The sequence below is a fragment of the Methylobacterium sp. Leaf99 genome (assembly GCF_001422375.1).
Classification (GTDB): domain Bacteria; phylum Pseudomonadota; class Alphaproteobacteria; order Rhizobiales; family Beijerinckiaceae; genus Methylobacterium.
This window is the reverse complement of sequence record NZ_LMMU01000001.1, coordinates 450173-505888: the sequence shown is the minus strand read 5'-3', so window position 1 is coordinate 505888 and position 55716 is coordinate 450173. Positions and strand designations below refer to the sequence as shown.

General features: G+C 70.2%; 56 protein-coding genes and 1 riboswitch (2 of these 57 only partly in view). Of the genes, 32 read left to right on the top strand and 24 right to left on the bottom strand.

Annotated elements, in window-relative coordinates:
• The 13 genes from ASF28_RS02350 to ASF28_RS02290 all read right to left on the bottom strand — a co-directional run.
• Positions 1 to 288: the 5' portion of a response regulator gene (locus ASF28_RS02350; RefSeq protein WP_056087121.1), read on the bottom strand. 174 nt of this gene lie to the left of the window's left edge; 288 of the gene's 462 nt are visible here — the first part of the coding sequence; the start codon lies at positions 286 to 288; its stop codon lies beyond the left edge, outside the window.
• A gap of 1 nt (position 289) precedes the next feature.
• Positions 290 to 2563 carry an ATP-binding protein gene (locus tag ASF28_RS02345; RefSeq protein ID WP_056087118.1) on the bottom strand — a complete coding sequence of 758 codons (2274 nt, stop codon included), beginning with the start codon at positions 2561 to 2563 and terminating at the stop codon, positions 290 to 292.
• A 266-nt stretch (positions 2564 to 2829) separates the two neighbouring features.
• A complete protein-coding gene (locus ASF28_RS02340; RefSeq protein ID WP_056087116.1) occupies positions 2830 to 3960 on the bottom strand; it encodes an FAD-binding domain-containing protein in 1131 nt (376 codons plus the stop codon).
• Between the two features lie 661 nt (positions 3961 to 4621).
• Positions 4622 to 7702 (bottom strand): autotransporter family protein, encoded by a 3081-nt coding sequence (locus ASF28_RS02335; protein ID WP_056087114.1) that lies wholly within the window; start codon positions 7700 to 7702, stop codon positions 4622 to 4624.
• Between the two features lie 473 nt (positions 7703 to 8175).
• Positions 8176 to 8388: a hypothetical protein gene (locus ASF28_RS02330; protein WP_056087112.1), complete on the bottom strand. Its 213-nt coding sequence runs from the start codon at positions 8386 to 8388 to the stop codon at positions 8176 to 8178.
• Positions 8389 to 8632: 244 nt separating this feature from the next.
• The gene (locus ASF28_RS02325; protein WP_056087109.1) at positions 8633 to 9379 is read right to left on the bottom strand and encodes a hypothetical protein; all 747 of its coding nucleotides are present in this window, start codon (positions 9377 to 9379) and stop codon (positions 8633 to 8635) included.
• A gap of 187 nt (positions 9380 to 9566) precedes the next feature.
• Positions 9567 to 10121 (bottom strand): HAD domain-containing protein, encoded by a 555-nt coding sequence (locus ASF28_RS02320; RefSeq protein WP_157085278.1) that lies wholly within the window; start codon positions 10119 to 10121, stop codon positions 9567 to 9569.
• A gap of 351 nt (positions 10122 to 10472) precedes the next feature.
• Entirely contained in the window at positions 10473 to 12623 is a 2151-nt protein-coding gene (locus tag ASF28_RS02315; protein ID WP_082475947.1) for a TonB-dependent receptor, read from the bottom strand.
• A gap of 106 nt (positions 12624 to 12729) precedes the next feature.
• Positions 12730 to 12929, bottom strand: a riboswitch (cobalamin riboswitch).
• A 334-nt stretch (positions 12930 to 13263) separates the two neighbouring features.
• Complete coding sequence (locus tag ASF28_RS02310) at positions 13264 to 14706, bottom strand: diguanylate cyclase domain-containing protein (RefSeq protein WP_244474862.1); 1443 nt, start codon at positions 14704 to 14706, stop codon at positions 13264 to 13266.
• Positions 14707 to 14843: 137 nt separating this feature from the next.
• Positions 14844 to 15266 carry a hypothetical protein gene (locus tag ASF28_RS02305; RefSeq protein WP_056087102.1) on the bottom strand — a complete coding sequence of 141 codons (423 nt, stop codon included), beginning with the start codon at positions 15264 to 15266 and terminating at the stop codon, positions 14844 to 14846.
• 180 nt (positions 15267 to 15446) lie between these two features.
• Positions 15447 to 15824 carry a hypothetical protein gene (locus ASF28_RS02300; RefSeq protein WP_056087100.1) on the bottom strand — a complete coding sequence of 126 codons (378 nt, stop codon included), beginning with the start codon at positions 15822 to 15824 and terminating at the stop codon, positions 15447 to 15449.
• A gap of 68 nt (positions 15825 to 15892) precedes the next feature.
• Positions 15893 to 17734, bottom strand: a complete 1842-nt coding sequence (locus ASF28_RS02295; RefSeq protein WP_056091085.1) for a methylmalonyl-CoA mutase family protein — start codon at positions 17732 to 17734, stop codon at positions 15893 to 15895.
• A 171-nt stretch (positions 17735 to 17905) separates the two neighbouring features.
• Entirely contained in the window at positions 17906 to 18709 is an 804-nt protein-coding gene (locus tag ASF28_RS02290) for an undecaprenyl-diphosphate phosphatase (RefSeq protein ID WP_056087097.1), read from the bottom strand.
• A gap of 247 nt (positions 18710 to 18956) precedes the next feature.
• On the opposite strand from ASF28_RS02290, the gene ASF28_RS02285 reads away from it, so the two are divergent.
• The 3 genes from ASF28_RS02285 to ASF28_RS02275 all read left to right on the top strand — a co-directional run bounded on the left by ASF28_RS02285 (position 18957) and on the right by ASF28_RS02275 (position 21725).
• Complete coding sequence (locus ASF28_RS02285; protein WP_056087095.1) at positions 18957 to 19649, top strand: glutathione S-transferase family protein; 693 nt, start codon at positions 18957 to 18959, stop codon at positions 19647 to 19649.
• Positions 19650 to 19714: 65 nt separating this feature from the next.
• Positions 19715 to 20833 carry a tRNA epoxyqueuosine(34) reductase QueG gene (queG, locus tag ASF28_RS02280; RefSeq protein WP_274533105.1) on the top strand — a complete coding sequence of 373 codons (1119 nt, stop codon included), beginning with the start codon at positions 19715 to 19717 and terminating at the stop codon, positions 20831 to 20833.
• 19 nt (positions 20834 to 20852) lie between these two features.
• Positions 20853 to 21725, top strand: coding sequence for an SDR family oxidoreductase (locus ASF28_RS02275; protein ID WP_056087092.1), 873 nt, complete (start codon positions 20853 to 20855; stop codon positions 21723 to 21725).
• Here ASF28_RS02275 and ASF28_RS02270 read toward each other — a convergent pair.
• From ASF28_RS02270 to ASF28_RS02260, 3 genes are all read right to left on the bottom strand, one after another.
• Positions 21722 to 22840: an acyltransferase family protein gene (locus tag ASF28_RS02270; protein ID WP_162239969.1), complete on the bottom strand. Its 1119-nt coding sequence runs from the start codon at positions 22838 to 22840 to the stop codon at positions 21722 to 21724. The genes ASF28_RS02275 and ASF28_RS02270 overlap by 4 nt on opposite strands.
• A gap of 71 nt (positions 22841 to 22911) precedes the next feature.
• Complete coding sequence (locus ASF28_RS02265) at positions 22912 to 23940, bottom strand: GNAT family N-acetyltransferase (protein ID WP_056087087.1); 1029 nt, start codon at positions 23938 to 23940, stop codon at positions 22912 to 22914.
• 200 nt (positions 23941 to 24140) lie between these two features.
• Positions 24141 to 24527 (bottom strand): hypothetical protein, encoded by a 387-nt coding sequence (locus tag ASF28_RS02260; protein ID WP_056087084.1) that lies wholly within the window; start codon positions 24525 to 24527, stop codon positions 24141 to 24143.
• Between the two features lie 182 nt (positions 24528 to 24709).
• Here ASF28_RS02260 and ASF28_RS02255 point away from each other — a divergent pair, with 182 nt between their 5' ends.
• The 17 genes from ASF28_RS02255 (at position 24710) to ASF28_RS02175 (ending at position 39180) form a co-directional block, all read left to right on the top strand.
• A complete protein-coding gene (locus ASF28_RS02255) occupies positions 24710 to 26242 on the top strand; it encodes a helicase HerA-like domain-containing protein (protein WP_056087081.1) in 1533 nt (510 codons plus the stop codon).
• 216 nt (positions 26243 to 26458) lie between these two features.
• The gene (gene rplU / locus ASF28_RS02250; protein WP_056087079.1) at positions 26459 to 26773 is read left to right on the top strand and encodes a 50S ribosomal protein L21; all 315 of its coding nucleotides are present in this window, start codon (positions 26459 to 26461) and stop codon (positions 26771 to 26773) included.
• A 38-nt stretch (positions 26774 to 26811) separates the two neighbouring features.
• A complete protein-coding gene (gene rpmA, locus ASF28_RS02245) occupies positions 26812 to 27078 on the top strand; it encodes a 50S ribosomal protein L27 (protein WP_056087076.1) in 267 nt (88 codons plus the stop codon).
• A gap of 203 nt (positions 27079 to 27281) precedes the next feature.
• Positions 27282 to 27752, top strand: a complete 471-nt coding sequence (locus ASF28_RS02240) for a hypothetical protein (protein WP_056087074.1) — start codon at positions 27282 to 27284, stop codon at positions 27750 to 27752.
• Positions 27753 to 27827: 75 nt separating this feature from the next.
• Complete coding sequence (gene obgE, locus ASF28_RS02235; protein ID WP_056087071.1) at positions 27828 to 28862, top strand: GTPase ObgE; 1035 nt, start codon at positions 27828 to 27830, stop codon at positions 28860 to 28862.
• A 63-nt stretch (positions 28863 to 28925) separates the two neighbouring features.
• The gene (locus tag ASF28_RS02230) at positions 28926 to 29195 is read left to right on the top strand and encodes a type II toxin-antitoxin system VapB family antitoxin (RefSeq protein ID WP_056087070.1); all 270 of its coding nucleotides are present in this window, start codon (positions 28926 to 28928) and stop codon (positions 29193 to 29195) included.
• The gene (locus ASF28_RS02225; protein ID WP_056087067.1) at positions 29192 to 29593 is read left to right on the top strand and encodes a type II toxin-antitoxin system VapC family toxin; all 402 of its coding nucleotides are present in this window, start codon (positions 29192 to 29194) and stop codon (positions 29591 to 29593) included. Before ASF28_RS02230 ends, ASF28_RS02225 begins: the two co-directional genes overlap by 4 nt.
• Entirely contained in the window at positions 29593 to 30714 is a 1122-nt protein-coding gene (proB, locus tag ASF28_RS02220; protein ID WP_056091079.1) for a glutamate 5-kinase, read from the top strand. Before ASF28_RS02225 ends, proB begins: the two co-directional genes overlap by 1 nt.
• 108 nt (positions 30715 to 30822) lie before the next feature.
• A complete protein-coding gene (locus tag ASF28_RS02215) occupies positions 30823 to 32118 on the top strand; it encodes a glutamate-5-semialdehyde dehydrogenase (RefSeq protein ID WP_056091076.1) in 1296 nt (431 codons plus the stop codon).
• A 36-nt stretch (positions 32119 to 32154) separates the two neighbouring features.
• Positions 32155 to 32766, top strand: coding sequence for a nicotinate-nucleotide adenylyltransferase (locus ASF28_RS02210; protein WP_056087064.1), 612 nt, complete (start codon positions 32155 to 32157; stop codon positions 32764 to 32766).
• A gap of 106 nt (positions 32767 to 32872) precedes the next feature.
• Positions 32873 to 33310 carry a ribosome silencing factor gene (rsfS, locus tag ASF28_RS02205; protein ID WP_370692839.1) on the top strand — a complete coding sequence of 146 codons (438 nt, stop codon included), beginning with the start codon at positions 32873 to 32875 and terminating at the stop codon, positions 33308 to 33310.
• Positions 33311 to 33331: 21 nt separating this feature from the next.
• On the top strand, positions 33332 to 33829 hold the full coding sequence (rlmH, locus tag ASF28_RS02200) for a 23S rRNA (pseudouridine(1915)-N(3))-methyltransferase RlmH (protein WP_056087061.1): 498 nt from the start codon (positions 33332 to 33334) through the stop codon (positions 33827 to 33829).
• Positions 33830 to 33903: 74 nt separating this feature from the next.
• Positions 33904 to 35199, top strand: coding sequence for a murein hydrolase activator EnvC family protein (locus ASF28_RS02195; protein ID WP_056091070.1), 1296 nt, complete (start codon positions 33904 to 33906; stop codon positions 35197 to 35199).
• The gene (locus ASF28_RS02190) at positions 35199 to 36518 is read left to right on the top strand and encodes a S41 family peptidase (RefSeq protein ID WP_056087059.1); all 1320 of its coding nucleotides are present in this window, start codon (positions 35199 to 35201) and stop codon (positions 36516 to 36518) included. Before ASF28_RS02195 ends, ASF28_RS02190 begins: the two co-directional genes overlap by 1 nt.
• A gap of 131 nt (positions 36519 to 36649) precedes the next feature.
• Positions 36650 to 37858 carry a divergent polysaccharide deacetylase family protein gene (locus tag ASF28_RS02185; protein ID WP_056087056.1) on the top strand — a complete coding sequence of 403 codons (1209 nt, stop codon included), beginning with the start codon at positions 36650 to 36652 and terminating at the stop codon, positions 37856 to 37858.
• 66 nt (positions 37859 to 37924) lie between these two features.
• Complete coding sequence (locus ASF28_RS02180) at positions 37925 to 38482, top strand: RNA pyrophosphohydrolase (protein WP_157085276.1); 558 nt, start codon at positions 37925 to 37927, stop codon at positions 38480 to 38482.
• A gap of 41 nt (positions 38483 to 38523) precedes the next feature.
• Complete coding sequence (locus tag ASF28_RS02175; RefSeq protein ID WP_056087053.1) at positions 38524 to 39180, top strand: DUF2939 domain-containing protein; 657 nt, start codon at positions 38524 to 38526, stop codon at positions 39178 to 39180.
• Here the strand turns inward: ASF28_RS02175 and ASF28_RS02170 are convergent.
• The 3 genes from ASF28_RS02170 to ASF28_RS02160 all read right to left on the bottom strand — a co-directional run bounded on the left by ASF28_RS02170 (position 39177) and on the right by ASF28_RS02160 (position 41228).
• Positions 39177 to 40256 carry an ROK family protein gene (locus ASF28_RS02170; protein ID WP_056087050.1) on the bottom strand — a complete coding sequence of 360 codons (1080 nt, stop codon included), beginning with the start codon at positions 40254 to 40256 and terminating at the stop codon, positions 39177 to 39179. The two genes, ASF28_RS02175 and ASF28_RS02170, sit on opposite strands and share 4 nt — an antisense overlap.
• Before the next feature lie 141 nt (positions 40257 to 40397).
• Positions 40398 to 40760 (bottom strand): hypothetical protein, encoded by a 363-nt coding sequence (locus ASF28_RS02165; RefSeq protein ID WP_056087048.1) that lies wholly within the window; start codon positions 40758 to 40760, stop codon positions 40398 to 40400.
• Between the two features lie 24 nt (positions 40761 to 40784).
• Positions 40785 to 41228, bottom strand: a complete 444-nt coding sequence (locus ASF28_RS02160) for a response regulator (RefSeq protein ID WP_056087046.1) — start codon at positions 41226 to 41228, stop codon at positions 40785 to 40787.
• Between the two features lie 168 nt (positions 41229 to 41396).
• Between ASF28_RS02160 and ASF28_RS02155 the strand changes: the two genes are divergently transcribed.
• From ASF28_RS02155 to ASF28_RS02110, 10 genes are all read left to right on the top strand, one after another.
• Positions 41397 to 42065: a YoaK family protein gene (locus ASF28_RS02155; protein ID WP_056087043.1), complete on the top strand. Its 669-nt coding sequence runs from the start codon at positions 41397 to 41399 to the stop codon at positions 42063 to 42065.
• Positions 42066 to 42117: 52 nt separating this feature from the next.
• The gene (locus tag ASF28_RS02150) at positions 42118 to 43125 is read left to right on the top strand and encodes a WD40 repeat domain-containing protein (protein ID WP_056087040.1); all 1008 of its coding nucleotides are present in this window, start codon (positions 42118 to 42120) and stop codon (positions 43123 to 43125) included.
• A 4-nt stretch (positions 43126 to 43129) separates the two neighbouring features.
• Positions 43130 to 43399, top strand: coding sequence for a hypothetical protein (locus ASF28_RS02145; RefSeq protein WP_056091065.1), 270 nt, complete (start codon positions 43130 to 43132; stop codon positions 43397 to 43399).
• A 175-nt stretch (positions 43400 to 43574) separates the two neighbouring features.
• Positions 43575 to 43778 (top strand): 50S ribosomal protein L35, encoded by a 204-nt coding sequence (rpmI, locus tag ASF28_RS02140; protein ID WP_018044555.1) that lies wholly within the window; start codon positions 43575 to 43577, stop codon positions 43776 to 43778.
• Positions 43779 to 43826: 48 nt separating this feature from the next.
• Entirely contained in the window at positions 43827 to 44201 is a 375-nt protein-coding gene (rplT, locus tag ASF28_RS02135) for a 50S ribosomal protein L20 (RefSeq protein WP_056087037.1), read from the top strand.
• A gap of 211 nt (positions 44202 to 44412) precedes the next feature.
• Positions 44413 to 45495 (top strand): phenylalanine--tRNA ligase subunit alpha, encoded by a 1083-nt coding sequence (gene pheS, locus ASF28_RS02130; protein WP_056087034.1) that lies wholly within the window; start codon positions 44413 to 44415, stop codon positions 45493 to 45495.
• Positions 45496 to 45525: 30 nt separating this feature from the next.
• Positions 45526 to 45837, top strand: a complete 312-nt coding sequence (locus tag ASF28_RS02125; RefSeq protein ID WP_056087031.1) for a hypothetical protein — start codon at positions 45526 to 45528, stop codon at positions 45835 to 45837.
• On the top strand, positions 45837 to 46319 hold the full coding sequence (locus tag ASF28_RS02120; RefSeq protein ID WP_157085274.1) for a hypothetical protein: 483 nt from the start codon (positions 45837 to 45839) through the stop codon (positions 46317 to 46319). Before ASF28_RS02125 ends, ASF28_RS02120 begins: the two co-directional genes overlap by 1 nt.
• 24 nt (positions 46320 to 46343) lie before the next feature.
• Positions 46344 to 48767, top strand: a complete 2424-nt coding sequence (gene pheT, locus ASF28_RS02115) for a phenylalanine--tRNA ligase subunit beta (RefSeq protein ID WP_056087025.1) — start codon at positions 46344 to 46346, stop codon at positions 48765 to 48767.
• A 26-nt stretch (positions 48768 to 48793) separates the two neighbouring features.
• Entirely contained in the window at positions 48794 to 49630 is an 837-nt protein-coding gene (locus tag ASF28_RS02110; RefSeq protein ID WP_056091063.1) for a DUF1186 domain-containing protein, read from the top strand.
• A 4-nt stretch (positions 49631 to 49634) separates the two neighbouring features.
• Here the strand turns inward: ASF28_RS02110 and ASF28_RS02105 are convergent, their stop codons facing one another.
• Positions 49635 to 50408, bottom strand: a complete 774-nt coding sequence (locus ASF28_RS02105; RefSeq protein WP_056087023.1) for a HesA/MoeB/ThiF family protein — start codon at positions 50406 to 50408, stop codon at positions 49635 to 49637.
• 107 nt (positions 50409 to 50515) lie between these two features.
• Between ASF28_RS02105 and dapE the strand changes: the two genes are divergently transcribed.
• Positions 50516 to 51709 carry a succinyl-diaminopimelate desuccinylase gene (dapE, locus tag ASF28_RS02100; RefSeq protein ID WP_056087020.1) on the top strand — a complete coding sequence of 398 codons (1194 nt, stop codon included), beginning with the start codon at positions 50516 to 50518 and terminating at the stop codon, positions 51707 to 51709.
• Here the strand turns inward: dapE and truA are convergent.
• The 4 genes from truA to recR all read right to left on the bottom strand — a co-directional run bounded on the left by truA (position 51673) and on the right by recR (position 54648).
• Positions 51673 to 52473 (bottom strand): tRNA pseudouridine(38-40) synthase TruA, encoded by an 801-nt coding sequence (gene truA / locus ASF28_RS02095; RefSeq protein ID WP_056087017.1) that lies wholly within the window; start codon positions 52471 to 52473, stop codon positions 51673 to 51675. The two genes, dapE and truA, sit on opposite strands and share 37 nt — an antisense overlap.
• Positions 52473 to 53405: a methionyl-tRNA formyltransferase gene (gene fmt, locus ASF28_RS02090; RefSeq protein ID WP_056087013.1), complete on the bottom strand. Its 933-nt coding sequence runs from the start codon at positions 53403 to 53405 to the stop codon at positions 52473 to 52475. The genes truA and fmt overlap by 1 nt, the downstream gene beginning before the upstream one ends.
• 22 nt (positions 53406 to 53427) lie before the next feature.
• Entirely contained in the window at positions 53428 to 53943 is a 516-nt protein-coding gene (locus ASF28_RS02085) for a peptide deformylase (RefSeq protein WP_056087010.1), read from the bottom strand.
• A 99-nt stretch (positions 53944 to 54042) separates the two neighbouring features.
• Positions 54043 to 54648: a recombination mediator RecR gene (gene recR / locus ASF28_RS02080; protein WP_056087008.1), complete on the bottom strand. Its 606-nt coding sequence runs from the start codon at positions 54646 to 54648 to the stop codon at positions 54043 to 54045.
• Positions 54649 to 55000: 352 nt separating this feature from the next.
• Between recR and ASF28_RS02075 the strand changes: the two genes are divergently transcribed.
• Positions 55001 to 55716 carry the 5' end (the start) of a phosphoenolpyruvate carboxykinase gene (locus ASF28_RS02075; protein WP_056087006.1) on the top strand. The gene runs 904 nt beyond the window's last position, so 716 of the gene's 1620 nt are visible here — the first part of the coding sequence; it begins with the start codon at positions 55001 to 55003; the stop codon falls past the right edge of the window.

Below are 55716 nucleotides of genomic sequence, written 5' to 3'. Positions count from 1 at the left end.
GGTCAGCATCACCACCGGGATGCCCCGGGTCGCCGGATCGCCCTTCACCTTGGCCAGGACTTCGAGGCCGTCGACCTTCGGCAGCTTCAGGTCGAGGAGGATCACGGCCGGGTCCTGCGGTTGGCGCTTGTCGTGCGGCCCCCGCCGGTAGATCCAGTCAAGCGCCTCCGCGCCGTCGCGGCAAATGACGATCTCGTTGGCGAGCTGGCTGGATTCAAGGGCCGCCAGGGTGAGTTCGATGTCGTTCGGGTTGTCCTCGACGAGGAGAATCGGCTTCAATCCGGCCATCTCAGTGTCCCTCCGCCCGCAGGGGCAGCGTGAAAGTGAAGGTCGCGCCCTGGTTCAGGACACCCTCGGCCCAGGTCCGTCCGCCGTGGCGCTCGACGATGCGGCGCACGTTGGCGAGGCCGATGCCGGTGCCCTCGAAATCCTCGACCCGGTGCAGGCGCTGGAACACGCCGAACAGCTTGTCGACATAGGCCATGTCGAAGCCGGCGCCGTTGTCGCGCACGTAGAACACCGCCTCGCCGTCCCGGGGCGGCAGGCGCCCGACCTCGATGACCGCCTCGGCCCGGCCGCGGGTGTACTTCACCGCGTTCGAGAACAGGTTTTCGAGGACGAGGCGCAGCATGAAGGGATCGGCATAGGCCCGGCCCAGGGCCCCGATCTCCCACCGGACGACGCGGCCGGGCTCGACGTCGCGCAGGGCCTTGCGCCGGACCTCGTCCACGAGGGTGTTCATGTCGCCCGAGATCCGATTCAGGGCGTGCCGGCCCATCTGCGAGAACGACAGCAGGTTGTCGACGAGGGTGCCGGCCGAGAACGCGGCCTCGATGATGGTGTCGACGTAGTGCCGGCCCTTTTCGGAGAGGTTGGCGGATTCGCGGTTCTTCAGGAGGTTGGCGTAGCCGACGATGTGCCGGAACGGCGCGCGCAGGTCGTGGCTGACCGAGTAGGAGAACGCCTCGAGTTCCCGGTTCGAGCGCTGGAGCTCCTCGCTCATGGCGGCGAGCTCCTCGGCCCGGCGCAGCACGATGCCGAGTACCGAGGCGCGCAGGTCCGTGGCCGCCTCGATCTCGGAGGCGGACCACGGCAGGGACCGGCCCTTGAGGGTCTCCGCCCAGATGGCGAAGGATTTTCGCGGGTGCAGGCGGTCGGGTCCGCCGGCCGGATCGGCCTGGACCGCCTTGACCGGGTTGCCGCCCCATTTCACCGTCCGCACCACCTCGGGCCGGAACCAGAGGATGTAGCTGGCGTAGCGCTTCGACACGGAGATCGCCAGGAGGCCGCTGGCGAGGGTCGCGAACGCCTCCGCCTGGGGGAAGGCGTCGGTTCCGGAGAAGGCCTCGGACAGGCTTTCGGTGACGAAGACCTCGGACTCGTCGGTGTTGGCCGACAGCCACTCGTACAGGGTCCGCACGTCCCGCTGGGACGGCGTCGCGCCGAGGAGCCGGCAATGCTCGGCGGTGACCACGGCGGCGCCCTCGGCATTCACCAGGGCCAGGACGTCCTCGGGGTGCTTGAGCAACCCGTCGACGAAGCTGTCCTCCTCCGCCATGAAGCCGAGGAGGCGCGACTGCACGGCGCCGAGCGCGAGGCGCTGCTCGGCCCGGTGGCCGCGTTCGCGGGCCGACAGCTGCAGGGCGAAGATCTGGGTGAGGACGTCGCAGGCGTTGCGGGCCTGGAGCGGCACCCGCCGGGGCTCCCGGTTGTGGCAGGAGATGAGACCCCACAGGGCGCCGTCGACGAGGATCGACACCGACATCGAGGCCATGGTGCCCATGTTGCGCATGTACTCGACATGGACCGGCGAGACCGAGCGCAGGACGGACTGGCTGAGGTCGAGGGGCTGTCCCGACGGCGTCAGCATCGGCCGGATCGGAACCGGCGCGTAGCCCGCATCCGGGATGATGCGCAGGCGGTTGCGCCGGTAGAGCTCCCGCGCCTGGGCCGGGATGTCGGAGGCCGGGAAGCGCAGGTCGAGGTAGGACGGCAGCACGCCGTTGCCGTCCTCGGCCAGCACCGTGCCGTGCCAGTCGCGGTCGAACCGATAGACCAGGGCCCGGTCGAAGCCGGTGATGCGCCGGATGTCCTGGGCGACGAGGGCGCAGAGATCCTCCACCGTGCGCGCCGCGTGGAGGTGCTGGACGAAGGCGCGCAGCCGCGGCGTCAGGGCGTCGAGCTCGGACTCGCCCGAGGCGTCGTCGGTTTCCTCGAGCTCGACCACCACGAGGCCGTCGACGCGGTGCGCGGCGACCTCGTAGGCCTGCCGGGCGGCGCCGGCCCCCAGGCTCACCGTGCGGAGGTAGAGGGCGCCGTCCTGATCCGGCGGCTCCGCCAGATGGCGCCGGACCACCGAGGCGAGCTCCGGCAGGGCCCCGTCGAGACCCGTCCCCGGCGCGGCCGCCACCGGCGCGTTCGCGCTCGCCTGGACGATGGTCAGGCTCGCCGCATCGAGGACGAGCAGGAATCCGTGCGGCTGGACGCTGCCGACGATGTGGATGGGCTCGCGGTCGCAGACCGTCAGGTCGGCGCCCGTCGCGCGGTCGATCGGTCGGTTCAAGGATGGGGTCCCCAGGATGCACGCCCGCCCGGCACGGTCTTTTCCCCGGTATCAGCTCGGGTCCGGTCCGTGAAAGGGGCACAACCGCGCGGACTCGGAACCCGTTCCGAACGCCGTCGCCCATGGGTCCGTGCCGGTCCCGCCCCCGGCAGCGCCGGAGGGATTCTTGAGAACGCCGGGCGACCCGCCGAACCCTTCGGCGCGCACGGACACGATTGCGTGTGCGGGCGTCATGACAGCCGATGGTTGTCGCCGTGTGTGCCGGATCAGGCGTCGAGCACGGCCGGGATGGCGGAGCGCAGGCGGCCGTAGCCGCGGGTGGAGCGCGGCCACGCCGCCGCGTCCCAGGCCCGGCGCACGCGCAGGCACCCGTCCGGCAACGCCGCGGCCGAGGGGCCGACCGGCGCCCATCCGGTGACCACCGGCAGGCCGGCGGCCCAGCCCTCCGCCGCCGGGCCGGCCGCACAGCCGAACCTGTCCTCGGCCCGCGCCAGGGCGTCCGCCATGGCGGCGGCGTCCGCCGCCCTGACGCGGTCCGACGCCCCCGCCGCATGGGCGATCAGGCCGCCGACCCGGACCACGCGGGCCCCGCCGAGGGGCAGGCTCTCCGGATGCAGGTCGTCGAGGTGCAGCAGCAGGGCGACGTCGCCCGCCGGCGCCGCGTCGGCCTCCGGCAGGGCGACCTCACGGGGGGGCATCGCCTCGTCGAGGGCGTCCGGATACTCGTCGAGGCCGACGGGGTCGAAGCGCCCGTCGGTGTAGCGCCGGATGTTCTCAGCACGGGCGACGTAGTGCTTGCCGCGGGTGTGCAGGCCCGCCACCCAGCGCCACGACAGGGTGTTGCTCGCCGGGTCGCCGTCGACGAGATGGCGCAGGAAGAAGTCGGCGCCCAGCGCCCAGGGCAGGCGCAGGGTGAAGATCCAGATCGAGGCGAACCACATCCGGGCGTGGTTGTGGAGCCAGCCGGTCTCGACGAGTTCGCGGGCCCAGTCGTCGAAGCCGTCGAAGCCGGTGCGGCCCTCAATGGCCGCCGCATGGGTCCGGCGCAGGCCGGGCTCGGCGGCGATGCGGTCGTGGCCGGCGGCGGCCTGCGCGAGACAGTCCGTCCAGGCGGCGGGATGGGTTTCGAGGTGGCCCTTGAAGTAGGTCCGCCAGAACACCTCGGACACGAACTTGTCGGCACCGCCGTCGCCGAAGGCCCGCCCGGCGGCCTCCACCACCTCGGCCTCGGTGACGAGGCGCCGGCGCAGGTACGGCGAGAGCGCCGAGGTGGTCGGGCGCTGCCCCGGGCCCCGGTCGGTGTTGCGGTCGCCCGCATAGGCGGCGCCGGCGCCGGCGAGGAACTCCGTCAGGCGGTCGAGCCCGGCGGCGCGGGTGAGGGGGAAGCTGCGATCCATCCGCCCCAGGTAGGGCGGCTACCGGATTCACACATCCGCCCGGCGGCTGATATCGAGAGCCACAATGAGCCGGCATCAGGCGCGACAGGCCCCCTCTCCTGGAAGGCTACCGGATTCACACAAATGCAAGCGGGCCAATCGCGTGCAGAGACAGGGCCCCTGACGGCATCCGGATGCGGGCGTGAGGCCCACGGGTGCTCCCTCTCCTGGAAGGCAGGGCGATCGCATAGGGCGTTTAGGACCTTGAGAACGCCCGCGGCGCTTTGTCATCCCGGGGCCGCGCAGCGGAACCCGGGAACCAGAAACACCGGTTTGGCAAGGTTTTGCGCTGTCGGCGGCTCTGGATTGCACGCCTCCGGCGCGGCCCTCCGGGTCCGGGTTCGCCTGCGGCGCCCCGGAATGACACCGGAGGTCATCTGCGATCGCCCTGCCTGGAAGGAGAGGGTTGGGGTGAGGTGTGGGACATCTCCGAACAAGTCCCACACCTCACCCTGTCCCTCTCCTTCCAGGAGAGGGGACCCGAGCATCCCGCGAGATGTGTGAGTGCCGTAGCCAGGTAGGGCGGTGGGGGCGGGCGGCCGGTGCGGCGCTTTCCCCGGATTCAGCGTGTACCGTAAGTGCGGGCGCCCGGCCGATCTCCCCGGCCGGGCACCGGATCGGCTCAGAACCGATAGGTGAAGTTGCCCTTCACCGCGTGGTCCTCGGCGCGGCGGCCGGCCTGGCCGGTATAGGCCACGCCGAGGGTCGTGTTGGCCGAGACCCGGAGGTCGAGGCCGGCTTCGGCCACGAGGGCGTCGCGGTCGATGGGGATGCCGGCCGTCAGGAAGGTCGGCCCGGTGGCACCGAAGGCGAGCAGGGCCGTCGGAACCACGTCGCCGAAGGCGCGGCGATAGCCGAGCAGGCCGTGGACGGAGACCGGAACCCCGAGGCCGAGGTCGAGGCTGGCCTGCGCCCGCAGGCCGGCCGTGGCCGTGCCGAGGTCGTAATCGCGGGCGAACCCGGTCAGGGCCGCCACACCCCCGGTCTCGGCGAACCGGTCGCGGCGGATGGAGACGTAGGCGCCGCCGACGAAGGGCTCGATGTAGGACGGCGTCGTCACGGGTGCCGGCCCGGTTTCCCCGCCGGACGGCGCGCCGCCGCCGAGGAAGACCTTGTAGCCGAGTTCGCCGAACCCCTGGATCGTCGCGCCGCCGGTCCGCGCGGCCGCGGTGTCGGTGACCCCGGCGAACAGCACCGTGCGGCGCAGGCGCGCCGCGTTGTCGGCATAGACCGCGCCGAGGCGCAGGGAGACCGGCCCGTGCTCGTAGCCGCCGTAGACGCCGCCGAACCCGCTCTCGATCACGCCCGACTGCAGCCGGCCGGCGGTGTCGAGGTTCGTCACGGTGTAGCCGCCGGCGAGACCGAAGCGGACGCCGCCCGCGACCCGCGCGTCGGCGCCGAGGATGAAGCCCGAGGTCTGGCGCGACAGGCTCGCCGCGTTGCCGTCGCTCCGGGCCTGGCCGAAGCTGCCGAAGCCCTGGCCCCAGACGCCGAACACCCGCGGGTCGAGGACGCGGATCGGCACCGGGACCGGCGCCGCCCGGCGGCCCGGAAGATCCGCCGTGTAGGCGGCCGGCAGGCGGCCGTAATCGGTGGCCTCGCCGTCACCGGGGCGCGCGCCCCGGCGCATCCGGCCGAGGATCGCCTCGCGCACGAAGAACGCGGTCTCGAATTCGGCCGTGATCGCGCTGGCGTGGATGTCGCCGGTGAGCGCCTGGAACGCGCCGACGGCCTCCGGCGTGGTGAGCCCCACGGTGCGGTCGTAGGAGCCGGTGCCGGCCCCGCCGGCCTGGATCGCCGTCGCCACCGCGGCCTGGTTGCGGGTCTGCGCGACGGTGGCGAACGCCAGGTCGTTGCGGGTCAGGGTCAGGTCGACGGCGTTCGGCCGGTAGCGCAGGCTCGGGCTGAGGAAGGCGAGGTTGGCGGTCACGCCGGCGAACTGGCCGGACACGCCCGACGCCGCGTCGAGGATCGTGTATTGGGTGCGGGGATCGTAGGTCCCGCCGGCGGCCAGCACCTGCACGGTGCCGCCGCTGAGGGCCGCGGCGCCGGAGGCCGCGATCCGGTCGGACCGGCCGGCCGCGTTCGCCTCGACCTGGTAGGTCGACCCGGCCGCGAAGGCGACGTTGCCGGCGACCGACAGGGTGCCGATGGAGTTGCCCGGGGCGACGGTGCCGCCGGACAGGGCAGTGACGCCGCCGACCGTGCCGGTGCCGCCGAGGAGGCCGCCGGAGCCCACGGTGGCGAGGCCCGTGATGGTGCCGTTGGCGTAGAGGGCGCCGCCGCTGCCGATGGTGGCGTTTGTCGTCAGCCGATCCGTGCCGTCCATGCGGAGCGTCCCGGTGACGTTCCCGAAATAGCCGGCGGCCGAATAGAGGTCGAGGCGGCTCCAGTAGCTCCAGGGCGTGCCGTAGAGGGCCGCGAGGGCGTTGGTCTGGGTGTTGACCACGATCTGCTGGATCGTGTCCGTCGCCAGCTGGCCGTGGAGGCCGCCGTTCGGGGCGATCGTCCGGGCGGCGGCGGTGCTGCCGCCGTAGAGGGTCGCGAGCAGGATCGACGGATCGGGCCCGCCGGCCGGCGCCGCCTCGCGCGGGGCTTGCGCGAAGGTCAGCGTCGGCAGGCCGAAGGTGAGACCCTGCCGGTAGGCCGCCTGGTTCGCCGCCGAAGCCGCATACGGGTTGTTGGCCGTGTTGGCGGCGCTCGCGGCGCAGGCCGCGACGGTGTCGCCGCATTGGGCCGCGAGGCTGCCCCGGTACGGAGCCTGCACCGCCGTGAACAGGCTCGGCAGGTTGAGCGCCGTGCCGGTCGTCGCCGCGTTGTTGATGTAGAGCGGGTTGGTGAGGGCCTGGGACAGGCTGTAGAGCGACAGGGACCGGCCGGCGGCGAGGTCGAGCGGGTAGTGCACGCCCAGGACGACGCGGCTCTTGGAGAACTCGGCGGCGCGCGACAGGACGCCCTGGAACTGCTCCGGCACCAGCATCGCGAACAGGGTGCCGTAGGTGTAGGCGTAGGTGGTGTGGCCGCTCGGGAAGGCCGAGCTGGTGGCGACGGAGTTGATCGCCGTCGGGTCGAACCGATTGATCTGGCTCGAGACCTGCAGCGGCCGCGAGTTGCCGTAGACGTTCTGGCCCGGCTGCCCGTTCGAGACGCCGTAGGCGAGATTGTAGACGCTGTCTTTGGCGTTCGGCAGATCGCCGAAGGTCGGCAGGCTGTAGCCGGGGGGCGCGACGGCCCGGACGGGCACGTAACCGGCGGTCACGGTGCCGGGATTGATGGCCGCGCCGTTGGCGAAGTAGTTCTTCGTCGTGGTGACGGCGGACGCCGACAGTGTCAGCGCCTTCGACATCATCTCGTCGACCTGGCGGATCGGACTGTTCGGCGCTTTCGCGTCCCTCGCGAGGGACGCGGTGTGGAGTCCCCCCAGGACGGGACCGAGCCCTTCGGCGACGATTCCGGACTTGTCGCTGATCGCCAGCTTCTGCTGCTGCGGGGGCGCCGCGTTGTTGGTCGCGATCGACTGCTGGAGATTGTCGCGCAGGGTCTGCCGGCCGATCTCGGTCGCGTTCAGACCGAGGAACGGTGACAGCAGGTTCAGAATGTTGGTGTCGGCGGGCGTGACGGTGGCGGTCTGCGCCCGTGCGCCCGTCGATCCATACGCCGCGACCATGACGGCGATGATCGAGACACCTTGCTTCAAGTCCATGATTCGCCCCTCTCGTGCCGTTCCAGACGGCGGACGGGGCAGTCCTACTCAAGTCTCGGGGCGAGTCTTGGTCATAATCCGTACATAAATCACGGCTTTGTCAGTTGTGATCTTATAACAACACACTATAGATGTGGTCGGCAAACAAACAAGACTGACATTTATCGTTTGTATTTATACATATCGACCGCGTACTGCCCATGTTGTTGATCGATAGGGCCATGATCTGGAAGAGCGACGAGCTCAAATTCCAAAAATCATCGGAGTGTTCATGGTGAGGCCCTGAAATTCGCCGTGAAAGTCCGCATGCCGGATCTCCCATTCGTCTTCGGCGGCGGCGCTCGGCGCGCGGCGGCCGAGATCCCCGCAGGCCATCGACTGCCGACGACGTGGCCGCGCTCACCGCAGGGCGGAGGATAAGCGATCGATCGCGTCCGAGTTTCGCGGAGAGGCGGCGTCGGGCCCCTCGGCGTTCAGGCCGCTTCGCCGTCCGCCACCGCGCGGAGCGCCGCCAGGGCGCGACCACGGCCCTCCGTGGTCTTGAGCAGGCACCAGAGCCGGAGACACTCGTTCGCGTCGTCGAGTTCGCACGTCGCGGCGTTCTCGACGAGCTGGTCGAGGGGAATCTGCAACGCCGCCGCGATGGCCTTCAGATGGGCCGTGGTCGCGTTGTCGGGAGAAGACATGCCGTGCTCTGACGTTCCGAGACGAACGGCCGGATGGGTTGGTGTGCCGTATGCCAGCCAGGATCGGACCGGCGTGCGGGGATTTTGTGGCGCGCACCCGCGAGACTGCAATCAAGATAACGTGATGGTCCGGCGGAGCGTGCCGTGCCCCGGTCCGACCATCCGAGCCGGTCCCGTCGTCCGCGTCGAGATGCAGGCCGGCGGCTTCGCGCCGCGTGCCCTGCTCGATGTGCGTCCGGCGGATTCAGACCGGCACGGGGGCCCTGCCCAGTCGACCCAAAACCTCGCCGGCCAGTCGACGGGAGACCTCGGCGTAGCGGGCGAGGCCGCGGGCGAGGGGCGAGCGCCACAGGCCGTAGCCATCGTCGCACAGGGGGTCGTTCACCACGGGACTGCCGTCGATCCCCACCAGGACATTGCCGATGTTCGGATCGAGCCCCTGCGGCGACACGGTCCGCAGGGCCGCGACATAGGCCTCGTATCCGGGCCACGCGGCCCTGAACGCCTCGCGGATGCCGTCGAAGCTCGCATGATCGATCCGCGGCTCATGCGCCGGCCACGCCACCCTGAACCGGTCGCGGACACCCTCGTCCATGGCGACGCCCGGATGGTCGGCGATGACGGCGTGGGCGTAGGCCAGCCACCAGGCATCCCGCGGCGGATCGCTCAGCCGTGCGCCCACGGTCATCAGGGCGCCACAGCGGCTGACGTGCAGGTCGTGGATGCGCGGCGCGTGCGGGCCGTCGGAGCCCGCGAACCCGGTGCGGAGCAGGGCCGCATAGTCGCCGAACCCGTCGGCCTTGCGGGCGAAGCGCACGACGACGCCGGGGTGGTCGGGATGGGCGTGGACGGTGCCGTGGTACCCGAACCCGATCTCGGACCAGCCGGTGGCGATGAGGGCGGCATAGGCCCGCGCCTCCGACCGTTCCACGATGCCCAGGGCGGCCAGCGAGGGACTGGACGTCTTGTCCTGAATCCGGAACCCGAACATCGCAGCCACTCCTTCCTGCCGATGGACGATCCGACGCGACGCGCCCCCGGCGGCCGCACGGGTGCGGCGTCGAGGAGGGACCGGACGGGCAGGTCCGGCGAAGGTCGAGACGACCCTGTCGATGTCGGGGGCAGTGTGACGCGGGTGTCACTCCACCGTCATGGAATGGCCCGTGTTCTGGGAAAGTTCAATCCCTACGAGACCGTAAATCGACGGATGACGGGACCGTGCCGGCCCGACCCATCCGCGGTGGAGCGTCCGCCATCCCCGCCAGCAGCCTCCGGGCCAGGATTCCATCCGCCTCGCTGAGGCCGCACTCCGCCATCGGCCGCACGTGTCGTCCCGCATGGGCCGGGCCGACCTCGACGTCGTCGAGGATGAGGTAGCGGGTGATGCGGTTCCGGGTCGCGTGCTCGCTGATCTCGTCGCCGCGCCCGGCCTGCTCGGCGGGCCGCATGGCGCCCGTCTCGGCATCCCGGCTCGTCGGCAGGATGGCGGTTCGCCAGTCGGGGTGGAAGCAGGTCTCGGGCAGGCCGGCCTCGATCAGGGTCGGACGGCAATCGTCGACGCGCCACGTCGAGGAAACGACCACCCGCGCGTCGAACTCCCGCACCAGGGCGGCGACGCGGGCGACCTGGACCGGATTGAGCCGGTCCCGGCCGGCCTGCCGCTGATAGGCGACCGTGGTGACGACGCCGTCCACGTCGAGGTAGATGATCCGCGCGTCCGCCCCCGCCTGCATGTTCAAAGGGCCGATCCCATCCCGCGCGAAAACCCCGCCGCCGCCGCGGACGCCTACCGCGCGCCGCCGCGATCGTCCAGCATCCGCCGGACGGGCGAACGTCGCCCACGCGGAGGGTGATTTGAGAAATTCGCGCCCGATCCAAACGTTCGGGCGGGGGGACGGCCGGCCGCCGAGCACGGCGTCGGCGCGGCAAGTGGTGGCGAAGGCAAGTGGTGGCGGAGCGTCGTCGCCTCCGGAACAGCTTTTCGGTCTTCGGTCTCAACCCTCGAAAGCGGACCGGCGGCTTTCGACCCGACCCGGGCGAAGTAGCCCATCTCCGTCCTCCCCGACATCGGACGTTCGAAGATCCTAGAACCGACCCGCCAGGGTCAGCCTTACCGCTGTCGGCTCGACCGGATGGAAGTGCCGGTCGGCGACGCCGTCCGCTCCCTCTCCGGGTAGGCGCGAGGTGTAGAAGTAGGTGATCTGGTCGGCCTTGGCGTTGGTGAGGTTGAGGACGTCGAGGGAGAGGCTGACCCCGTTCTCGAAATTGTAGCCGACGCGGCCGTTGAGCAGCGCGGTCGGCTTGGAGCGGACCGAGTTGTCCTCGATCAGGGGGCGCGGCCCAAAGTACCGAAACCGCATCGAGCCGAACCAGCCCAAGCCCTCGCCAAAATTGAATCCGGCCGACGCGATGGTGGTCGGGGCCTCGGGCACCCGGTTGCCGGCAGGGTCCCGGTCCGCAAAGCGGGCGTTGGTGACCGTCAGGTCCCCCTCCAGCGAAAGCCAAGGCGTGACCGCGTAGCGGTTGGTCCACTCGACGCCGAAGCGCCGCGTGGGGCGGCTCGGCTCGGTGGTGCCGGTGTCGCCCTGGAACAGGTTCTCGGAGGCGAAGTCGAGTTGGAACAGTGTCACCGCCGTCTCCAGGCCGGCGATGCTGCGGTTGCGCAGGCCGATCTCGGACCCCGTCGAGGGCACCAGGAAGGGCGAGCGGCTGATGTTGAACAGCGGGCTTGCCGGATCGACGGTGGCGGTCACGCCGCGAGCGTCGTTCGAGTGGAAGCCGCCGCCGTAATTCACGAACAACTCGGTATCGAACCAGGGACCGAGCACCAGGCCGAGCTTCGGGTTGACGATGCTATCGCGCGCCTTGCCGGAGTTTGCCGCCGTGTCGGATACGACGTCGGCGTAGTAGGTATCCGCCCGGAAGCCGACGCTGGTGCGGAGCCAGTCGGTCCAGCGTAGCCGGTTCTCGTAGTAGAACGCCCCGCTCGCCTCCAGCACGCGGTCGTCGAGGACGGTCGAGCGATACTGCCGGTTCGTGGTGTTGAACAGACCCACCCGGATCGAGTCCGTTCGGGTCTGGACGCCGATCTCGTTCTCCATCGGCATCCCGAACAGGTCGCCCTGGAAGGTATGGCCGACCTCGCCGCCGCCGAGTACCCGGCTGTCGCGCTGGCGGAACTGGTCGCCGTTCACCGGGTCGTTGAGGAAGTAGGTGAAGTCGTTGAACAGGTTCATCTGGTAGCGGATGAGGTAGGCGTTGGCCCGCGTGATCCCGATGTCGCTGGTCTGGCTCCAGCGCCCGGAGAGTGAGAAGCGGCCGGTATCGCCGCCATCGGTCGGGTTCAGGGTGCCGAAGCGCCCGATGATGCCCTCCGAGACCGCCCGCTCCGGGATCTGGTTGGTGGCGTTCCACTTGGCCCAGTAGGCCATTCCGGTGAGCGAGAACCCGTCCAGCGCCGTGCCCTGGCTGTAGCGGACGACGCCGTTGAGTTTGCGTAGGCGGTCCGGCACGTCCCACGGACCGTCATAGGTCTGGGCCTCGCCGGCCACGAGGAGGGTGCCCTGGCCGAGCGGCGTGGAGGCGATGGTCAACGCTCGCTTGAAACCGAAGGAGCCGAACGAGGTCAGGGCGAGGTTACGGTCCACCTTGTCGAGGTAATCGATCCGCACCGACCCGGCCGAGGCGAAGTCGCCGTCGCGGACGAAGTACGGCCCCTTGTGGAACTCGACGGCGCCGACAAGTTCGGGGATGAGGAAGTTGAGGTCGGCGTAGCCCTGCCCATGGGCATGGGTCCGCATGTTCACCGGCATGCCGTCGACCGAGATGGCGATGTCGGTGCCGTGGTCGAGGTTGAACCCGCGCAGGAAGAACTGGTTGGCCTTCCCCTCCCCAGAATGCTGGGTAACGATCAGGCCCGGCACGCTCTCCAGAACCTCGCCGGGTCGGGTGATCGGGCGGCTGTTGATCTGCGCGCCTGAAATCACTCCAGCGCTCGCCGCATCGACAGTTCTGAGGCTACCGCCGATGCCAGTGACACCGCCGACGTACCCTGCGCTCGCGGCAGGCCCGGTCGTATTGGTGGCTGGCGCCTCCGCCGTCACTGAGAGTTCCGCCAGATTGGCTTCTGCTGCCTGGGAAGAGGCTCGTTGAGCCTGAGCGCCGTAGGGTACGAGGCTGGCGCAGGAAGCGAGCAGAAGGGCTTGGTAGGCGGGCCGTGAACGAACGGGCGACATAGGACCTCGGGCGACGTCTGTGGCACGTCACCGCGAAGACGCCGGTCCGCCCGCGACATGCGAACGCCTCGACACCCACCAGGACACCCCGCCCGATGCGTTTCGCGTGTGACCACGACTGACGGCAGGTCTCCTGGCTCGCGGGTCACCGCCCTCTCATCGTCTTCCCAGATCCTCGCAGATCCAGTGACGTGTTGATGATGGGCTCGCCGCTTACAGTTGCGGGGGCAGCCGCGGCATCGGGCCAAGCCCTCACCGCGTTCCCTTTTGATCCTCCGAGGAGGAACCGTCAGGCACAAGGAGCCTCATCAGGCGACACAGCGTCAATGCCGGTTCGAGACTTTCCAGGTCCGTGTGCTCGGTAGGTGACAAGCGAACCCTTGGGAGCGCTCGCTTGGAGTGACCGCGTAACGCCTGCTTCGAACGTTTGCTGCTTGAGAGCGGACCGGCGGAAATCCACCCAACCCGGTCGTTCGGTTCCGATATCGAGCGTCGGCCGTCTCCCGCGGGGATCGGGCCCGCGAGTGCGGTCGAGTGTCTTCGGCCAGGCTCCGGCGGACCGTCATCGGACGCCCGGTGCCGGTCGCCGGGCGGGGGCTCGGCCCTCGCGGGTCCGCTCCACCCCGGCCCGCGTACCGCCTCAGGGCAGGGCGGCTCGCCGGTTCCGGGCCGAGGCGGTCCCGGCGAGGGCCGGGCCGAAGCTCCGGACGGTGTTCCGGCCCGCGGCCTTGGCGGCGTAGAGGGCCCGGTCGGCGCGGGCGAACAATTCGGTGGCGTCGCAGTCGCCGATGCGCGCGATGCCGACGGAGGCGCCGAGCCGGACGCTCAGGCCGTTGCCGCGGATGCGGGTGTGGAGGGCGGCGACGATCCGTTCGGCGCAGGCCTCGGGCTCCGATCCGGCCAGGGGGCCGCCGAGGAGGACGCCGAACTCGTCGCCGCCGATCCGGGCCACGAAGTCGCCGGGCCGGCAGGCATCGCGCAGGCGCCGGGCGGCCTGCCCGAGGCAGGTGTCGCCCATGGCGTGCCCGAAGGTGTCGTTGACCGCCTTGAACCCGTCGAGGTCGATGAGCAGGAGGGCACCGGGGGACGGCGCATCCGGCGGGCCCGCGTCGGACGCATCCAGGGCGGCGAGCCGCGCCTCGAACACGCCGCGGTTGGGCAGGCCGGTCATCCCGTCGGTCTCGGCGCGGTGCCGGGTCCGGTCGGCCAGCAGCCGCTCCTCGGTGATGTCCTGCTTCATGCCGAAGAGGCGCACGGGCACGCCGTCCGTGGACGCCACGGTGGCGGTCAGGCGCATCCAGCGCGGCTGGCCGCCCGCGGTGACGATCTGGGTGTCGAGGTGGAAGCCGCCGCCCTCGGCGATGGCCCGGGCCCGCAGGGTTTCCATGGTTTCGCGGGCGCCGGGCGGATAGCAGCGCAGGGTCGCGTTGCGGTCGAGGGGGCTGCCGCGCGGAAACCCGAAGAGGTCGTAGACCGCGTCGGTCCAGGTCAGGCGCTGGCTGCGCAGGTCGCATTCCCACACGCCGATCCGGGCGACCCGGCCCGCCGCCTCGAAGGTCGCGCGCAGGTGGGCGAGGGCGGCGGACTGGTCGCGGACGATGGCGGACAGAACCGTCCGCTCGGTGTCGCGGCGCATCCGGGTGGCGGCGTCGCGCTGCCGCTCGAGGACGAGGCGCGCCGCCAGGACGAAGCCCGACAGGCCTGCCGCCTGGGCCGCCGACGGGTGCCGCGCCCACGGCGCCCACAGGCGCAGGATGCCGAGGTGGCCCCCGGCCGCCGGGGGGACGTCCTCGAACGGCCCGTCCCCCGAAGGTCCGTCCTCCAAGGGGATGTCGACGGACGGATGCGGCTCCGCGCGGTCGCGGCCGTCCCCCCTGCACACCACCGATCCGTCGGGCAGGCGGATCTCCGCGGCCGCGGCCGCCAGGGCCCGGCACAACCCGTCGAGGAGCGCTGCGAGGCCGGCCGGCGGCGCGGCGGCGTGGGGGACAGGCGCCCCTTCACCGGCAGGACACGCTTCTTCAGCGGGAAGACGCGCCTCTTCACCCGGAAGACGCGCTTCGGGCCGCCGCACATCCAGCATGAAGGCGCTCTCCACCCGCGCGGCATCGCACGAAGGGATCACGCTACAGCACGCATCTGAAGGATCGGTGTCGTCAGGCCGCCGGCGGGCGATGACGTCTTCTGCAGAACGTTCGGTTCGTCCGAACCTTCGCGAGTCTACTCGGCGGGCTTGTCCGCCTCGGCCTTGTCCGCGACGGGCTCGGCGCTGGCGACGTCCTGGCGCGCCAGCATCGGCTGGAGCTGCCCGGCGAGTTCCTCGCCGAGGTGCCGGGTGTAGGCCGTGCGGAAGAAGCGCGCTCCGGTGCCGCGGCCGTGCAGGCCGTCATGCGCCCGCACCATGGCGTCCACCTCGGGACGGCACAGGAACCCGATGACGCCGGCGGCCTCGTACCAGCGCCCCGCCCGGGCATGCCGCAGGGCGGCGGGATTCGACAGGATGGTCTCGGCAAAGCACGCCGTGGCCGCCGTCTCGAGGGGCGACATCACCGGGTGCGGCCGCCCCGGGACCCGCGAGGCGGCCTGGGCCTCGGCACCCAGGCCCGTGACGAGAACGAGCGCACCCAGCCACCATGTCTTCATCGCGTGAAGCCCCGATCGAAACCGCCTTCGAACCCGGACCGAGTCTTCCCCGTCAATTCCGGCGGGAACAGGGCCTTCGCGGTCCGTCGCGCGGTTTTGGACGGTCCTGTGACCGGCGCATCACACGGGCGGACCGGCGATTCCCCGGCGCGGGGGTGGGGTGGACCGGCGCGCCCGACCTCAGCCGCGCCGCTCGGCGTTCCAGCGCCCGCTGCAGCCGATGAGCCCCGTGGTGTTCCAGGTGCCGCCGCCCGTGCCCTGCCGGCCGAGGCGCCCGACCACGTCGGCGCTGTCCGAACCCCGCCGGATCACGGCGCGCACGGCCCCGTTGCCGGAGACCCGGCCGCTGATGGAGAAGTCGCCGCCGGCATAGGTCGCCTCGCCGCGGTTGATCCGGACGCCGTAGCGGTAGGCCCGATCGCAGGGACCGTCGAGGGTGACCACCTCGATGCTCCAGGCCCCGTCATAGCGGTTCGGCACCTGGACCTTCTTGGTGGCGGCGGATGCCGGGGCGGTGAGGCCCGCGAGAGCCACGAGGGTAACGATCTGGAAGCGCATGGTTTTCCGGTCCGGGGGTGATACGGCAACGCTCGGAAAACGCGCCCCGCGCCGGTTCGGTTGCCGCCTCAGCGCGCCGCGTCCCGCGCCTCGCCCAGGAGGGCGAGGAGATCGGCGCCGGCGTACAGGAAGCTGTCGACGCCCGCCGCCTTCAAGGCCTCGTCGGGCTTGCCCGCGAGGTAGATCCGCGCCGCGCCCGCCGCCTTGAGGGCCCGCGCCGCCGCCGCCGCATGGGTCGCGTAGACCGCGTCCGACGAGCACAGGCAGGCGATGCGGGCGCCCGACTTCGCGAACGCCTGCGCCGCGGCGTCGGCCGCGTCGAACCCGTCCTCGTTCACCGCCTCAATGCCGCCGGCGGCGAACGCATTGGCGGCGAAGGTGGACCGGGCGTTGAACACCGCCACCGCCCCGAGATTGGCCAGGAACACCCGAGGGCGCTTGCCCGATTCGGCAAGGTGCGCATCGGATGCCTCGCGCAGCGCCTCGTAGGGCTCGGCCAGGCGGCGCGAGGGCAGGGGCGCGCAGGTGAGGCCCTCGCCGGAGCCGAACGGAACGGCCTCGCCCGGCAGCGGCGCGACGTCGAGGGTGGTCACCGGCTTCTCGGCCAGGAACGGGAATTCGCTTGCCCCCGTCAGGGCTTCGCGGCGGGTGGCGACGTTCTTTTTGCGCGTTTTCGCGGTCTCGGCGATCCGGGCCTGGAGGGCGCCGGACCGGAGGCTCGCGACGATGCCGCCCTCGGCCTCGATGGCCTGGAACGCCTCCCACGCGGTCCGGGTCAGGGCGTCCGTCAGGGTCTCGAAGCTGCCGGCACCCGCCGCCGGATCGGCGACCCGGGCGAGGTTGGATTCCTCGATGAGGACGATCTGGCTGTTGCGCACCACCCGGCGGGCGAAGGCGTCGGCGAGGCCCAGGGCCGCGGTGTAGGGCAGGGCGGTGACGCTGTCGGCGCCGCCGAGGCCCGCCGAACCCGCCGCCATGGAGGTGCGCAGGATGTTCACGAACGGGTCGTTGCGGTTCATCATCCGCCAGGCGGTTTCCGCGTGCAGGCGCAAGGGCTTGGGCTCGAGGCCGCAGGCCGCCTCGACCCGTGCCCACAGCCGGCGCATGGCCCGGAACTTGGCGATGGTGAGGAACTCGTCGGCATCGGCCACCAGCAGCACCGCGACGGCGTCGCGGGCGCGGGCGACGTCGTGGCCGCCGGCTTCCAGGGCCCGCAGGTAGGCGACCGCCGTCGCGAGGACGGCTGCGAGTTCCGCCGCTTCGCTGGCGCCGGCCTCGTGATAGGGGCGTCCGTCGGCGAGGCAGGCCCGCCCGGCGAAGCCCGCGCCGTCGAAGGTCGCGAGCGCGTCGGAGAGGTCCTTGCCGAAATCGGCGCCGAGGCGGCCCGTCGCCGCGAAGGTGCCGACGGGGTCGAGGCCGAGATCGATGTCGAGACCGCCGAGGGCGTCGCCGCGCCGCTCGGCCACGCCCTTGAGCAGGGCGGCCGCCTCCAGCCCACGGCCGCCGGCATCGAGGCGGATGGCGATGAGCGGCAGCATCACGCTGGCCAGGGCCGCGTCGAGCGCCTCGGCCGTGGCGGCGGTGAGGCCGAAGCCCCGGGCGGCCGGGGCGCCGGAGAACACGAGGGTGAGGGCGTCCGCCCCGCCTTCGAGGTCGGCGAGGGCCAGATCGCGCGCCGTCTCGCCCGCCGGATGATCGACCCGCTGGGCGATCCGCCAGGAGCCGGGTTGCCGCATGGGCTGAGCCACGGGCTCGGCCGGGTCGTAGAGGGGTTCGATGCGGATGCCGTCGGCGGTCTTCGAGACGAGCCTCTTCTCGAAGTCGCCGCCCTTCAGCACACCCTCGACGAGGCCGAGCCAGCGCTCACGGGTCGCGGGCGGAAACAGGTCGGCGAGGGGACGGTCTTCCATCGTTCGGGCCTTCGCGATCGGGACGCCGGCCACGTGGGGCCGGGCTCAGCACAATGTCCCGAAAGCCCTTGCACCGTGGCGCCCGTCGACGCAATCGCCCCCGAACCTGGATATGGAATACGCCGGCCCGGTCCGGAAATCGTCCTCCGGTCCCCGCCGGGACGCCGCGCCCTAACCGAACACGATCAGCCCGAAGAAGCCGAGGGACCCGACGATGATGCGCCACCAGGCGAACAGGCGAAAGCCGTGGGCGGAGACGTAGTCGAGCACCGTGCGGACCACGAACAGGGCGGAGAAGAACGCCACGATGAAGCCGATGACGATGAGGCCGGTGTCGTCCCGGGAGAGGTTCTTGTAGTTGTCGAGGAGATCCTTGGCGAAGGCGCCCGCCATGGTGGGGATCGCGAGGTAGAACGAGAATTCCGTAGCCGAGCGCTTGTCCGCGCCCATGAGCATGGCGCCCACGATGGTGGCGCCCGAGCGCGACACGCCGGGGATCATGGCGATGCACTGGAACAGGCCGATCTTGAAATCCATCGGCAGGGAGAAGTCGAACACGTCGCGCTTCTTCACCTCGAGGTCGGTCTCGTCGAGGACGAGGAGGACGAGGCCGCCCGCCACCAGGGTCGCGCACACGATCCACGGATTGAAGAGATAGTACTTGATGTATTTCGAGAACAGGCCGCCGATGATGGCCGCCGGCAGGAAGGCGAGGAGGATGCCGAGGACGAAGCGCCGGGCGTTGGGATCGCTCGGCAGGGCCCTGGCGATACCGAGCAGCCGCCCGAAATAGACCGCCAGGATCGCCAGGATGGCGCCGAGCTGGATCAGCACCTCGAAGGTGTTGTTGGGCGACTGGAAGCCGATGAAATGGCCGACCAGGAGCTGGTGCCCCGTGGACGAGACCGGGATGAATTCCGTCGCGCCCTCCACGACGGCGAGGACGACCGCTTTCGCGATGCTCGTCGCATCCATCATCGTATCGCCTCGCTGAACGTTGTCGGGGGGATCGTGTCGTGGCGCGGCCACGCGTTCCGCAGGCCGGGGACGGCCTTGGATTTCATCCGAGCCTTCGACCATGTCGGTTGACGGATGGTTACCGCCTTTGGTCGAGCGTGTTAATGAGGCGGCAACGATCGAGCAATATGTCTCGACAGGCGACCCTCTGCGAGGGGCCCGATACGGCTCGTCCCCGGCAGCTTCCCCCGTCCGAACGGCCTCGATGGCGACGCTTCACCACTCCCCCTTCTGCCCCCATTCGCGCTTCATCCGCCTCGTGCTTGCCGAGATGGGGATGGAGCCCTCCCTGCTGGAGGAACGCCCGTGGGAGCGGCGCGACGCCTTCCTCATCATCAACCCGGCCGGCACCACGCCGGTCCTGGTGGAGCAGTCGGGACTGGCGATCCCCGGTGCCGGCATCATCGCGGAGTACCTCGACGAGACGCGGGGGCTCGGCCTCAGCGGCCGTCGCCTCCTGCCCGAGACCACGGCGGCCCGGGTCGAGGTCCGTCGTCTCCTCGACTGGTTCCTCGTCAAGTTCGATTCGGAGGTGACGGGCTACCTCGTCACCGAAAAGATCTTCAAGCGCTTCATGAACAGCGCCGCCGGTGGCGGCCCGCCGGACATGAACGCCATCCGGGCGGCGCGCACCAACGTGCGCTATCACCTGAAATACATCGGCTACCTCATGTCCCGCCGCAAATGGATCGCGGGCGACCATCTGACCTATGCGGATCTGGCGGCGGCGGCCCACCTCTCCTGCGTGGATTATCTCGGCGACGTGCCATGGGACGAGGACGAGACGGCGCGGGACTGGTACGCGCGGGTGAAGTCGCGCCCGTGCTTCCGCACGCTCCTGGCCGACCGGGTGCCGGGCATGGCTCCGGCGGATCACTACGCGGACCTGGACTTCTGACCGACGCCCCGACGAAGCTTCGTCCGCCGCGAAAGATCCTGGCGGGGGACGACCTGCGCCGGGCCGTGGAGACCCGTGCCCGGCACCTCGGCTTCGACGACATTCGCGTGACCCGGCCCGATGCGGTGCCGGCCCTGGTCGAACGCCTGCCGGTCTGGCTCGCGGCCGGACATCACGGCGACATGACGTGGATGGTGGATCGGGCCGACCAGCGCGCCGATCCGGCGACCCTGTGGCCGGGCGTCCGCAGCGTGATCATGCTCGGCATGACCTATGGGCCGGACCAAAATCCCCTCGACGTGCTGAACCGGCGCGACCGGGGCGCCATCGCGGCCTATGCGCAGCGCCGCGATTATCACGAGGTGCTGAAGGGCAAGCTCAAGGAGCTCGGCGGCTATCTCTCGGCCAAGGGCGACGTGCGGGTGAAGGTGTTCGTCGACACCGCCCCCGTGATGGAGAAACCGCTGGCCGAAGCCGCCGGCCTCGGCTGGCAGGGCAAGCACACGGTGCTGATCTCGCGGGCCCACGGCAACTGGCTCCTGCTCGGGGCGATCTACACTTCGGCCGATCTGGTGGCGGACGCGCCCGAGACCGACCATTGCGGCTCGTGCCGGCGCTGCCTCGACATCTGCCCGACGGGTGCCTTTCCGGCGCCCTACCAGCTCGATGCCAGGCGCTGCATCTCCTACCTCACCATTGAGCACGAGGGTCCGATCCCGCGCGAATTCCGCGCCGCCATCGGCAACCGCATCTTCGGGTGCGACGACTGCCTCGCCGTCTGCCCCTGGAACAAGTTCGCGGCGGTCGCGGGTGAAGGGCGGCTGGCGGCGCGGGCGGATCTCGCCGCCCCGCCCCTCGCCAAACTCGCGCGTCTGGACGATGCTGCTTTCCGGACGCGGTTCGCCGGCACGCCGATCAAGCGCACGGGCCGCGACCGCTTCCTGCGCAACGTCCTCGTCGCCATCGGCAATTCAGGGTCGCTCGCCCTGGCCCCGGAGGCCGCGCGGTGTCTGGGGGATTCCTCGCCCCTGGTGCGCGGCGCCGCCGTCTGGGCGGTCGGCCGCCTCCTCGACGCGTCGTCCCTGCGCGCCGCGTTCGCCCGCTGCGGTGCGGACGAAAGGGATGACGAGGTCCGTGCGGAGTGGCAGAACGCCCTCGCGCAGCACCCGGCGGCACCGGGCTAGGGCAGGACTTGGCAGACCCATGAACCTCTTCGTCTTCGGCCTCGGCTTCACCGCGCGCCGGTTCGTCGAACGGGCCTCCGGGCGGTTCGCGCAGGTCCGCGCCACGGTCACCGATCCGTCGCGGGCCGGCGCCGGCCTCGACGGTGTCGCCCTTCGAACCTTCGGCCCGGAGGGCGACGACGACCGCATCGCCGCTGACCTCGCCGACGCCGACGTGCTCCTCGTCTCGGCTCCCCCCGGCCGCGACGGCGACACGGTGCTGGGCCGCTACGCGGACGCGATCGGCAACAGCCGCATCGGCTGGATCGGCTACCTCTCGACCATCGGCGTCTACGGCGACCAGCAGGGCGCCTGGATCGACGAGGCCACGGCGCCGCGCCCGACCAGTGCCCGCTCGCATGGGCGCCTCGCCGTCGAGGCGGCCTGGTTCGATCTCGGACGCACGTCCGGCAAGCCCGTGCAGGTGTTCCGCCTCGCCGGAATCTACGGACCGGGGCGCAACCCCATCGTCAAGCTGCGCGAGGGCAAGTCGCAGCGGATCATCAAGGCGGGGCAGGTGTTCAACCGCATCCACGTGGACGACATCGCCACGACCCTGCTCGCCTCCCTCGACCGGCCCCGCGCCGGGGCGGTCTACAACGTCACCGACGATGCGCCGACGCCGCCGCAGGTGGTGACGGAATACGCCGCCGCCCTGGCGGGCCTGCCCCTGCCGCCGGAGATCGACTTCGAGACGGCCGATCTGAGCCCGATGGCGCGCAGCTTCTACGGCGAGAACAAGCGCGTGAAGAACCGGCTCATCCGCGAGGAACTCGGCGTCGATCTGGCCTATCCCACCTACCGCGAGGGCTTGGCGGCCCTGGTGGCGGATGCGCGCGCCGACGGGAGCTAGGCCGACCTCGACAGCGTGCCCGTCCAGCCGATTCGGCCGAGCAGACGGAACAGGGCGGCACGTGCCGCCTTCGGGCGTTCGAGGGAACGGGCGGCCGTGATGGCCACGACCTGGGCCCCGAGCCACGCCACCGCCAGGGTCGCGGCGCTGCCGGTCCAGCCCGGCGCCCAGCCGAGATGGGCCCGCAGGGAGAACACCAGCACCAGGATCGGCATGTGCACCACGTAGAGGGTGTAGGAGAACGCCGCCGCGCCCGCGCAGGCCGCGAAGCCCCGCGCGATCGAGCTCTCGTCGATCGCGAGACCGAGGAGGCAGAGGCCGAGGGGCAAGCCCAAAGCCGCCTGATAGGCGAGGAACGGCCCCCACGCGCTCATGCCGTCGACGAATCCGGGCTGGCCGACGAAGGCGAGGGGCGCGGCCAGGGCCAGCCCGGCGACGGGCAGGAGGGCCGGTGAGGCCGCGATCCGGCGCAGGCCCGGATGCCCGCCGAACCCGGCGGCGGCCGCGCCGGCCCCGAACAGGGCCAGGGACTGGAGGTAGAAGAACCGGTTCGCCGTGACGACGATCAGCCCCACGGCGAGGGCGGCGCCCAGGACCCGCCGGACCCCGTGCCCGACGAGGGCGAGGCTGGCGAAGGCCGCCACGGCGTAGAGGTAGACCTCCTGGCGCAGGGACCAGAGCGGGTTGTCGATGACGAAGGTCGCGTCGCTCGGCGCGAAGGTCAGGGTGATCCCGCGCAGGAACGCCAGGACGCCCATGTCGTAGGGTTCGCCCGACCGGGTCAGGAGCGGCAGGCCCGCCCGCCCGAGGGCACCGACCGCGAAGGTGACGATGATGGCGAAGACGAGGGGCGGGACGATTCGGGCCACCCGGTGGACCGCGTAGGGCACGAGGTGGCGCCCGTCCCGGTCCGCCAGGCGGCCGAGGCTCGTGGCGATGACGAAGCCGCTGAGGGCGAAGAACAGCATCACCGAGGCCCGGCCGATCCAGCCGGTGACGCCGGCCCCGGTCCCGTGGGCGGGCAGGAAGGCCATCTCGACGGCATGGGTGAACACCACCGCCTGGGCGGCGAGGCCGCGCACGCCGTCGAGCGCCTCGTATCGATACCCTCGCATCCGTCCCCACCCTCCGGCCCGAGGCATCGGGTTGCCGGAGGGATACGGCGCCCGCGTGGCCGAAGCTGGCCCTACGCCGCCCTACGGTTCGCCGCAGGCCCGAAATGGTCGATGTAGCGTGCCGCGATGGCCGAGACCGGCAGGACCACGAACACGTCGGTGGTGCCGAACTGGCGATCGACCACGGCGCCGTCGCCGAAGGTGGCGCCGACGCGCAGGTAGCCCTTGATCAGGGGCGGCAAGGCCTGGAGGGCCGCCTTCGGGTCCACGGCCTCGCGGGCGAGGCGGTCCATGGCGACGTAGCGCCCGGGCAGCGCTCGGGCGCCCCAGCCCTCGGGGGCACGGGCATGGTGATGCAGGAAGCTCAGCGGCAGGGCGAGGCGCTCCGGGTCCGTCCCCTCCAGGCTGGCGCAGCCGAGCATGGCGTCGATGCGGTGGTGCTGCACGTAGGCCCAGATGCCGGCCCAGAGCAGTTCCACCGTGCGCTTGGTCCGGTACGGCTTCAGCACGCAGGAGCGGCCGAGTTCGAGGAAGCGCTTGCCCGGATGCGCGGCGAGGAGCGGCGCGATGTCGTACTCGCCCGCCGTGTAGAAGCCGAAATGCCGGTCGGCCGTGTCCTGACGCAGGAGACGGTAGGTGCCAACCACCTTGGGGCGCGGGCGCCGGAACGGGGTCTCGTCCGTGGCGGCATGGTCGATGACGAGGAGATGGTCGCACACCGTGTCGTAGGCGTCGATATCGCGGCGGGACAGCAGGGACAGGCCGGTGGCCACCGCCTGCATCTCCTCGAAGAATACCCGGTAGCGCAGGCGCTGGGCCCGGCGGATCTCCGAGACGGAGGTGGCCAGCCGCACTTCGAGGTTGCCGATGCGTCCCAGGCTCGGATCGAGGCCCGGTGCGGGGAGGGGCTTCTTCAGACGCGGCTTGAACCGGATCGGCACGGCGCCGGGCGGGATCAGGGCACGCCCGTTGAAGCCGGGCAGTCCCGACAGGCCGGTCTCGCCGCGCTTCTGCTTCATCCGGACGAAGGGCGCATGGACATGCGTCTCCCAGCCGGTGAGCCACGCCGCGGACGCCTCTCGCGCGAAGTTCGGGACCATGGTCGAATCCGCCTGTCGGGACCGCGAGGCGGGCTCACCCCGGAGCCCCCGGCCTCGCGCCGTCGGGAGGCCACATCACCATGCGGTGCGCACGCTTTTATGACACGGATTCATGTTGTGAGAGAGAGACTTGAGGAACTTAGCCGGGACTTTTTCGGCGGCTGCCGCATGGGTAGCCGCCGAAGAAAAGCCGGAAGGGCTTAGACGAACTGGTTCAGGCCGGGGATCGAGCCGACGATGGGTCCCATCACGTCCTCGCCCGCCGTCTCGCGGCCGTAGGCGAACAGCTCCCGGCCGAGCGGCTGCATCTGACCCATGGGCACGCCCGCCGCCATGAGTTTCTGGCCGAGCGCCATCACGCCGCCGCCCATCATGCCGCCGAGCATGCCCATCAGGCCGCCACCGCCTTCGCCCGCATTGGACTCCGCGATGGCGGTCTCCGAGCCCGGAAGGGCGGCGAGGAGCTGGCTCACCTCGGTGGCGGGCCCTTCCTTCTGGAGGAAGGCCAGGATGTGGCCGATGGCCGTCTGGGCCGTCGCAGCGTCCAGGCCGGTCACGGTGGTGACGCGGGCAATCAACTCTTCCATCTCGGGTCGCTCCAGGGCGTTCGGGATTTTGTCTGTCCCGCCTCGCCGCGCGTAAATCAAGGGCCGGACCCGCGTCGGGTCCCGGTCACGGGAATCCTGGTCGCTGGAAAATGCCGCGCCCGGGCGGCATAACCGAGGTGAGCGGGGCGGCACGCCGCTTTTCAGTTTCGGGAGCGGCGATCATGCGGGACGACGGCACAATCCTGGTGGGGAAAAGCCTCCTGAAGGGGGGCGGCACCAAGCCGGAGGCGCTGACCCTGCGGCTCGCCAACCGCCACGGCCTCGTGGCGGGCGCCACCGGCACCGGCAAGACCGTGACCCTGCAGGTGATGGCCGAGGGCTTCTCCAATGCCGGCGTCCCGGTCTTCGCCGCCGACATCAAGGGTGATCTCTCGGGACTGGCGGCGGCGGGTGAATCGAAGCCCCACTTCGTCAAGCGCGCCGAGGAACTGGGGATGTCCTACGAGCCCGACCGCTTCCCGGTGGTGTTCTGGGACCTGTTCGGCGACCAGGGGCATCCGATCCGCGCCACGGTGATCGAGATGGGGCCCCTGGTCCTGGCCCGGCTGCTCGAACTCAACGACACCCAGGAGGGCGTGCTCAACATCGCCTTCCGGGTCGCCGACGACAACCAATGGCCGGTCCTCGACCTCAAGGACCTGCGGGCGCTGCTCCTCTACGTCTCCGAGAACCTGAAGGCGATCTCGGGCCAGTACGGCAACGTGTCGGCCGCCAGCGTCGGCGCGATCCAGCGCCAGCTCCTGATGCTGGAGAACCAGGGTGCCGACCAGTTCTTCGGCGAGCCGGCCCTCGACCTCAACGACTTCATGAAGACCGACCGCGACGGGCGCGGCATCGTCAACATCCTGGCCGCCGACAAGCTCATGCAGCGGCCCCGGCTCTACGCCGCCTTCCTGCTGTGGATGTTGTCGGAGCTGTTCGAGCAATTGCCCGAGGTCGGAGACCTCGACAGGCCCAAGCTGGTGTTCTTCTTCGATGAGGCGCACCTGCTGTTCGACGATGCGCCGAAGGCCCTGCTCGACGCCGTCGAGCAGGTGGTGCGCCTGATCCGCTCCAAGGGCGTCGGCGTCTACTTCGTGACCCAGAACCCGCTGGACGTCCCCGAATCGGTCCTCGGCCAACTCGGCAATCGGGTGCAGCATGCGCTTCGCGCCTTCACACCCCGCGACCAGCGTGCGGTGAAGGCGGCGGCCGAGACGTTCCGCCAGAACCCGGCCTTCGATGTCTCGCAAGCGATCACCGAACTCGCCGTCGGCGAGGCCCTGGTGAGTTTTCTGGAGGCAAAGGGGACGCCTTCCTTCGTGGAGCGGGCCCTGATCGCCCCACCCCAGGGCCGCGTCGGCCCCATCACCCCGGCCGAGCGCGCAGCCCTCATGGCGAACAGTCCGGTGCGGGGGAAGTACGACGCGGCCGTGGACAACGAGAGCGCCTACGAGATCCTGGCCAAGCGCAAGGGACTGGACGCCGCTCCGGCCGAAGCGGCTCAGCAATCCGAGGGCGGGCTGACCGGCATGCTCGGTGGGCTGCTGGGCGGTGTTTTCGGGTCCAAACCCGCCGGCAAGGGGCGCCGCCCCCCGCAGAGCCTCGCCGAACAGGTCATCGGCAATGCCGCCCGCTCCATGGCGCGCAAGGTCGGCACGGAAGTGGGGAACGCGATTCTGCGCAATGTGCTGGGAGGACTGACGAAGCGGTAGATCGGCCCCGAGTTCTGCGCTCCGAGGCGTCATCGCATTGACAAATCACCCCTTCGGCGCCTATGCACCGGCGCAATGCGCGGCTTCCTCGACGAAGTCCGCGCGTTTCGCGTTCGCGCCCGGCTCGACCCGGTGTCGCGGATGACCTGAACAAGAAGACGGTCCAGGTTCACCTGACGGTGAACTGGAGGCCGGCAGAGAACACGAAAGAGAACGATGTTCGCAGTCATCAAGACGGGCGGCAAGCAGTATCGCGTTGCCGCCAACGACACCATCACGATCGCCACCCTCGAGGGCGAAGCCGGCTCCACCGTGACCTTCGGGGACGTGCTGCTCTTCGCCGACGGCGCCGGAGCCACCCAGATCGGCGCGCCGCTGCTCTCGGGCATCAGCGTCACCGGCGAGATCGTCAGCCATGGCCGCGACGCGAAGGTCATCGCCTTCAAGAAGCGCCGCCGTCAGAACTCGCGCCGCAAGCGGGGCCACCGCCAGCACCACACGGTGGTGCGCATCACCGGCATCAGCGCCTGACGGTCGGATCGTTTTTCGAGATTTCGGAGTAAGCCACAATGGCCCATAAAAAAGCAGGCGGCTCGTCCCGCAACGGCCGCGATTCCGCCGGCCAGCGCCTCGGCGTGAAGAAGTTCGGTTCGGAAGCCGTCATCGCCGGCAACATCATCGTGCGCCAGCGCGGCACCAAGTGGCACCCCGGCGCCAACGTCGGCATCGGCACGGACCACACCCTGTTCGCCAAGGCCGATGGCCGCGTGCTGTTCATGACGAAGCGCGGTCGCGCCTTCGTCACCGTCGTGCCGCTGCAGGAAGCCGCCGAGTAGCGTTTTTTGATCGGCCGGTTTCCGACCGACCGGGATATGCGTGGGGGAGGATGGGCATCCATCCTCCCTTTCGTCGTCTGAGGCGGACGAGGCGTCTCCCACGAAATCCCCGCTGCGCCGTCGCGCTCAAGGCGAGAACCGGCCGTGATCGGGAGTTTCGTGAGCGACTCTGAGGCTCCGCCCGCAGCGATGGGGTCGAGGCGATGAAGCGTACCCTCGCGGTCTCCTTTGCGGCGGCCCTGGCGGCAGCCGCGCTTGCCGCCTTCGTGCTGCTGCCTGGCTCGAACCCTCTCCCCGAGCCCGCACCCGTCGAAGTCGCGGCCAGACCCGCGATGCCGACGCTGTATTGCGAGTTCTACAACTTCGTCGGCCGCGCCCCGAAAGTCGGGTTCACGTTTGCCGTCGCTGGCGCGGGAGACGCTGCCGCGTTCACTCAGATGAACCAGATCGAGGCGGACGGGACGCGCATCGCCTTCGGTGGTGACGACGCGCCGCCGCCGCGTTGGACCTTGGAGGCGGGAGCCCCGCCCAATCTGATCTCGCCGGACGACGCCATCCGCATCGTCCTATACGGATACGAAGGCGCCAAATCCGCCGAAACATGGTTCGAGGCGGGGCTTCGGAGTATCCAGTACCTGAACCTCGACGGACAATGCCGTCGCCATGGCACCTGACACCGGCATCCCGCCGGAACCGACCCGCGAGGCCGCTTCGCGTGTCCGAGACGATCAAGTGAGACGAGCAGTACCGTGAAATTCCTCGACGAAGCCAAGGTCTATGTCCGCTCCGGCGACGGTGGCGCCGGATGCGTGGCCTTCCGGCGCGAAAAGTTCATCGAGTTCGGTGGGCCCAACGGCGGCGACGGCGGCCGGGGCGGCGACGTCTGGGTCGAGTGCGTCGATGGGCTCAACACCCTCATCGACTATCGCTATCAGCAGCACTTCAAGGCCAAGAAGGGCGAGCACGGCATGGGCTCGAACCGCCACGGCGCCAACGGCGCCGACGTGGTGCTCAAGGTCCCGGCGGGCACCGAGATCATCGCCGAGGACGGCGAGACCCTCATCGCCGACATGACCCATGTCGGCCAGCGCGTGCGCCTGGCCAAGGGCGGCAATGGCGGCTTCGGCAACGCCTACTTCACCACGTCGACCAACCGCGCCCCGAAGCATGCCAATCCGGGCCTGGAGGGGCACGAGCAGTGGGTGTGGCTGCGCCTGAAGCTCATCGCCGATGCGGGCCTCGTCGGCCTGCCCAACGCGGGCAAGTCCACCTTCCTCGCGACCGTGACGGCGGCCAAGCCGAAGATCGCCGACTATCCCTTCACCACCCTGCATCCCGGCCTCGGTGTCGTCCGCTCCGACGAGCGGGAATTCGTGCTCGCCGACATTCCCGGCCTCATCGAGGGTGCCCATGACGGCGTCGGCCTCGGCGACCGGTTCCTGGCCCATGTCGAGCGCTGCCGCGTTCTGCTCCACCTCGTCGAGGCGACGAACGAGCATGCGGGCAAGACCTACAAGCTCGTGCGGAAAGAGCTCGAAGCCTACGGCGGCGGGCTCATCGACAAGCCCGAGATCGTCGCCCTGTCGAAGGCGGACGTGGTCGATGCCGATACGCTCAAGGAGCAGGTCGCCCGTCTGAAGCGCGCTTCGAAGAAGACGCCGCTGATCCTGTCCTCGGCCACGGGTCTCGGCGTGCAGGACGCCCTGCGAGCGATCACCCGCTCCATCGACGACGATAAGCGCGCCGAAGCCGAGGCGCAGCCGGCCGAGGCGTGGCAGCCCTGAACGACGGACCTTCCATGTTATGCTAGCATTGCGGTCGTTTTAGCTAGCAGGCGGAGGCTTGCCGTGACCAAGCAATTGAACATCCGTAGCGACGAGGCCCATGCTCTGGCCTCGGATTTTGCCGAGCGCCTCGACACCAGCGTCACGGACGTCGTGCTACGGGCCCTGCGGGAATTCGGTGCCAAGCTCGATCCCCGCGATGAACTCACGCCGAGCCAACAGGCGGAGTTCGACGCGCTTCGCGCCTTGGCGAGAAAAGCGTCCGCCAACAAACGTCCGGGTGCCACATCCGATCATCGGGATATGTACGACGAGTTCGGCCTGCCCCTATGATCGCCCTCGACACCTCGGCGATCGTCGCCATCGCCTTGAGCGAGCCCGAGGAGTGGGACTTCAACCGTCTCATCGCGCATCGCAGAGCGGTCGTCGGAACGCCGACCCTGGTCGAGGCGCGCATGGTTCTCGAATCGCGGATTCCCGATGCGGTGACGGATTTTCTACGTGGGTTCGCGAGCCGCCCGGCGATCACGGTACTAGGTTTCGCTATCGAAATGTATGAACGCGCCTGCGAAGCCTTCGTCCGTTTCCGCAAGGGGCGTGGGCATTCGGCACGGCTCAACTTCGGCGATTGCATGTCGTATGCAGTGGCAAAACACACTGCCCTCCCGCTCTTGTTCAAGGGCGATGATTTCGGACAAACCGACATCACGTCCGCATGGCCCCGGACGTGATGACACCCAACCTCCAGGATTTCCGCCGCATCGTCCTCAAGGTCGGCTCCGCGCTCCTGGTGGACCGCGCGCGCGGCCGCCTGCGCCATGCCTGGCTCGCGGCCCTGGCCGAGGACATCGCCGACCTGCAGGCGCGCGGGGCCGACGTGCTCGTGGTCTCGTCGGGTGCCATCGCCCTCGGGCGCACGGTTCTGGGCTATCCGCCCGGCACCCTGCGCCTGGAGGAGAGCCAGGCGGCGGCGGCCGTGGGCCAGATCGCCCTTGCCCGGCACTGGTCGGAGGCCCTCGGTCACCACGGCATCGCGGCGGGCCAGATCCTGGTGACGCCGCAGGATACGGAGGAGCGCCGGCGCTACCTCAACGCCCGCGCCACGGTGCTCAAGCTCCTCGAAGTCCGCGCCGTACCCGTGGTCAACGAGAACGACACGGTGGCGACCAGCGAGATCCGCTACGGCGACAACGACCGCCTCGCCGCCCGTGTCGCCACCATGATCGGCGCCGACGTGCTGGTGCTGTTCTCCGACATCGACGGCCTCTACACGGCGCCGCCCCATACCGATCCGCAGGCCCGGCACCTGCCGGTGATCGAGCGCATCACCCCGGAGATCGAGGCCATGGCCGGCGGGCCGGCGTCGGACCTCTCGCGCGGGGGCATGCGGACCAAGGTCGAGGCGGCCAAGATCGCCGCCAGCGGCGGCACCCACATGATCATCGCCGATGGCCGCGAGAAGAATCCCCTGCGCACCATCCTGAAGGGCGGCCGCTGCAGCTGGTTCCTGTCGGGCTCCAACCCGATCGCCGCGCGCAAGGCCTGGATCGCCGGGTCCCTCGAGCCGCGCGGCATCCTCATCGTCGATGACGGGGCCGCCCGCGCGCTCCAGGGCGGCGCCAGCCTGCTGCCGGTGGGCGTCACCGGAATCCAGGGCGGGTTCGGGCGCGGCGATGCCGTGGTGATCCGCGATGCCGCCGGGCGGACCCTCGGGCGTGGCCTGGTGGCCTACGACAGCGATCAGGCGGTCCGGATCATCGGCCGGCCGAGCCGCGAGATCGCCGATCTCCTGACCCATCCCGGGCGCGCCGAGATGGTGCACCGCGACGACCTCGCCATGGTGGGTGAATAGCCGGGTTGTCATGCGTCCCGCTTGTTTCACCCGTATCCCGCGTGCGATGACGGGCGGGACAACAGGCGGGCGCGCCGGATCGCGCGACGGCCCGCGAGGATGAAGGCCGTGCCCGTTCTGAACCTGCGTACCGATTTCCAGGCTCCCGATCTGACGGGCGAGATGCAGGCCATCGGCCAGCGCGCCCGCGCCGCCGCGCGCGGCATCGCCCTGGCCCCGGCCCAGACCAAGGATATCGCGCTCCGCGCCATTGCCGAGCGCCTGCGCGGGGCGCAGGTCGAGATCCTGGCCGAGAATGCCCGGGACGTGGAGGCGGCCCGCGCCGCCGGCCAGACCCAGGCCCTGATCGACCGGCTCACCCTCGATTCCGCCCGCCTCGGCGCCATCGCCGACGCCGTCGAGAAGATCGGCGCGTTGCCCGATCCCGTCGGACGCCAGGTGGCCGCCTTCGAGCGCCCCAACGGCCTCCTCATCGAGCGCATCGCCGTGCCGCTCGGCGTCATCGGCGTGATCTTCGAGAGCCGGCCCAACGTCACCGCCGATGCCGGTGCCCTGTGTCTCAAGGCCGGAAACGCCGCGATCCTGCGGGCGGGGTCCGACAGCCATCGCACCGCCATGGCCATCGCGCGGGCCATGCGGGCTGGCCTGGAGGAGTCCGGTCTGCCGGCGGATGCGATCCAGATCGTGCCGACCCGCGACCGGGCCGCCGTCGGCGCCATGCTGTCCGGCCTGCAGGGCTGCATCGACGTGATCGTGCCGCGCGGCGGACGCGGCCTCGTGGAGCGCGTCCATGCCGAGGCCCGGGTGCCGGTCTTCGCCCACCTGGACGGGATCTGCCACGTCTACGTCGCGGCCGGCGCCGAGCTCGATATGGCCTGCACCATCGTCCTCAACAGCAAGATGCGCCGCACGGGCATCTGCGGCGCCGCCGAGACTCTGCTGGTCGACCGCGCCTGCGCCGGGACCCATCTTCCGGCCCTCGTCGCCATGCTGATCAAGGCCGGCTGCGCCGTGCGCGGTGACGCCGACGTGCAGGCCGTCGATGCCCGGGTGACGCCCGCCACCGAGGCCGACTGGCGCACCGAATACCTCGACGCCATCATCGCCGTGCGGGTGGTCGACGATCTCGAGGTTGCCATCGCCCATATCGAGACCTACGGCTCCCACCACACCGACTCCATCGTCACCGCCGACCGCGCCGAGGCGACGCGGTTCCTGGCCGAGGTCGATTCGGCCATCGTCGTGCACAACGCCTCGACGCAGTTCGCCGATGGCGGCGAGTTCGGGTTCGGGGCCGAGATCGGCATCGCCACCGGTCGCATGCACGCGCGCGGCCCCGTCGGCGTCGAGCAGCTCACCACCTTCAAGTATCGGGTCCACGGAAGCGGGCAGACGCGTCCTTGATCCGTCCCGGCGGTCGCCTACCCTCGACCGGCCTCGATGCGCCTTGACGTATCGGGGCCGGTCCGGTTGCCCCCGGCCTGTCCCGGTTTGCGGATCGGCCTGTACGGCGGATCCTTCAACCCGGCCCATCTCGGGCACCGGCATGTCAGCCGCGTCGCCCTGCGCCGCCTCGGGTTGGATCGGGTCTGGTGGATGGTGACCCCCGGCAATCCCCTGAAGGACCGGGCCGACCTCGCGTCCCTCGCCGCCCGCGTCGCCGCCGCCCAGGCGATCGCCGCCCATCCGCGCATCGCGGTCACGGCCTTCGAGAGCCGGATCGGCGCCCGCTACACCCGGCAGAGCCTGCGGTATCTTAAAGAACGACACCCGGCCGCGCGCTTCGTCTGGATCATGGGGGCCGACAGCCTCGCGACATTTCATCGCTGGGCCGGGTTCCACGAAATCGCCGAGACCATGCCCATCGCCATCATCGACCGGCCCGGCTTCACCCTGAAGAGTCTGACCGCCCGCGCCGCGCAGACGCTCGGTCGCTGGCGCATCGACGAATCGGATGCCGGGCTCATCGCCGACCTACCCCCCCCGGCCTGGGTCTTCCTGCACGGTCCACGCTCCCATCTGTCCTCCACCGCCCTGCGTGCCAAAGGTTGAGGGGGCAACAAATGCCGGCGTAAGGGTGTGCGAGGGGGCGATTTACCGAACACGCAACTGGAACGTTCCCTGCGGCACACTTTCGGGGTACGATCACCCCATGATGATGGCCATTGCAGGAACCGAGACGCTGAACGACGCGGCCCACCACGGAACTTCGGGTTCCGACAGCGACGCCGACCGTAAGATCGGCAGCCTGAAAACACTCGCCCTCGATTGCCTCGAGGACATGAAGGCGGAAGAGACCATCGAGATCGATCTCATGGGCCGAACCTCGCTCGCCGATACGATGATCATCACGTCGGGGCGCTCGCAGCGTCATGTCGGCGCCATCGCCGACCGCATCCTGCAGGACATGAAGGCCAAGGGCCTCGGTTCCGCCCGGGTCGAGGGCATGCCGGCCTGTGACTGGGTGCTGATCGATGCCGGCGACATCATCGTCCACATCTTCCGCCCGGAAGTGCGCGGCTTCTACAACCTCGAGAAGATGTGGGGCGCCGACCGCCCGGCCGCCGATCTTCCCAGCGTCGCCCTCGCCGAGTGAGTTCGGGTCGGGCCGCGGTTCGTGCGCCTGCTCGTCGCCGCCGTCGGCCGCCTGAAGGCCGGACCCGAGCGTGATCTCGCCGCACGCTACCGCGAACGGGCGGCTCAGCTCGGGCGTGGCCTCGGGTTTCCCGCCTGCGAGATTTTCGAAATCCCCGAGAGCCGGGCCCGACGCCCCCAGGACCGTTGCGCGGAAGAGGGCGCTGCCCTCCTGGCGCAGGCGAACGGCGCGGCCCTCGTCGTCTACGACGAACGTGGACGTGCCGACCTCGGCAGCGAGAGCTATGCGGAAAGGGTCGCTGCCTGGCGCGACGCCGCGCGGCCGAGCCTCGTCGTCGTCATCGGCGGCGCCGACGGCCTCGACTCGACCGTTCGAGCGCGGGCCGACCTCACCCTCTCCTTCGGGGCGGCGACGTTGCCGCATGGCCTTGTGCGCGTCCTGGCCCTGGAGCAGGTGTATCGGGCACTGACCATCCTGGCCGGCCATCCCTATCACCGTGGAAACCTCGACGAACGATGACGGCGCGCGGGGCAGGCACGGCGGCGAAGAGGGGAGGGCACGGTCCGCGTGCCCTGGTCCTGACCGGCGTCTGCATGGCCACCCTGTCCATGGCCGCGCCCACGATCGCACAGGAGTCCGGGGCGAAGGCTGCCGTCGCCGAGCCGGACGCGATTCAGAAGGCCCTCGACGAGAAGAACCGCCGCGCCGAGAACCTGAGGCGCATCGAGGAGGCGCTGGCCGCGTCCACGGGCGCGAAGGCTCAGCTGGAGGCCGAGATCGCTTCCATCGGCGGTGATCGGGCCAAGTTCAACATCGCCCTCCTCGATGCCGCCCGGCAGGCCCAGGCGACGGAGGACCGGATGACCCGCCTCGAAGAGCGCCTGAAGACCCTCGGTACCTCCGAGGCGGCCATCCGGCGCTCTCTCGATGGGCGGCGCGGCGTCATCGCCGAGATCCTGGCGGCCCTGCAGCGCATGGGGCGCCGGCCGCCGCCGGCCGTGCTGGTGCGGCCCGAGGATGTGCTCGCCGTCATCCGCACTTCGATGCTGCTGGGCGCCGTCGTGCCCGAACTGCGCGGCGAGGCCGAGACTCTGGCCGCCGATCTCACCGAACTCGTGCGCCTGAAAGGGCTCATCGCCGCCGATCGCGAGGGCCTGAAGACCGATCTGGCCGGCTGGGCCCGCGAACAGCAGCGCCTGAACGGTCTCATCGCCGCCCGGCGCACGCGCCTGGCGGAGGTCGAAGGCGGCCTAGCCACCGAGCGCATGCGCACCGCCGAGCTCGGCGTCCAGGCCCGGAGCCTCAAGGAACTGCTGGACCGGATGGAAGGCGAGGTCGCCTCCGCGCGGCGGGCGGCGGACGAGGCCCGGGCGGCCGAGACCCGCGACGCGCGCGCCACCCAGGAGCGTTTCGCCGCCGCCGGCGCCCGCGATCCGGCGCGTCTCGCCCCCAAGATCCGGTTCGTCGATACGCGCGGCGATCTGCCCCGGCCCGTGAGCGGCGCCCTCACGCGCGGCTTCAATCAACCGGACGGGAACGGCGGGACCACCCGCGGCATTTCGCTCACGACGCGGCCCAAGGCCGTGGTTTCCTCTCCGGCCGATGGGTGGGTGTCGTTCGCCGGGCAGTTTCGCTCGTACGGACGACTCTTGATCATCAATGCCGGCGATGGCTACTATCTGCTGCTGGCCGGGATGGATCAGATCGACGTCGAGGTCGGCCAGTTCGTCCTGGCGGGCGAGCCCGTGGCGGCCATGGGCGAGGGCGGCGCGGGTGCGGCCCCGGCCGGCACCGATCCGATGCTATACGTCGAGTTCAGAAAAGACGGCGGCTCCATCGATCCGGAGCCTTGGTGGGCCAAAAGCCCCAGTGAGAAGGTTCGCGGATAATGCGCAAGGTTTCACTCGTTCTCCTCGGCGCGTTCCTCGGCGTCGGGTCCTCCATGGTCGCGACCCAGACCCGCCTGCTGTCCGGGACCAGCGCCGTGGCGGCGTCCGCCGAAACCTATCGTCAGCTCAGCCTGTTCGGCGACGTGTTCGAGAAGGTTCGCACCGACTACGTCGAGAAGCCCGAGGAGGCCAAGCTCATCGAGGCGGCCGTGAACGGCATGCTCACGTCGCTGGATCCGCATTCGAGCTACATGGACTCGAAGAGCTTCCGCGACATGCAGGTGCAGACGCGCGGCGAGTTCGGCGGCCTCGGCATCGAGGTCACCATGGAGGACGGCCTGATCAAGGTCGTGACCCCCATCGACGATACGCCCGCCTCCAAGGCCGGCATCCTCTCCAACGACGTGATCACGCAGATCGACGAGGATCAGGTCCAGGGGCTCACCCTGAATCAGGCCGTCGACAAGATGCGCGGTCCGGTGAATTCGCCGGTCAAGCTCAAGATCAGCCGCAAGGAGTCGAAGGACCCCATCGAGGTCGTGCTCAACCGCGACGTCATTAAGATCAAGCCCGTGCGCTCGCGCGCCGAGGGCGATGTCGGTTACGTCCGCCTGACCCAGTTCAACGAGCAGACCTTCGACGGCCTGCGCGCGGCCATCGACAAGCTGAACACCGAGATCGGCGCCGACAAGCTCAAGGGCTACGTCCTCGACCTGCGCAACAACCCCGGTGGCCTCCTCGACCAGGCCGTGATGGTCTCCGACGCGTTCCTCGATCGCGGCGAAATCGTCTCGACGCGCGGCCGAAACCCCGACGAGACCCAGCGGTTCTCGGCGAAATCCGGCGACCTCACCAAGGGCAAGCCCATCGTGGTGTTGGTGAATGGCGGATCGGCCTCGGCGTCCGAGATCGTGGCCGGCGCCCTGCAGGACCACAAGCGCGCCACGGTGCTCGGGACCCGCTCGTTCGGAAAGGGCTCCGTGCAGTCGATCATTCCGCTGGGCGGCAGCGGGGCGCTGCGCCTGACCACGGCGCGCTACTACACGCCGTCGGGTCGCTCGATCCAGGCCAAGGGCATCGAGCCGGACCAGGAGGTCCTGCAGGAGGTGCCCGACGAGTTGAAGGGCAAGGACGAGACGAAGGGCGAGGCCGGCCTCAAGGGCCACCTCAAGCAGAAGGATACGGAGGAGCGCGGCGGATCCTCCGCCTACGTCCCGCCGGACCCGGCCAAGGACAAGCAGCTCACCGCCGCCTTCGACTTCCTGCGCGGCATCCAGAAGGGTGCGGCCAACACGCCGAAGGCGGCCGTACCGAACTGAGCCGGAGGACATGCGTCCCTTAGGGGAACGTTAACCATGACGGCCCCCAATGTCGGTTCAGAACCGACGTGGGGGGCCGTTCTCGTTCGGGACGCGGCCCCCGATCTCGCCCCCACCCTTGAGGGAAGCGGCTGAGCTTGGCCTCCGACGACATCCTGACCCGGCCGCTCGGTGCGAAGCCCACTTCCGGTGAGCGGGTTCGAGCGCTGGCCGCCCTGCGTCCGACACCCAGGATGACGGTGGGTCTGCTGGTCCTCGGCGTCGTCGCAGGCGTCAGCATCCTCGTCGCCACCGGCGATCCGCAGGGGGGCGAGCCCGTGGCCATCGCCACCATCGCCTTGCGGGAACCGTCGCCCGCGCCGGTGGCCGCGATCCCGGCACCCGAAAAACCCGTCGCGGCCCAGCGTTCGGCCGATGCGGTCGAGACCGCGTCCGGCGTCACCGTCGTGCGGGCTGGCGGCGGCAACGCACCGAGCGAGGCGGTGGTGATCCGTGTCCCCGATGCCGCGCCCGTGAAGCTGGCCTCCGCCCCCGATCCCCGCCTGGTCGAGCGCGGGCGCCATGGCGCCATCCCCCGCCTCGGCGAGGGCCGGGTCCGCGCCCTCGACATCTATGCCCGGCCCGATCCCGGTCTCACCGGCCCACGCATCGCCATCCTGGTCTCGGGCCTCGGCATCGGCCAATCCGCCACCGCCAGCGCCATCACCCGGCTGCCGCCCGAGGTCAGCCTCGCCTTCGCCCCCTATGGCGGCGACCTCGAGCGCACCGTCGCCCGCGCCCGCGAGGCCGGGCACGAGGCCCTGCTCCAGGCGCCCATGGAGCCGTTCGACTATCCCGACAGCGATCCGGGACCGCAAACCCTGCTCACCACCGCCCGGACCCCGGAGAACATCGACCGCCTCGCCTGGGCCATGAGCCGGTTTTCGGGGTTCATCGGCATCGTCAACTACATGGGTGCCAAGCTGACCAGCGATGCCGCCGCCTTCGAGCCGGTCCTGCGCGAGGTCGCCGCGCGGGGTCTCGGCTACGTCGACGACGGCACCTCGCCGCGCTCCCTCGCCGCCCCCCTCGGCGCCAAGGCTCGGGTACCCACGGCCCGGGCCGAGATCGTCCTCGACGCACTGCCCCGGCCCGAGGCCATCGACCGCGAACTCGCCCGGGCCGAGGCGCAGGCGCGCGCCAAGGGGTTCGTCCTCGTCTCGGCCACCGCCCTGCCGATGACCATCGACCGGATCGCGCGCTGGTCGCGGGATCTCGAAGCAAGGGGAATCCGCCTCGTGCCCGTGAGCGTCGCCCTGCGCGGACCGGCCGGCACCCGCCTCACCAGCGCCACGCCCTGAAGAGCACCGGACGAATCGTCACGCGGTACCGCCATCGTGCGTTGCGGCACGGGGACGGCCTGCCCTATGGTCGCGCCGATGACAGCCTCTTCGAACGACACCGGCCTCGACCTGCCGTACCGCGCCTGCGTCGGCATCACGTTGATCGCCCGCACCGGCCTCGTGTTCATCGGGCGGCGCCGCGCCGATGCCGGCCCGGAGCATGTCGCCGATGGGCGGGCCTGGCAGATGCCGCAGGGTGGAATCGATCCCGGCGAGGCGCCGCAGGACGCGGCCCTGCGCGAACTCTACGAGGAAACCAACGTCACGCCCGGCTCCGTCCGGCTGCTCGCCGAAGCTCCCGACTGGCTCACCTACGATCTTCCGCCCGACGTGATGAAGCAGGCCTGGAAGGGCCGCTACCGCGGGCAGACCCAGAAGTGGTTCGCGTTCGGCTTCCTCGGCGACGACAGCGAGATCGATGTGGCCGCGCCCGGCGGGGGTGCCCACCCCTCCGAGTTCGACGCCTGGCGCTGGGAGCCCATGGGCGGACTGCCGGACCTCATCGTGCCGTTCAAGCGGCCGGTCTACGAAGGCGTCGTCGCGGCGTTCGGCGGCCTGACCGACTGGTGTGTCCCGGCGTGAGCCCCGCCACTCCTCCGGCTCGCGCCTAAGGTCGCCCGCCCATGCGCTGGTGGTCGATTCCCGTCGTGCTGGCGCTCGCCTGGTTCGTGTTCACCCTGACGCCGTTCTGGGCGCTCTACGACCTCGCCCGCGCGGTGCAGGCGCACGATGCGGCCTATGTCGAACGCCACGTCAATTTCCGCACCCTGCGGCTCTCGGTGATCCGGCAGGTGGCCGCCGCCGCCCAGGCACGCGGCGACACGGACGGCACAGAACCGCGCGAGCGCCAGCGTGTCACCGACGCCCTCGTGGCCCTGGCGATCCCCATTGCCGAATCTCTGGTGACGCCCCGGACGGTGGTCGACCTGCTCGACGACGGCTGGCCGCAATCCATCGACCTCGGACCGCCCGAGGCCGGCTCGGGCGAAGCGTCCCCCGTCACCCCGTCCGATGTCGCACCCTCGGGACGCCGCGAGTCCGGGAAGCCCGGACTGCACGTCGAGAATCTGCATCGGCTCGTGCCGTTCTATCTCTCCTCCCAGATGCGCGGCTTTCGCACGGTGGTGATTCCGGTGCCGCCCGAAGCGACGCGGGCTCGACAGTTCCGCCTGCGCCTGCGCCTGCGCGGATGGACGTGGCGGCTCGTCGACATCGAACTGCCCGAGGACCTGCGGGGGCGGATCGCTCAGAAGCTCGCCCGGGCGGGCCGCGGCCGCTAGGCGCCGACTTCGTCCGCGCTCCGGTTGGTGAAGCGGGCGTTGCCGAGCCCGGTACCGATGGTCAGGATGCCCCAGCGGGCCAGGTCGGTCCGGTGAGGTACCTCGCTCAGGCCCTGCACGACGGCGTCGTTGTGCATCACCACCATGGTGGCGTGTCCGCCGACCCGGGGGATCGCCGCGACGAGGCGCTCGGCGAGGTTGAAATGGTCGGCTTCCCAGTTGCCGGGGAGGTTCTGGCCGCCGCGGTCGATGGTCCCGTCGGCCGCGATCACGCCCGGGCAGCCGATGCCGATGAAGGGCGCCAGGGCGAGATTGGCCCGCTCGGCCCGGCGGATCAGGTCCGTCAGCATGGCGATGAGCCGGTCCACGGCCGCGTCGCGGCTGGGGGCCGGGTCCTCGTCGCAATGACGCCAGATCTCCGAGCGCCAGACGGCGCTGCGCGACAGGTCGGGCGCCTTGCGCAGGTTCGTCACCACCACGCCCGCACGGATATTGCTGCCGCCGATATCGACGGCGAGGAGGCTGTCGTAGCCCGAAAAGATCCAGGCCGGCGCGAGGTGAACCGAGCCGATGAGGCCGGCTTCGTCGGGATGGTGACGGATCGGCTCCAGGGTCAGGTCGAGACCGCCCGCCCGCAGGATCACGCCCGCCCGGGCGATGGCGAGGTGGCCGACGCGGCTGTCGCTGAAGCCGCCGCCCACTACGAGGCCTTCCGTGTCGCGCCATCCCTTCTGGCGCAGGAAGCGACGGACCACGCCGGCGAGTTCCTGGGCGAAATCTTCGATGGCGCTGAAGACCAGGCCGGAGGTCAGGGGATCGGTCCCCTCGAGGGCCCGGTCGAGGGCCTTCTTGCTGAGCTCGGCGCTCGGCTTGTCGCCGAACGGATCGGGCCCGACCTTGCGCAGGGTCTCCCGCCATCTCTCCAGGATCTCGCGAAACGCCTTCTTCGAGACCTTGTCACCGACGAACCCGTCGTCGGCTTTCAATTCGCTGTTGTAGTCGTCGACGATCACGGAGGGGAGCCGGTTGGCGGCATGCGCGATGCCCGCCTCGCGGGTGAGGATGTCCGTGGCCATACGATGCGCTGTCCTTGGGATTGTGCGGTCGCCCGTCAACGCGCCATCCGACGGATCGGACCACGGTGCGAGGAACGTGCGTGGCGCGGTCGTCGCGCCCCGGCCGCCGCACGGGACGCGACGGCCGGTGGGCGTCGGTGATCAGTTCGCCTTCGGCGCGGCGGCCTCGGCCGGGGGCGCCTTCGGCTCGCGGGTCTCGAGGACCTCCTCGGCCTTGTCCTCGTCGGTGTCGCCGCCGCGCTCGATGGTCTTTGCCGGATTGGCGGCCAGCGTCTTGACGATCTCGACGAGGCGCTCGCACTCGGAGCCGAACTGGTAGGTCTCCAGGACGATGGCCGCGTCGCGCAGGGTGCGCAGGTCGCGCACGGTCTGCTTGTTGGCGGCCTCGCGCAGCTGACTCTTGGCGGCGATGGCCTCCTCGAGCTTGGCCGCCTTCACGTCGCACGCGGAAGCGGCGCCCGTGCAGACGGTCAGGAGGGCGAGGGCGGCGAGGAGGTTGCGCATGGGGCGGGGTCCGGGGGCTGGCGCTCAGGCGTGGTGGTCGGGCGAGCGCAGGATGTCGTTGGCCAGGGCCACGAGGGCGCTGAGGCGATAGGGCTTGGGCACGAACACCGAGTCCGTCACGGCATCGCCATGGGCGAGGTGGCCGCGTCCGCCCGAGGTATAGACCACGGGCAGGTCGGGGCGAACCCGCCGCGCGCGGTGGGCCAGGGCGATGCCGTTCGTGTTGCGGGCCAGATCGATATCGGTGAAGAGCAGATCGACATGCTCACGGGCCAGGATGCCCTCCGCTTCGTCCGCGTCGGAGGCGGTGAGAACGCGATAGCCTTCCTCCAGGAGCGCCTCGGCGGCAAGTTCGCAGACCATGATCTCGTCCTCGACGACGAGCACGGTCTCGGCGATGCCGCAGGAGCCGAAGGTGGGCAGGGTGAAGGCGGGCAAGGCAAGGGCGGCGCAGGCGAACGGGATCATGACGCAACTCCTACTCACCCGGCGGGGGACGCGCGGTCCCGTGCCGGATCACCCAACCAACGGACCGCGGCGGCGCGATGTTCGAGTGCGTTCACTCCAATTGCGCGGACTTGGTATTCAAAGCTTTAACCTTGCCGGCCCGGTGGTGAACGCGAAGGGACGGTACCCGTGACGCGGCCCTGGCACCTCGGCTTCGGCCTGATCCTCACGGCGCTCGCCGGATACGTCGATGCCCTCGGCTTCATCCGGCTCGGCGGCCTCTACACTTCGTTCATGAGCGGCAATACCACCCAGTTCGCCGTGGCCCTCGGGCACGGCCAGCCCCACCTCGCCCTGTTGCCGGCCCTGCTCATCCTCGCCTTCCTCCTCGGGGGAATCTGCGGCGGCGCCCTATCGGCCCTGACCCCTGCGCGCTGGAGCACGCCGGTGATACTCGGCTTCGAGGCGGCCATCATCGCCGCCGCCTTCGAGGCCGGTGTGGCCGCGCCGGATTCGGGGCTCGCGTCCCTCATGCTGGCGCTCGCCATGGGCGCGCAGAATGCCGTCCTGTCCCACGTCCAGGGCTTTCGCGCCGGGACCACCTTCGTCACCGGCGCACTGTTCAGCTTCGGCCAGAAGCTCGCTTTGGCCCTCGCCCGGCGCGGGGCCCGCTACGCCTGGGTCGGAGACGGGGTTGTGTGGTTCGCCCTCCTCGTCGGGTCCCTCGCCGGAACGGTCGCCTACGGGCGCCTGGCGTTGTATGCCCTGGCCATTCCCGCCGGCATCGCCGGTATCCTGGCGCTCGTCGCCACGATCCTGACGGCGCGGCGCGCGTTCTTCGGCGCGCCCGCCCTGTGAGGCCCGTGGCCCCCGCGCCCATCGAAACCGTGTGACGAGAGATTCCCGCCGGATGGCCGAGACCGCCCCCTCCCTCCTCGATCACGTCACCCCCATCGCGGCCGGGGCCCACGTCACCGCCGCCGTGTGGCTGAAGGACACCCTGGCCCTGGCGCTCGGCGACGGCGCCGTTCTCCTCGCCGGCCGGGGCGAGGTCCGCCGGATCGAATCACACCCGGACGGCGCCATCCTGGTCGCCGCCGGCGATGGACGCCGGATCGTCACCGGGGGAGACGACGGCCGCGTGGTGGCGACTTCGCCCGACGGGGATGCCGTCGAGGTGGCCGTCGCCAAAGGCGGGGCCTGGATCGATGCGCTCGCCCTCCATCCCGACGGCGCCATCGCGTACGGCGCCGGCCGCAACGTCGTGGCCCGCGACGCCAAGGGCCGCGAGAAGGTGTTCGCCGCGCCGTCCACGGCCCGCGGCCTCGCCTTCGCCCCGAAGGGGTATCGCCTCGCCGTCTCGCACTACAACGGCGCCACCCTGTGGTACCCGAACCTCGAAACCGCGCCCGACTTCGTCGAGTGGAAGGGCTCGCATATCGACGTGACCTGGTCGCCGGACGGCCGCTTCGTCGTCACGACGATGCAGGAGAACGCCCTGCACGGCTGGCGCCTCCAGCCCGACCGGGGCCACATGCGGATGTCGGGCTATCCCGGCAAGGTCCGCTCCGTGGCGTGGTCCGGCGACGGCGACTGGCTCGCCACGGGGGGGGCGGAAGCCGCCATCATCTGGCCGTTCGATTCCAAGGAAGGCCCCACCGGCAAGGCCCCGCGCGAATGCGGCGTGCGCCCGGCCCGGGTCTCGCGGGTGGCGTTCCACCCCAAGGCCCTCGTGCTCGCCATCGGCTACGAGGACGGCTGCATCCTGCTCGTGCGCTTCGCCGACGGATCCGAACTCCTGGTGCGCCCGGCGGTGAAGGGCAGCGGCGTCACGGCGCTCGCCTGGGACGCGCGCGGCGCCCGCCTCGGCTTCGGCTGCGCCGATGGCGCCGCCGGCCTCCTCACCCTTCCGGGCTGACGGGGTGGCCCTGTTGGGATTCTGGCGCCGGCCGCTGCCGGCCGACGGGGCGGTGCGGGAGGCCATCCTCGCCTGGGCGCGCGCGGCCGCCGGCCTCGGCGCGGACGGCGTGGTCAAGGTCAACGAGATCGTCTGCGCCGATCCGGCCTGTCCCGGCATGGAGACGATTCTTTTGCTCATGCCCCCCGGGCGGCCGACCCGGGCCGTGAAGATCACCAGACCCATGGCGGAGGTGACGGAAGGCGACGTGGTCCGGGCCCTCGCGCGGGATTGACGATCCCGTGCAGGATTGAAACCGCGTCGCTTTTCTGTCATACGCCGCCTCGCGTTGAACCGCCCGGCCGATCGGGCTGCCGTGGCGGTTCGTGCTGCTCCATCAGAAGCATCAACCGAGCGCATCACCTTCGATCCCACCCGGATCGGGGTGCGTGCGCGTTCAGGAGAGCCAAATGCCCAAGCTGAAAACCAAGTCGGGCGCGAAGAAGCGCTTCAAGATCACCGGCACCGGTAAGGTCATGTACGCCCAGGCCGGCAAGCGCCACGGGATGATCAAGCGGACGACGAAGCAGATCCGCAACCTGCGCGGCACCACCACCCTGTTCGAGGGCGATGCCGCCAACGTGAAGAAGTATTTTTTGCCGAACAGCCGGTAAGCCTTCTTTCACCCGCCGAACTGCTTTTTCTGATCCAGGAGACTCCATATGGCCCGCGTCAAGCGCGGCGTGACCAGTCACGCGAAGCACAAGAAAGTCCTCAAGGCCGCCCGTGGTTATTACGGTCGCCGCAAGAATACGATCCGGATCGCCAAGCAGGCGGTCGAGAAGGGCATGCAGTATGCCTACCGCGATCGTAAGAATAAGAAGCGCACGTTCCGTGCCCTCTGGATCCAGCGCCTCAACGCCGCCGTCCGCGAGCATGGCCTGACCTATTCGCGCTTCATCAACGCGCTCTCCAAGTCCGGCATCGAGGTCGACCGCAAGGCCCTGTCCGAACTCGCCATCCACGAGCCGGCGACCTTCGCCGCCGTGGTCGAGAAGGCCAAGGCCTCCCTGCAGGACGTCGCCAAGGCAGCCTAAGCCAGCCGTTCGGCCCCCGGGTCGGAATCTTACGGACAAGGCGCGGCCCCGCATGGGCGCCGCGCCTTTCTGTTTTTCCAGTCGTTTTCCTGACATGGGCCCGGTCTTTTCCGAGGGGCGACGGCTTGCCAAGGCGGCCTCGACCCGCAAAACCCCCGCCCATGACCGCCTGACCCCCACGGGGCCGCGCCGCAGCCGGTGAGTTGAACCGATGACCGATCTCGACACCCTCGAAGGCGATCTTCTCGCAGAAGTCGCGGCCGCGTCCGACGAAGCTTCCCTCGACGCCGTGCGCGTGGCGGCGCTCGGCAAGAAGGGTTCGGTCTCCGAACTGCTCAAGACCCTGGGCGCCATGACGCCCGACGAGCGCAAGGCGCGCGGTCCCCTCATCAACGGCCTCCGCGATCGGGTGCAGGGCGCGCTGTCCACCCGCCGCGAAGCCCTCGCCGAGGCGGCCCTCACCGCACGCCTGTCCGCCGAGCGCATCGACGTGACCCTGCCCGTGCGCGAGGCGCCGGAGGCGCGCGGGCGCATCCACCCCATCAGCCAAGTCATGGACGAGATCGCGGCGATCTTCGCCGATATGGGCTTTTCCGTCGCCGAAGGTCCGGACATCGAGACCGACGACTACAACTTCACGGCCCTCAACTTTCCGCCCGGCCACCCGGCGCGCGAAATGCACGACACCTTCTTCCTGGCCCCCGACCGCAACGGCCAGCGCAAGGTGCTCCGGACCCACACCTCACCGGTGCAGATCCGCACCATGCGCGCCCAGCAGCCGCCGATCCGGGTGATCTGCCCGGGCCGGACCTACCGCCACGATTCCGACCAGACCCACACGCCGATGTTCCATCAGGTCGAAGGCCTCGTCATCGACAAGACGGCCAACATCGCCAACCTGAAGTGGGTGCTGGAGGAGTTCTGCCGGACCTTCTTCGAGGTCGAGGCCGTGAAGATGCGCTTCCGCCCGTCGTTCTTCCCCTTCACCGAACCCTCGGCGGAGGTGGACATCCAGTGCTCGCGAAAAGGCGGCGATATCCGCTTCGGCGAGGGCACCGACTGGCTCGAAATTCTCGGCTGCGGCATGGTCCACCCGAACGTCCTGCGGAATTGCGGCCTCGATCCCGACAGCGTCCAGGGCTTCGCCTTCGGCATGGGCATCGACCGCATCGCCATGCTCAAATACGGCATGCCTGACCTGCGCCCGTTCTTCGAGGCCGACGTGCGCTGGCTCGACCATTACGGCTTCCGGCCGCTGGATATCCCGAGTCTCGTCGCGGGACTGACGGGGTAACTCAATGGGGCGTGGAGCAGGGAGATCGCGATGCTGACCGACGCCGAAGTTCTGAAGCTTGCTGAGCCGATCTTCTCGAAGGTTCTCGGACCACTGGGCTTTTCACGCGCGTCCGTCCTGTCCGGCTTTGATCAGGATGGCGACAAAGCGTTCTTCATCGACGCATATTTCGAGCCGGGCTCGAACATCGTCAACGGCAAGGCCCTCGTCGAAGCGCGTGGTCAGTTGCACGATGCTTTGACAGCACTCGGCGAAGAGCGCTTCCCGTACGTCTCCTACCGGCTTCCAGGCGAACCGGAGCCGTTGTCCGACGATGTCGACGAATTGGCGCCGCCACACTGATGAGGCAGATCAAACATCGGATCGTTCGAGAGCTGATCCAATCCGCTCACGCCCGTTTGGAAAGCGGCCCCACCCGGCCGAACCAGACCGCCCTCCGGCGCTCTGTGAGCGATTCGTATTACGCTGTGTTCCACGCTGTCTGCTACCTCACGGCCGACGGCCTCGTGGGGTGGAACACGCCGTGGGAGAGCTTCGAGCCGATCTATCGCTCTCTCGAGCATCAGGACGCCAAGAAGCGTTTCGCCACGCCCGAGGTCGCAAGCCTCGGCCCGGAAGTCCGACGCATCGGTGAGATCCTGCGCGACTTGATCAAGGAGCGCCATACCGCCGACTACGACCCGCGACCTTTCGCAACCAACAAGGCGGAGACCCTGGCGCGCATCGCGCAGGCAGAGGAAGCCATCGATCTCATCGAGACACTGCCCAAGGCGACCTATCGGAAGCTGGCCGTTCTGCTCATCGCAAAACCGCGCCGTTCCTGACCCCATCGACGGATACCCAGGCCCATGAAATTCACCCTCTCCTGGCTCAAGGATCACCTCGACGCCGAGGCCTCCCTCGACACCATCTCCGAGACGCTGACGCGCATCGGCCTCGAGGTCGAGGGCATCGAGGACAAGGCGGCGAGCCTGAAGCCCTACGTGGTCGCCCACGTGCTCACGGCCGAGCAGCACCCGAACGCCGATCGCCTGCGCGTCTGCTCCGTCGATGCCGGCGACGGACAGCCCGTACAGGTGGTCTGCGGGGCGCCGAACGCCCGAGCCGGCATGAAGACGGTGTTCGCCCCGCCCGGCACCTACGTGCCCGGCAAGGCCATCACCCTGTCGGTCGGTACCATTCGCGGCGTCGAGAGCCGGGGCATGCTGTGCTCGGGGGGCGAACTCGGCCTCGGCGACGATCACGACGGCATCCTCGATCTGCCGGAGGACGCGCCGACGGGCCAGCCTTACGCCGTCTATGCCGGCCTCGACGATCCGATCGTCGAGATCAACCTGACGCCCAACCGGGCCGACTGCACCTCGATCCACGGCATCGCCCGCGATCTGGCCGCCACCGGCCTCGGTGGCCTCAAGCACAAGGCCCAGCCGCCCGTGCGCGGGGAGGGGGCCTGTCCGGTGACCGTCACCCTCGACTTCGAGCCGGCCGATCGCGGCCTGTGCCCATACTTCACCCTGCGCCGCGTCACCGGCGTCCGGAACGGTCCGTCGCCGGACTGGATGCAGGCGCGCCTGCGCGCCATCGGCCTGCGCCCGATCAACGCCCTCGTCGACATCACCAACTACCTGACCTTCGACCGGGGCCGGCCCCTGCACGTCTTCGACGCCGCCAAGGTGGTGGGCGGCCTCATCGTGCGCCGTGCCCGCGACGGCGAGGAACTCAAGGCGCTCGACGGCAAGACCTACGCCCTCACCGACGACACCGTCGTCATCGCCGACGGCAACGGCGTGGAATCCATCGGCGGCATCATCGGCGGCGAAGCCTCCGGCTGCGATGCCGGCACCGTAGACGTTCTCATCGAATCCGCCCTGTGGGACCCGGTGAACATCGCCCAGAGCGGGCGGCGCCTCGGGATCATCACCGATGCGCGCTACCGCTTCGAGCGCGGCGTCGATCCGGCCTTCACCCTGCCGGGCCTCGATCTCGCCACCCGCCTCGTCCTCGAGATCTGCGGCGGCACCCCGAGCCAGCCCGTCATCGTCGGTGAGCCGCCCGAGACCGAGCGGGTCATCGATTTCCCCTGGACAGAGACCCGGCGTCTGGCCGGTCTCGAACTGTCGCGGGCCGAGATGAAGGTGACCCTGGAGGCGTTGGGCTTTCACGTCGCCGGCAGCGGCGACCGGGTGAAGGTGCTCACCCCGTCCTGGCGCGCCGATGTCGAGGGCAAGGCCGACCTCGTCGAGGAGATCATCCGCATCGCCGGCCTCGATCGCATCGAGCCGAAGCCCCTCCCGCGCATCGAGGCCCAGGTCGGCAAGCCCGTGCTGACGGTGATCCAGAAGCGCACGCGCCTCGCCAAGCGGGCGCTGGCAGCGCGCGGCCTCGTCGAGGCGGTGACGTGGTCGTTCATTCCCCACGACGACGCGGTGCTGTTCGGCGGCGGCCGGGCGGATCTCGTTCTCGCCAATCCCATCGCGGCGGATCTGTCCGACATGCGCCCGAGCCTCGTGCCCGGCCTCCTGCGCGCCGCCCAGCGCAACGCCGACCGCGGTCTCGCCGATGTGGCCCTGTTCGAGGTCGGGCAGTGCTTCGAGAGCGACCAGCCCGAGGGCCAGGCCATCCGTGCCACGGCGATCCGGCGGGCCACCGCCGGCCATCTCGGCGGCGGACGTCATTGGGATGGTGCCGCCGCTCCGGTGGATGCGTTTGACGCCAAGGCCGACGCCCTGGCACTGCTCGCCGCCTTCGGCATCCCCACGGGCGGCCTGCAGGTGGTGGCCGGCGGTCCGGACTGGCTGCATCCCGGCCGCTCCGGCACCCTGCAGTTCGGGCCGAAGAATCCCGTCGGGTATTTCGGCGAGATCCACCCGCGCGTGATGAAGGCCCTGGACCTCAAGGGGCAGATCGTCGCCTTCGAGATCACCCTCGACGGCGTACCCCTGCCGAAGTACCGGCCGACGAAAGTGAAGCCGGCCCTGGCGCTCTCCGACTTCCAGCCCGTCTCGCGGGACTTCGCTTTCGTGGTGCCCCGCGACGTGGCGGCGGGCGAGGTGGTGAAGGCGGCGCAGGCGGCCGAGCGCAAGCTCATTGCCGGCATTGACGTGTTCGACATCTACGAGGGCGTCGGCATTCCGGAGGGCTCGAAGTCCGTGGCCATCGCCGTGCGCCTCCAGCCCGTCGAGCGTACCCTGACGGATGCGGAGATCGAGGCGGTGACGGCCAAGATCGTCGCCGAGGTCGGCCGCAAGACCGGCGCGACCCTGCGCGCCTGATCCTGGAACAACGGAGCCCCGCCATGATCGACCCCACCCTCGTCGAGGCCCTTTCGGCGGCCGAGTATCTCCCGGCCGCCGAACTTCGCAAGGCCGTCGCGGCGCCGGACTCCATCGCCGACGAGGTCCTGCGCGCGCTGGCCGGGCCCGTGGACGGCGCCGAAGTGTCGGAGGCCGACGCCAACCTGTTGTTCTACGGCCTGCACGTTCTCGCCGCCGCCCGCGACACCCGCGCGTTCGCCCCCCTGGTGCGCCTGCTGCATCAGGACGGCGATACCCTCGACGCCCTCCTGGGCGACGCGGTGACGATCACGCTCGCCCGCATCCTCGTCAGCGTCTTCGACGGGGACGCGGCCCCGCTCCACACGCTCCTCCTCGACAGCACCCTCGACGATTTCGTGCGGAACGAAGCCTTCGCGGCCCTGACCTTCCTGACCCAGACCGGTCGCGTCGACCGGCAGGCGACCCACGACCTCCTCGTGCGCTTCGACGACAAGCGGGTGGCCGTCGAGGGCGATATCGGCTGGGTCGGGTGGGAGGAGACCATCGCGCTGCTGGGGTTTCGCGATCTGGCGCCCCGCTCCGCGGCCGCGCGCAAGGACGGGCGCCTCACCGACGAGTTCAGCGACGCGCCGTGGTTCCGCACCACCCTGCGCCAAGCCGAGGCCAAACCCGACGACCTCGCCCGCTTCGATCCGCGCCGCTACGGCACCATCGACGATCCCGTCGCGGATCTCGCCTGGACGGCGGAGGATGCGGGCCAGCCCGTGCGCAATCCATTCAAGGATGTCGGGCGCAACGATCCGTGCCCGTGCGGCAGCGGCAAGAAGTTCAAGAAGTGCTGCCTCGATAAAGTGGCGTGACGACTCACGTTGTTCCGCTCAACGGGTTCGCATCGTCCCAGGCGTAGCCGAGGGTTTCGAACCGCATGGAGCGGGCGTCGACCATGAGCAGGCGCCCGACCAGGGGCTCGCCGAAATCCGTCACCGCGCGGATCACCTCCAGGGCCATGAGCGAGCCCATGATGCCGGCAAGTGCGCCCAGGACCCCGGCCTCGGCGCAGGCCGGCACGGAACCGGGCGGCGGCGGACTCGGGAACAGGCAGCGATAGGTCGGGTTCGGACGCCCGTCCGGCCCGGTCTCGTGCGCCCGGATGGTAGTGAGCGAGCCGTCGAACTGGCCCAGCGCCGCCGTCACCAGGGGGCGCCGGGCGTGGAAGCACGCGTCCGAAACGGCGTAGCGTGTGGCGAAATTGTCCGAGCCGTCGGCGACGAGGTCGTAGCGGGCGATGAGATCGCCGGCATTCTCCGCCGTCAACCGAAAGGGATGCGCCGCGAACGCGACGTGCGGGTTGAGCCGGGCGACGGCGTCGGCCGCGCTCTCGACCTTCGGCCGGCCGAGATCCGGCGTGCCGTGGATCACCTGCCGCTGGAGGTTCGACAGGGACACGGTGTCGTCGTCGACGACCCCGATCGTGCCGATGCCGGCGGCCGCCAGATACTGGATTAGGGGCGCGCCGAGCCCGCCGGCCCCGACTACGAGGATGCGCGCCGCTTTGAGGCGGGCCTGGCCCGGTCCGCCGACCTCGCGCAGGACGAGGTGGCGGGCGTAGCGTTCGACTTCATCGGATGACAGGGCCATGACCGGGAGATAAACCCCGCGACCCGCCACCGGAAGCCCCGTGATTTGCGCGCTCTGCGGACCGCGCCTATGGCCGTGGAGACCTGATCCCGCCGCGAGCTTGGCCCGTGCCCGATTCCCTCGACCGTTCACCGCTCGGCCTGGCCCAGGCCCTGATCCGCTGCCCGTCCGTGACGCCGGAGGAGGGCGGCGCCCTCGATTGGCTCGGCGGCGTGCTGGAGGCGGCCGGCTTCACGGTCCACCGGCCGCGCTTTTCCGAATCCGGGACGCCCGACATCGACAACCTCTACGCCCGCATCGGCACCGGGACCCCCTACCTGCTGTTTGCCGGCCACACCGACGTGGTGCCGACGGGGGAGGTCGCGGCCTGGCGCCACGGGCCATTCGCCGGGACGGTGGCCGACGGCATCCTCTACGGGCGCGGTGCCGTCGACATGAAGGGCGGCATCGCCTGCATGCTCGCCGCCGCCCTCGACTACCTCGACGCCGTCGGCCCCGCCTTTTCCGGCTCCCTCGGCTTCCTCATCACCGGCGACGAGGAGGGGCCGGCCATCAACGGCACGGTGAAGCTGTTGGACTGGGCGCGGGCACGCGGCGAGCGCTTCGACCATTGCCTGCTCGGCGAGCCGACCAACCCGGAACGCCTCGGCGACATGATCAAGATCGGCCGACGCGGGTCGCTCACGGGCAAGCTCACGGTCCATGGCCGACAGGGGCATGTCGCCTACCCCCACCGGGCCGAGAACCCGATTCCCGGGATGATGCGCCTCGCGGGCGCGCTGCTGGCCGCGCCGCTCGATGGCGGCACCCGGCACTTCGACGCCTCGAACCTCGAATTCACCACCCTCGACGTCGGCAACCCGGCCACCAACGTCATCCCGGCGGAGGCGCGGGCGACCTTCAACGTCCGCTTCAACGAGGGCTGGACGGCCGAGACGCTTGGCGCCGAAATCCGCGACCGTCTGGAGCGGGCCGCCGGCAACGCCGTGCGCTACAGCCTCGACCTGCAGCCCTCGAACTCCCCCGCCTTCCTCACGGAACCCGACGCCTTCACCGACCTCGTCTCCGCCGCCATCGAAACGGAGACCGGCCGGGTGCCGAAACTCTCGACCACGGGCGGCACCTCGGACGCCCGCTTCATCAAGGACGCCTGCCCGGTCATCGAATTCGGCCTCGTCGGCGAAACCATGCACCAGACCGACGAGTGTGTGGCCGTGGCCGACCTGAACCGGCTGACCGCGATCTACACGCGGGTGATCGCGGCTTACTTCGACTCGGCAACCCGAGGGCTGTCTCCGTAAGACTCTACTGCCCCCGGGTAATCCACTCCCACCAGCGTCAATCCACACGACGGCGCCAGTGGCCCGCAGCGGCTGCGGTCGCGGCTCGCCAGGATGTCGGCGACGTCGTCGGCCGTGATCTTGCCGGAGCCCGCCAGCACGAGGGTGCCGACCAATCCCCGGACTTGGTGGTGCAGGAACGAGCGTGCGGAGGCCGCCACCACGATTTCCTCGAAATGGCCCATGGGCTGCAGCGCGACGTCGAGCTGCTCCAGGGTGCGGATCGGGCTCTTCGCCTGGCACTCGGCGGCGCGGAAGGCGGTGAAGTCGTGGCAGCCCAGCAACGGGCGGGCGGCCGCCTGCATCAGGCCGACATCGAGGGGCCACGGCACCTGCCAGACCTGTCCGCGGGTCAGGGCCGCCGGGCTGCGCCGGTTGAGGATGCGGTAGCGGTAGTGCCGCCGGAAAGCGGAATGGCGGGCGTTGAACGCCGGCGCGACGATCTCGGCACTCAGGATCGAGACCGGGTGCGGGCGCAGGTGCGCGTTGACGGCGTCGCGCACCACGTCCGTGCGCCATGCCTTGGCGAGGTCGAGATGCGCGACCTGATGCGTGGCGTGGACCCCCGTATCGGTCCGGCCCGCGCAGGTGAGTCCGGCGGTCTCGCCGGAAAAGCGCGTCACCGCCGTCTCGATGGCACCTTGCACGGAGGGTTGGGCGGTCTGGCGCTGCCAGCCGCAGAAGGGGCTGCCGTCGTACTCGATGACGAGCTTGTAGCGCGGCATCAGGCGCTGAGGGATGCGCCGGGCGCCAAGCGCGCGCCCCGCAGGAACTCCGGCCCGTCGGCCGCACCGCCCTTGCCGGCGCGGCGCAGGGCCGTGAGGCGGACGGCGCCTGTCCCGCAGGCGAGGGTGCAGGCCCCGTCGAGGATGGTGCCGGGGGCGCCTGCGCCGTCCGTCGCGATGGCGCCCAGGACCTTCACGCGCTCGATGCCCTTGCCGAGATCGACTTCGAAGAAGGCGCCGGGGAAGGGCGCCAGCCCGTTGATGTGGTTGGCGACTTCGTCGGCCGGACGGGTCCAGTCGATCCGCGCCTCGGCGTTGGTGATCTTGTGCGCGTAGGCGACGCCCTCGCCGGCTTGCGGCGTGAACGTCAGGCCGCTGCGCTCCAGGTCGGCGAGGGCTCGCGCCATCAGGTCGGCGCCGAGGGGCATCAGGGCGTCGTGCAGGGCGCCGGCGCTCATGCCGGGCGCGATCGGCAGGCGCGCCTCCAGGGCCACCGGGCCGGTGTCGAGGCCGGCTTCCATCCGCATCACGCCGACACCGCTTTCCGCGTCGCCCGCCATCACGGCGCGCTGGATCGGAGCGGCGCCGCGCCAGCGCGGCAGCAGGGAGCCGTGCAGGTTGAGGCAGCCGTGGCGCGGCAGGTCGAGGATCGCCTGCGGCAGGAGCATCCCATAGGCCACCACCACCGCGACATCGGCCGCGTGCGACCGGAAGGCCGCGACGGCCTCCGGCGTCTTCAGGGTGGCGGGCGTCAGCACCGGCGCGCGGAGGCTCTCGGCCATCACCTGGACGGGTGAGGCCTTCAGGGCCATGCCGCGCCCGGCCTTCGCCGGCGCGCGGGTGTAGACGGCGACGATGGCATGGCCGTCGGCGTGGAGGCGCGCCAGCGTCGGCACGGCAAAATCCGGCGTGCCCATGAACACGACGCGCATCGAAGACTTCCTTGGGATGAGACTACGCGGCGTCGCGCTTGGCCGCCTTGGCGAACTTCTTCACCACCCTGTCGCGCTTCAGCTTCGACAGGTGGTCGATGAACAGCACGCCGTCGAGATGATCGATCTCGTGCTGGATGCAGGTGGCGAGCAGCCCGTCGGCCTCGATCTCCTGGGTCTTACCCTCGAGATCGCGAAACCGCACGCGAACCCGGTCGGGCCGCTCGACCTCGCCGTAATATTCCGGGATCGACAGGCAGCCCTCGTCGTAGACGCGCTTTTCGTCCGAGCCCCAGACGATCTCGGGGTCGAGGAAGATCTGCGGCCGGCGGTCGTCCTCGTCCTTCGAGGTGTCGATGGTGACGACGCGCTTCGCCACCCCGATCTGGATCGCCGCGAGGCCGACGCCGGGGGCGTCGTACATGGTCTCCAGCATGTCGGCCACGAGGCTGCGGACCGCGTCCGTCACGGGGCCGACGGGCTCGGAGACCTTGCGCAGGATCGGGTCGGGCAGGATGACGAGGGGACGAATGGTCATGGGATACGGACTTGGGCTGTCGGGCGCGGCGGCGCCCCGATCCATCGCAGATAAGGTTGCGCCGATGAGCGGTCAAATGACCGGTGCGGCCGACCGGTATCAGAACGGCGTGCGGCTGCGGATGGCGGCCGTGAGCGTGCCTTCGTCGAGATAGTCGAGTTCGCCGCCCACCGGCACGCCATGGGCGAGGCGGGTGATCTTCAACCCGAGGCTTTTCAGCGATTCGGTGACGTAATGCGCCGTGGTCTGGCCATCGACGGTGGCGTTGAGCGCCAGGATGATCTCGCGCATGGCCGGGTCGGCGGCCCGGGCCACGAGGCTGTCGAGGTTGAGGTGCTCGGGGCGCACGCCATCGAGCGCCGAGAGCACGCCGCCCAGCACGTGGTAGCGGGCGCTCACCGCGCCCGAGCGCTCCAGGGCCCAGAGGTCGGACACGTCCTCCACGACCACGAGGGTCGACGGATCGCGGCCCTCGTCGCGGCAGATGGTGCAGGGCTCGGCGGTATCGACGTTGCCGCAGGCGCTGCAAACGACGATGCGCTCGGAGGCCACCCGCATGGCGTCGGCCAGGGGGGCGAGCAGGGTCTCGCGCTTCTTGATCAGCTGCAGCGCCGCCCGGCGGGCCGAACGGGGGCCGAGGCCCGGCATGCGGGCGAGGAGCTGGATCAGGCGCTCGATCTCAGGACCGGCGACGGCTTGGGGCATGGACGGTCCGTCTGGGCTCGTGCGGCCGGCTCGAGGCCGCCGCGGGGTTCGTGCCGGATAGCGGGTGAAGCGTCCCCGGCGAAAGCGGGGATCACCGTTACATAGGGTCGCCGACCTCCGGTTTCGCCCCCGCCCGCGCGCCGGAGCGGGAGACCGGGGCGTCAAATTTCTTTTGCCATTGTCGCAAACGTGATTTGTCGGCAAGATTTGAGCAATCGAGCACAAACGGTGCTCGTGGGCGGTGCCTCATGGGACGGCGAACCTGCGCGCGGCGGACCTGAACGACCGCGCGGACGTCCCAGACAACGAGTTCGGCCCGGAGGAGCGATCAGGTGCCCGAGGAGGAACGCGCATGACCAATATCGGACTTTTCAACTCGGGCCACGGCGCCGAAGCCATCGGCTTTCGCCAGTTGAAGGCGGTGCACTGGAATCTCGAGGCCCCGCGGCTCTACGAGGAAGCCCTGCGCCGGAGTGAGGCCGAACTCGCGCGGGGCGGCGCCCTGGTGGCGACCACCGGCAGCCATACCGGGCGTTCGCCCAAGGACAAGTTCGTAGTGCGGGACGCCGACACCGAAGACCAAGTCTGGTGGGAGAACAACGGGGCGATCACGGCCGAGCAGTTCGAGACCCTGTTCCAGGATTTTCTCGGCCATGCCGAGGGCCGCGAGCTGTTCGCCCAGGACCTCCACGGCGGCGCCGATCCGTGCCACCGGGTGAAGGCCCGGGTGTTCACGGAGCTCGCCTGGCATTCGCTGTTCATCCGCAACCTGCTGATCCGGCCCGAGCGCGAGACCCTGTCCGATTTCGTGCCGGAGCTGACGATCATCGACCTGCCGAGCTTCGAGGCCGAGCCGCACCGCCACGGCTGCCGCTCGAAGACGGTCATCGCCATCGATTTTTCCCGCCGCATCGTCCTCATCGGCGGGTCGGCCTATGCCGGTGAGATGAAGAAGTCGGTCTTCACCTACCTCAACTACCGCCTGCCCAAGGTCGGTGTGATGCCGATGCACTGCTCGGCCAACGCCGCCCTCGACGAGGCCGGCCAGTCGGCCCTGTTCTTCGGCCT

Coding starts and splice junctions, on each gene's coding strand:
- ASF28_RS02340 (WP_056087116.1), bottom strand. CDS start 3,960: ATGGATCGCAGCTTCCCCCTCACCCGCGCCGCCGGGCTCGACCGCCTG.
- ASF28_RS02335 (WP_056087114.1), bottom strand. CDS start 7,702: ATGGACTTGAAGCAAGGTGTCTCGATCATCGCCGTCATGGTCGCGGCG.
- ASF28_RS02330 (WP_056087112.1), bottom strand. CDS start 8,388: ATGTCTTCTCCCGACAACGCGACCACGGCCCATCTGAAGGCCATCGCG.
- ASF28_RS02325 (WP_056087109.1), bottom strand. CDS start 9,379: ATGTTCGGGTTCCGGATTCAGGACAAGACGTCCAGTCCCTCGCTGGCC.
- ASF28_RS02320 (WP_157085278.1), bottom strand. CDS start 10,121: ATGCAGGCGGGGGCGGACGCGCGGATCATCTACCTCGACGTGGACGGC.
- ASF28_RS02315 (WP_082475947.1), bottom strand. CDS start 12,623: ATGTCGCCCGTTCGTTCACGGCCCGCCTACCAAGCCCTTCTGCTCGCT.
- ASF28_RS02310 (WP_244474862.1), bottom strand. CDS start 14,706: ATGCTGGATGTGCGGCGGCCCGAAGCGCGTCTTCCGGGTGAAGAGGCG.
- ASF28_RS02305 (WP_056087102.1), bottom strand. CDS start 15,266: ATGAAGACATGGTGGCTGGGTGCGCTCGTTCTCGTCACGGGCCTGGGT.
- ASF28_RS02300 (WP_056087100.1), bottom strand. CDS start 15,824: ATGCGCTTCCAGATCGTTACCCTCGTGGCTCTCGCGGGCCTCACCGCC.
- ASF28_RS02295 (WP_056091085.1), bottom strand. CDS start 17,734: ATGGAAGACCGTCCCCTCGCCGACCTGTTTCCGCCCGCGACCCGTGAG.
- ASF28_RS02290 (WP_056087097.1), bottom strand. CDS start 18,709: ATGGATGCGACGAGCATCGCGAAAGCGGTCGTCCTCGCCGTCGTGGAG.
- ASF28_RS02285 (WP_056087095.1), top strand. CDS start 18,957: ATGGCGACGCTTCACCACTCCCCCTTCTGCCCCCATTCGCGCTTCATC.
- ASF28_RS02275 (WP_056087092.1), top strand. CDS start 20,853: ATGAACCTCTTCGTCTTCGGCCTCGGCTTCACCGCGCGCCGGTTCGTC.
- ASF28_RS02270 (WP_162239969.1), bottom strand. CDS start 22,840: ATGCGAGGGTATCGATACGAGGCGCTCGACGGCGTGCGCGGCCTCGCC.
- ASF28_RS02265 (WP_056087087.1), bottom strand. CDS start 23,940: ATGGTCCCGAACTTCGCGCGAGAGGCGTCCGCGGCGTGGCTCACCGGC.
- ASF28_RS02260 (WP_056087084.1), bottom strand. CDS start 24,527: ATGGAAGAGTTGATTGCCCGCGTCACCACCGTGACCGGCCTGGACGCT.
- ASF28_RS02255 (WP_056087081.1), top strand. CDS start 24,710: ATGCGGGACGACGGCACAATCCTGGTGGGGAAAAGCCTCCTGAAGGGG.
- rplU (WP_056087079.1), top strand. CDS start 26,459: ATGTTCGCAGTCATCAAGACGGGCGGCAAGCAGTATCGCGTTGCCGCC.
- rpmA (WP_056087076.1), top strand. CDS start 26,812: ATGGCCCATAAAAAAGCAGGCGGCTCGTCCCGCAACGGCCGCGATTCC.
- ASF28_RS02240 (WP_056087074.1), top strand. CDS start 27,282: ATGAAGCGTACCCTCGCGGTCTCCTTTGCGGCGGCCCTGGCGGCAGCC.
- ASF28_RS02225 (WP_056087067.1), top strand. CDS start 29,192: ATGATCGCCCTCGACACCTCGGCGATCGTCGCCATCGCCTTGAGCGAG.
- proB (WP_056091079.1), top strand. CDS start 29,593: ATGACACCCAACCTCCAGGATTTCCGCCGCATCGTCCTCAAGGTCGGC.
- ASF28_RS02210 (WP_056087064.1), top strand. CDS start 32,155: ATGCGCCTTGACGTATCGGGGCCGGTCCGGTTGCCCCCGGCCTGTCCC.
- rsfS (WP_370692839.1), top strand. CDS start 32,873: ATGGCCATTGCAGGAACCGAGACGCTGAACGACGCGGCCCACCACGGA.
- ASF28_RS02195 (WP_056091070.1), top strand. CDS start 33,904: ATGGCCACCCTGTCCATGGCCGCGCCCACGATCGCACAGGAGTCCGGG.
- ASF28_RS02190 (WP_056087059.1), top strand. CDS start 35,199: ATGCGCAAGGTTTCACTCGTTCTCCTCGGCGCGTTCCTCGGCGTCGGG.
- ASF28_RS02180 (WP_157085276.1), top strand. CDS start 37,925: ATGGTCGCGCCGATGACAGCCTCTTCGAACGACACCGGCCTCGACCTG.
- ASF28_RS02175 (WP_056087053.1), top strand. CDS start 38,524: ATGCGCTGGTGGTCGATTCCCGTCGTGCTGGCGCTCGCCTGGTTCGTG.
- ASF28_RS02170 (WP_056087050.1), bottom strand. CDS start 40,256: ATGGCCACGGACATCCTCACCCGCGAGGCGGGCATCGCGCATGCCGCC.
- ASF28_RS02165 (WP_056087048.1), bottom strand. CDS start 40,760: ATGCGCAACCTCCTCGCCGCCCTCGCCCTCCTGACCGTCTGCACGGGC.
- ASF28_RS02160 (WP_056087046.1), bottom strand. CDS start 41,228: ATGATCCCGTTCGCCTGCGCCGCCCTTGCCTTGCCCGCCTTCACCCTG.
- ASF28_RS02150 (WP_056087040.1), top strand. CDS start 42,118: ATGGCCGAGACCGCCCCCTCCCTCCTCGATCACGTCACCCCCATCGCG.
- rpmI (WP_018044555.1), top strand. CDS start 43,575: ATGCCCAAGCTGAAAACCAAGTCGGGCGCGAAGAAGCGCTTCAAGATC.
- rplT (WP_056087037.1), top strand. CDS start 43,827: ATGGCCCGCGTCAAGCGCGGCGTGACCAGTCACGCGAAGCACAAGAAA.
- pheS (WP_056087034.1), top strand. CDS start 44,413: ATGACCGATCTCGACACCCTCGAAGGCGATCTTCTCGCAGAAGTCGCG.
- ASF28_RS02125 (WP_056087031.1), top strand. CDS start 45,526: ATGCTGACCGACGCCGAAGTTCTGAAGCTTGCTGAGCCGATCTTCTCG.
- ASF28_RS02120 (WP_157085274.1), top strand. CDS start 45,837: ATGAGGCAGATCAAACATCGGATCGTTCGAGAGCTGATCCAATCCGCT.
- pheT (WP_056087025.1), top strand. CDS start 46,344: ATGAAATTCACCCTCTCCTGGCTCAAGGATCACCTCGACGCCGAGGCC.
- ASF28_RS02105 (WP_056087023.1), bottom strand. CDS start 50,408: ATGGCCCTGTCATCCGATGAAGTCGAACGCTACGCCCGCCACCTCGTC.
- truA (WP_056087017.1), bottom strand. CDS start 52,473: ATGCCGCGCTACAAGCTCGTCATCGAGTACGACGGCAGCCCCTTCTGC.
- fmt (WP_056087013.1), bottom strand. CDS start 53,405: ATGCGCGTCGTGTTCATGGGCACGCCGGATTTTGCCGTGCCGACGCTG.
- ASF28_RS02085 (WP_056087010.1), bottom strand. CDS start 53,943: ATGACCATTCGTCCCCTCGTCATCCTGCCCGACCCGATCCTGCGCAAG.
- recR (WP_056087008.1), bottom strand. CDS start 54,648: ATGCCCCAAGCCGTCGCCGGTCCTGAGATCGAGCGCCTGATCCAGCTC.